Source organism: Flavihumibacter solisilvae (genome assembly GCF_000814475.1).
Classification (GTDB): Bacteria; Bacteroidota; Bacteroidia; order Chitinophagales; family Chitinophagaceae; genus Flavihumibacter; species Flavihumibacter solisilvae.
Map to the genome: position 1 here is coordinate 229,625 of NZ_JSVC01000019.1, position 57,671 is coordinate 287,295.

Consider the following 57,671-nt stretch of genomic DNA (forward strand, 5'->3'; position numbering starts at 1 on the left):
AATATTGACAATCAGTCCGGCCTCAGGCCATTCCTGGAAGACCTGTTTTAGCCAGTCGAACCTATAGTACCCGGAAAAATCATACACATAGGCAGAAACAAACAAAGGTATTAGCAGTCCATATATGAATGCCGAAGCGATTATCCATAAAACATCAGCAGGCCACTCTATAAACAACCGACTGATAAACAATGATAGCAGTACTGCAAACCCAAAGACATAATAATGCCTGTTAAAGCTCAGGATATTCAGGACACCCTGGAATTGTCGTCTATTTTGCTCCATTGTTCAATTTTGCCTTTTTTCCAGTAATAGGGAATGTTTCGGATAATAAAAGCGTTGGCCAGCTGAATGTTATCTATCCCGAGTTGTTTGATAAAAGAAAACTGATGATCTACCACCTGAACAGGCATGGGCTTCCAGTCTTTGCGGACGCCTTCGATCACCAGCACTTTTCCGGAAGAAGAATCATAAGTGAATGTAAATGGCAACGGGCCTGCAAACCTCCTTGTTTCTTTCCAGTCGGAAAAGGGCGAGCCAACAGGCAATGGCACATGGTCTCCTCCAGGGATCCGAACTTTCAGGTCAAATCCGGATTTAAGGGAACTAATTTGAAGCAGGTCATCATGCCAGCTCTGAGATATGTCAGTGGTTGAGTAATCATAGTGCGTGAAGATATTCCCGAGAACTTCCATTTTCTTTTTGTTGGTTTCGGATTTCAGGATGTACAATCCCCGCAGGTTTCTGCCCTCCTCGTTCCTGAAACGGACAAACACCCTGTAACCGATAAGAAAAAAATCATTACCCATGAATGCCGGGAATCCTTTGGGTCGCAGGCCTTTCGTTTGCACCATGGCAATGGCAATGAAGGCCCATTTGTCATTGAAAGTATCAAGCTCAAGGCATCCAGGAATCATGTATTGCAATTGCTCCTTAGGAACAGCAAAGGTGAGAACAAGGGAGCTTTCAAAAAATGCTTCAACAGCGAAGGGATGGTTCTTTAAGAATGACAACATATCAGGACTGGTAGGCTAATTTCTTTCCAAGGCAAAACCCATTATAACAGATTAAAAGAACAAAAAGGAAAGCAAAGACTGAATTGATTCGCCCCCAAAGCAGGAGGTCCGGCACAAGTATAAATTCCAGTATGTTCATCGCTGCAATGACAATGACCTGCAATACCGTGTTTAGCCGAGGCCAGATTCCGCTTATGATCCAGCCGGCCATCAGGATTTCTGCAATGCCTATCAGTACAGTCCAAAATCTTGAATTGTTGTCGCCCAGTATGCTTGCAACAATTTCCTCGTGTCTTGGCACGAGGTTCAGAGCTTTGCAAAATAATCCGTTAACCAGCCAGACCGTCGCGATCAAAAAGGTTATCAGCTGGTATTTCTTATTTCCCTTCATTCATATCATCACCGGTTCTTCCTGGCAGCCTCGACCTGACCGTAAGTGGGGATCTGCTGCATAATGGAAGCCCGAATCTGGGTCAGTAAGTACACTTCTGCCTGGTAGAATTCAAAAGCAACCACAGCGTTGGTTGCCGCTTTGATCTTTTTATAATATTCTTCCAGGCTTTTTTCCTGTCCAACCCTGTTTTCAAAATATTTATTTGCAAGAGAATCGGCAGTTGCCGGTGTCATGTTGCCATAAGCATGCGCCGTTTGTTCGTATAACTTGATTCTTGACTTGGCAGTTGCAAGGTTCTTTTGTTGATACTCATCATAAATTTTCCAGAACGCAACAGAGTCTTTTCCAGATACCTGAACCAGTTTGGCTATCGCCTCTTTCTTCTGCACTCCCAGCAAGTTCACAATTGCTTCAGTTTCAGCATCAGAGGTCTGGGCAAAAGAGCTTAGCGTAAAACCCATAAAAAGAACGGCTATCGGGATAATTCTAGTATTCATACCAGTATTTTTTAGGTGATAGCCAAAGTTCAAGGAATTAAGGTAAAATCGACAGATTTAACGGTTACATGGGCTCAGGTTGACTTCTTCTCAAGCACCAGGATGATTTTGTTGAAATCAGCGGCAGCATTGATGATCTTCTTGAATGCATCGTACTGTGTTAAAGGATAAGTCGTCTTCTTGTATTCTTCCATCACTTCAATCATTATCCTGTTTCCCTCCTGCTTATAATTCGAAACGAAACCCATGGTGGTTTGACCGTTCTCCTGGTAGGTATCATTGATAATAAGCTCCTTAAGGTTCTTAACAACATAACCTTCAGGAATAACAAATTCAATCTTCCGACCAAGGGTATGGGGATATGCAACATCCATGGAAAACTGTCTCGGCTTTTCCTGGTACATCTCTACCTGGGGTCCAATTAGGTCACCAATCTTTACCAGCAGTTTACTGCCAGCCTTTTCAATTAACTCGCTGGCTTTTACAGTCGCATTGAGCACAAATGGTTTGTTGTCGGAATAACTTTCAAAATCCTGGTTCTGCAGGCCCGTCGAAACTATATGCTCTGAATTGGTCCCAAACTTCACAAAATCCTTCATGTAAAGTTTTTGTTGTTCAGCAGAAGTGAAGTTAAATACTGCGCGGTAAACACTTGCGGAATAGCCCCGGTAAGAATGACTTGTATTAATAATAAGTGTATCTGTTGTTGCATTCAACTCGGCCTTCGCAATAATATCGCTGGAATTGTGCATATAATCTTCCAATGGCACAGGCTTGATTTCTGCAACCGCAGTGGTAAAACTTCCGATGGTTGTACCCTTGCAAAACAGCGCATAGGTATTTCCCCAATATGGATCGATCCATGGGTAGCGTAGTTCTATCCTGGTAGGTGCGAGAAACTTTTTCTGTCCTACGAAATAAATGAGGTAATTATCGCAGTTGTTCCAGTTTTCAAAACCTTTATCGATAGTAAACTCCGAACGGTTCCCCGCCAGTACAAACTGCATGTCAATGCCCAGTTTGTTATAGACGGCACCGTACAGCCGCATGACACCGACAAAGCCAGCGATCTTATTCTTAAGTATCAATTCAATATTGCGCGCGTCTTCCCCGGTAAAGTCCTCGCGTGTACCAATATTTTTCTTGATATAATTCTCTACAGCGATGATCTTTTCCCTTTCGCCGGCCAGTGTATTCCATTTGTTTTCCGCAATCAGCTTCTCAGTCTTTTTAAGCTCCTTCTCTGTGAATGTGGTATAATTCTCATATACTCTCTTAGCAAATTCATTCCAGGTAAAAAGGCGTTCCGTAGCACTTCTCGCTGCATTATAGGACAGCTTGAATTCCACCCGCGCCAGGTTGGCTGTATAGGTGGAATATTTTTCATTTTCCACACCGGCCAGATCCTTCATTTCAACATTCGAATATCTCTTGGCATTTAAAACAGTGTCGGAGGATTTTACATCACTGTTGTAGGTCTTCATATCAAATGTCAATCTTTCCGGTGACACAACACTTAACTGTGCCTGCAATACCGGGATCCCCATCTGCATCACCTCCCGACCAAAAAAGCTACCACCCATCTGAAAAGTATAGTAGTACTCAATTTCGCAGCCTTTTACCAGGCCATCCATTGCGAAGATCTTATAGAGAGTATTGTCTTCCTGCAGATCCTTGATGTTCTTTTTATCAAGCTCAATTATCTTTCCGCCTGGCAAAATGGCTCTTGCCTTGATGTCCACCAGGTCTGAATTGTCTGAAACCGGCAGGTATATTTTATTAAAGCTTTCAATCCCCTTGTCATCGTTTATATGAACAATTTTATGCAGCGTTTTGTATGCCTGCACACTGCCTTTGGCATCATCGATAAATTCGATTCTCCGGATATCAGACAGGATCACTGCAGATTCATCACTGAACCGGCTGTCAATTTTGTGAAGGGTTGGTTTTTCCTTCCAGGTTTCCCTGTCAATTGCAGGAATAGCCTGGCTATAAGCCGTAGCAAGCATGAACAGCGAAAGGGCACTGAGCGTAAGTTTCTTCATATATAAGGCAGGTTACTTTTTTGAAAGGGAAATGGTTTCTTTATAGGCTGGGAAAAGATTCTCAAGCACTCTGTTCCACTGCTGGAATTTGTCCGGTGTTATCAGGAGGTGGTTGTTATCAAACTCCTGCGTGAGTATAATCTGGTTATTCTTTTGTTCGTACCTGATCTCAAATCCCCACATATCATTCCTGAAAGATTTCCCGCCAGGCATGGCACTCACTTTATAGCCCTCAGGAATTCTCAATACAGTTATATACTTTCTCTTATTCAGAAATGTATATGCAACAGGCATTTGCCGCTTAGGAAAGTCGATCTCCTCGTGCTCATAATGCTTGAACAGGTTCAGGTTCAGAAACCATTCGTCGTCAATCTTCCTGGCATAACCCTGCAGATCAAACTGTGCTGTAAGCGTAATATTATTAAAATCCGACCGATCGCCGATCTCAAAATTCGTCAGGTTGAACCTGTTGGAACCCCGATAGAACCGGCTTTTAAAATATTTCTCCAGGTCTTTTCCGCTATATGAAACGAGCTGCCTGTGCATGTCCATGGAGTAGTAACCGCTCAGCTTCAGTTTAATATTTCCTTTGATCCCTGTTTCAGTAAGTTCCACAAAAGTAGAATCTTCAATAAGGTTTTTCTCTTTTTCGATAACCGGAACTGCAAGGATCTTGTATTCATTCTCATTTATCGCCACCATTGCTTCCTTTCCCTGGGTAAAGGCGGAAGGCACGCCAAAAGCACAGTGGGAATCTGTACCATCCAGGAAAAGGAACCGGTCGTTCAGCCTGACAGTACAGATCATATGATTGTCTACTATCGGCAGCGGCGTTTCGGTATAATGATATGGCAGGTCTCGGGTTCCGATCCACGTGAAGTAGGCGGGGACTTTCGCGGCGTTAAGCATAACCGTCAGAATGCTGCTCATATCCTTACAGTCGCCAAACCGCCTGGCACATACCAAGTTAGCATCTCTCGGCACAAACCCTTCCATCCCGTCTTCGAAAGCAACATATTTGATATTGTCCTGGACCCACTTATAGATCCGCTTTGCGCGCTCTTCAAGAGATACTACATTTTTTGTCAGGGAATCAACTATGGATCGTAACTCCGGGCTGACCTCCTTATTGATGCCTTTTATAAAGCCCTGGTTAAGCTTGTACAGGTCGTCCGTGTTGGCAAGGTAGCTAATGGTTTGACCTTTTTCATCCTGATACTTTTCAATATAAAACACCACATGGAGGGCGTAGTAGGAATTGTCCGGCGCATCCGCGTAAGGTCGTTCACCTTTTAAATCATTAACCCGGAAAGTGTACACGGTTTCATTACGCCGGCTATCGTGCTGAAACTTAACCTTGTCACGGTCGTTGCCCTTAATAATATACTTTACAGACATCCCCTTAGGAAAGCTGATCGTCAACTCACCGCTAACCAGGGGTATAAACCGTGTAAAGTAATGAGGTGACAACAAGTGCGGATCCTTATGGATCCTGCTCAGGTTCAGATTGCCCACAGATCCGTAAGCAATTCCGGGAAAATCAAAACTTGTTTCCTTCACATCGTCATAAAAAACACCAGAGGAAAGACTGTTGGCAGTTTTGAAATCTGTCACTTTAAACTTTTTACCATCTGCAGTTTTGGTGAATGCTTCATATCCTTTCAACTCATGAAATCCACTCTGGTAAAAACTGTACTTGCTCATGTATGCACCGGCATTTGCAGAAAGGTAAAGGATCTTTTGTGACTCAGTGCTTTCAACATATGGCTGCCCGTCCTTAACTGATAGTTGGTAAGCAATAGAATGATCCAATACTACAGCTTCTTCGCCGGGAAATTTTAACGCTAATTCCTGAACAGATTGAGCCTGTAGGAAATTCGGCATGAAGCATGCCACAATAACAAGAAAATGCCTGTAAGTTGTTAACTGACTCATTTTTTAACTGACAATAGTTTCCCGTGATAGTAATTGTGTGTTTCTTTCAGTTTCCCATTCAGGTCATAGATCTTTACCTGTCCATGATAGTTGCCATTATAGAATGTACCCTCCTCCCTCAATAATCCTTTTTCGGTGTATTCCTTATATGGCCCGTGGCGAACGTCATTTACAAATGAATGATCCGATTTCAACTGGCCATTTTCGTAGTATTCCCTGATCGGACCATCAGTAATCCCATAAGCATCCACTCTTTCGTACCAGGTCTTTCCGTTCGCGAACAGGATCTTATTGAGGCCATGAATTTTTCCGTCCCTGAATTCATTTTCAACCGCCTGGCTACCATTCTGGTAAAAGCTCTTAAGTTTCCCATTACCGGCAAGAATGGGAACTTCAGGCACAAGGTTGCCGGTTTTATCCAGGTAAGAATAACCAACCTGCAGGTCATCTTTATAGCGGAGCTGATAAGCAAGATTGCCTGAAGGATCAAATTTCCTGGCAAATCCATGACGCAGACCTTTTTCGTAAGGGACTTCCAGGTCGGTCTTTCCATTATCAAAATAATACGTTGCGAAACCATGAAGCTGACCGTCGATGTACTCTTCGGAATAAGTCAGTTTTCCCTGGCGGTTATAATATTTCCATAGCCCAGACTTTTTGCCCATCTGGTATTGCCCTTCAACACCAGGCTGGCCACCATAGTAGTAATTTTTGTAGGTGCTGTCAAGTTCACCCTTTTTATAATATTGTATTACATAGGGTGACCCGTCAAAAAAGTAGAAGCGGTAAAGACCTTCAAACTGTCCCTGCACATAATTTCCTTCAAAAGCGGTCTTTCCGTTCAGGTGCACACCACTGAATTTGCCACTACCCTTTTTCATTTCAACCCGATGGATCACCTTACCGGTCGTATCATACTGCGTCATTTCTTCCATCACGCCAGACGTGTATTTTGTATCATACTCCATTTGCCCATTAACATAAAATTCATCTTTATGCCCGTCCAGTTCATCATTAAAGAAATAGCTGACTGCACTAATATTTCCTAACTCATCATAGTACAGCCATGGACCTTCCGCGACATTGTCCTGGTACCAGCCTTCGCTCTGGATTCCTCCGTGCTCAAAATAGTTCTTACAGTAGCCATGTTTTTTGTCATCCTTGTAATTCACAATGGAGCTGACTTTCCCGTTAGCATAATAGCCGGTACTGGTGCCATTGAGTGATCCTTCGTGGTATTCGCTGGTCTGGCTCACTTTACCTGAATGGAAATAATCCGTTTGGATGCCTTCGGCGTTGCCCATACCGTTATATTCAACCTGAGTACGTTGCATACCCTGCGGATAAAATTTTGTAAGACTGAGCTTGTTACCTTTAGCTTCTGAGGTGCTGATAAGTTTCCCGGATTTATCATAATACCTGGCAGTCTTGAGTTTGCCATTTTCAAAAAAGAAAACAGAGAACATCTTTCCGTCTTCATCAAAATATTTCACTTCACCATCCGGACTTCCTTTTTTATAGCTGTACTTCGAAAAGAGCTGGCCGTTGTCATAATATTCCTCATACAGACCTTCCGCTGTTCCGTCTACATAAGACTGGGATGTATTGAGTTTGCCATTGTCATGAAACCTTTTCCAGGTGCCTGTAGGCTTATCCTTGGTATACTGACCATCTGTTGCAAGTGTTCCGTTCTCATGCCATGCTTTGTAGAAACCGCTCAACTCGCCATCAACGTATGTACCTTCCGATTCCTTTCTGCCGCTTTTATAATAAGTTTTGAAGTTGCCGTTTGACCGGTCGTTTGCATAACTCTCAACTGACATAAGGCCGCCGTTACTGAAAAACCGCTTCCGTTCACCCTGTAATTTGCCGTCGCCATAGTTGGCAATAACGTGTGTCCTGCCAGAATAGAAATAACGGGTGCCTTCTGCTTCCAGGTTATCATTCTGATAGCCAGCTCTTGAAGACACCTGCCCGTTTTGATAATAGTATACTTCGTTACCATTCTGCTTTCCATTTGTATACGAAACCTGAACTTTGAGGTCACCATTGGCGAAATAATATTCCCAGGGACCATCCAGCTCCCCCTTTGAATCGAAGCGACCTTTGGATTTTATGTTGCCGCCCGGGTAGTAGAAGATCCAGTCACCGACAAACGTTTCGTTGTTATTGGTAGTTTTTCCCTTTCCAGTGAACTTCCCTCCTGAATAATGATAATAGATCTCGCTGGCATCACGCTTCGCAAAGATGAGCTCACGAGTGCTGCGGATTTTGTTTAAGTACGCTACAATTTCTTCTATAAGGGCATCAATTTCTTTTTTGTTCTTCTTATTGTAGCTTTTGATTTCCGGCAGGTTAACGCCGGAAAACATATAGTTAACGAGGTGTTCAAATTTACCCGACCTGAATAACTTACTATAAAGAGGCATGTAGAATTGCATCCAGAAATCACTGCTTCCTTCCGCAAAATCCAATTTTTCAAGCACTACCTGGATCTGGCGGGAAATAGCATCATCCAGTTTAATGATCGGCTTGTATTTTTTATCAAGTGCAATCTTTGATTGTAAGATCTGCTCCGGTAAGCTGTACTCTTCAGCCTGTTCTACAGTTCGGTTGCTAACGTAACCATTTATTTCGTCCGTGTTTTTGGCAATGGAGTTCAGGATAGTAATAGAGGTATTGCTGTATTGTCCTTCTGGCGAAATAATAAGATAGCTCATAAAAGAAAGCATGGAAGGCACCAGCAGACCCTGCTGTATAGAAACAATACCAAGCTTATAATGTGCACTGGCTGTATACGGATCAATCAACAGGCATTGCTGGAATGCTGTTTCCGCCTCCTTAAACTTCTCCAATCGCATAAGCGTGGTGCCCTTGTTCAGGTACAACATGTTATAGGCGGGATAGATCCGCAGGGCTGAATCATAAATATGCAGGGCCCGTTGCGGGTCACCGAGATTATCCACCAGGTTTCCGTACTGTGTCAGCAGTTCAGGCAGTCTTTCCCGGTCAGTTTTTTCAGCCATGGCCCGTTCAACAACCTGCAAACCTTTCTGGTACTGGCTGTCTGCCGAATAACTCAGCGCAAGCTCATACAGCGCGTAAACGTAGTTTGTATCGCTGCGGTTTACTTTGCTATACAGGTCAATGGCTTCCTTGTATTTGCCTTCATCGTGCAGTTTAATGCCGTCTTCTATGATTTTGCCTGAGTTGATGAGGGGATTTTTTTCCTGGGCGGACAAATTCGACAGGCAGACGAGGGCTACGGAAAGCGCCAGAAGCAACTTCTTCATAGGGAGAGCAGAGGTTTAGTTTAGGTTCAGGTTTTGGTGAATTTGAAAAATCGCGTAAAAAGACATAATAATTTTGAAAATAACAAGCAAGACAGATTAAGAATTCGAAGTTTATGCAAATCCAGGCTGTGATACCGCCAATATATAACAGTGTTATTTTATATGATTATTATCCCCTGTAGTTGGGAGGTTTTTCACACCCCGAATTGCAACAAATGATGGTTCAGGTGTTTGTAGAACATGGTATTCCATTCGCTTGCTGACATCCTGCCAAAAGAAATGTTTTCCAGTCCTTCAAAATGTTGTTCACCCAGCTGCCGGGTTTTCTGAATATTGCGGATCAACCTTTCCTTTTCCGCCTCGAAATTCCTTTCGTCGGTTATGATAAACTCAGGGGCAGTTCTGCTGTTCCTTTTGTAAGGTTCAGGACGCAGCACATACTTCTTAACTATTTTCTGCAGCAGGAATTTCTTGAGGAAATTCGGCTTGCTGAATTTTTCCGGTTCGAAAGTGTAGGCATAAGGAACATTGCAGTGCGCAATCATCTGCCCGACATTCATCTTACCCCACTGTGCTTTGCTTGCAGGACTGAGACTATTGATCCTGCTGATCAATTCGTCAGTGTCCTGTTGGTTAAAAATGCTTTTCATCATTATTATTATTCAGAGTTGTTTCTTGAGCAATATATCGCTCAAAGGTCAAAACCGTTATTATGCCGAGCGTATAAGCTAATAGATCCCACCATTCAAAGCCGTGACCAATGACTGTCCTGGCTAACTCGTTACCAGACAGGCCAAGTCGATCCAGGATCCGAAAGTATTGCAACAGCTCAACTGTATATGCAAAAAGCAATACGCCTATTGCCAGTTTTATCGGATTGGCTTTAATGATTGCCCTTAGAGAACAATAAATAAGAATAACAACAAGGTAATCCCCAAAATAAGGTCTGAAGAACCTATCGCGAACGAACAGTGCAATGAGTACTTCAATAATAAAGAGAATAAAGGCTAATAGAAAATATCTACGGCTGAAGCTTAACATGAACGAAAAAATAAAACAAAGCATTCATTCATGCAATATTGCGGTTATGCGCGGTTCAATATTTTTTATTGAAATATGTCGCCCCGTAGAAACCCTGCATGTATATTTGCCCTGTCGTTCTTTACTTTTTTGATCGTTAGCAGGTGCACCATCACTGATGGTGTTTAAAAAGGAACCGTGTGCAAATCACGGACTGTTGCGCAACTGTAATTTCTGACCGGCCATGGCCCGGAAGGAAGAAGTCAGATACTTGCCTGTCTAACGGACGAATGCTTTCGCAGTTTAAAGCAGCAGTCAGGAGCACCACCAGCCTTGGTGTGCCCTCTCTTAACTTAAATTCCGGAAGCATACTCATCAACGTAAAGGCATTATTCATTTAATGTTTAACCTAAAAGTTTTTGCGTATGCTTACACACAACCTCGGCTACCCGCGCATGGGTAACCACCGTGAGCTGAAAAAAGCCTGTGAAGGCTACTGGGCAGGAAAGATCGCTGCCCACCAACTGGAACAAACCGCACAGTCCATCCGCCTGCAGAACTGGCAATTGCAGCAGGACGCCGGCATCGACTGGATCCCCTGCAACGACTTCTCTTACTACGACCAGGTGCTCGACACCTGCCTCATGACAGGTGCTATTCCTGAACGTTTCCATCCTTTGGTTGAATCGAATGTGGCGAAACTCGACCTTCTTTTCGCCATGGCGCGCGGTTACCAGCAAAACGGTCACGACATCACGGCAATGGAAATGACCAAATGGTTTGACACCAATTATCATTACCTCGTACCCGAGTTCAGGAAGAACCAGCAGTTCACCTGCTTCCACAACAAGGTGGTCAGGGAATTCCTGGAAGCAAAGCAGCACAAGTTCCAGGTTAAACCAGTACTGCTTGGACCTGTTTCCTTTCTGTTGCTCGGCAAGGAAAAAGAACAGGGGTTCAACCGGCTTTCGCTCCTCGACAACCTGCTGCCCGTTTACTTCGAAGTTCTGAAGCAACTGGATGATCATAAAGCATATTACATCCAGTTCGATGAACCCTGCTTGTCACTGGACCTGTCACCCCAAGAACAAAAGGCTTTCACCTCAACCTACCAGGCGATCAAATCGAAGTTTCCGCAATTGCAGATCATCCTCGCAAACTATTTCGAGTGTTACGGTGGCAACCTGCAGATGGTGCTGCAATTGCCTGTTCACACCATCCACCTCGATCTTGTTCGTTGTCCATCGCAGCTGGGTGACATCCTGGAATCGGAACTGGTTCGCTCCAAAACCCATTTATCACTTGGCGTGGTGGACGGAAGGAATATCTGGAAGAACGACTACCAGCAATCGCTCCAGTTGATCAACACTGCAATGGAAAAGCTGGGGACAGACAGGATCTGGATTGCGCCTTCCTGTTCACTGTTGCATTGTCCATGTGACCTTGACAATGAAACGTCAATGAACCCGGAAATCAAACAATGGCTGGCATTTGCCAGGCAGAAGCTCGATGAAGTTGTTACATTGAAACAGCTGGCAGGAGTTGAATCTTTCGCGGTCGCGGAAGAAAAGCTTCTGGAGAACACACAATGCATAGAGAAAAGAAAGACTTCCACACTGATACATAACGCAGATGTACAGACGCGGGTAAACGCACTAACAGAAAAGGATACCCAACGAAATAGTTCATTTAAAATCCGGAAAGGACTTCAGCAGGCAAACCTGCAATTGCCCGCCTACCCTACCACAACGATCGGTTCTTTCCCGCAAACTACCGAAATCCGCAGCTGGCGGGCAAAGTGGAAAAAGAAAGAATTAAGCGATGAGCAATACAATGAATTACTGAAGGAAGTAACTAAAAAAGCGGTGTCGTGGCAGGAAGACATTGGACTCGATGTCCTGGTGCACGGCGAATTTGAAAGAAACGACATGGTAGAATACTTCGGTGAACAGCTCGCTGGTTTCGTGTTCACGGAAAACGGTTGGGTGCAGAGTTATGGCAGTCGCTGCGTAAAGCCGCCGATCATTTATGGAGATGTATTCCGGCCCGAGCCCATGACGGTAGGCTGGAGCAGCTATGCGCAAAGCCTTACCAGCAAATGGATGAAGGGAATGCTGACCGGGCCTGTTACCATCCTTCAATGGAGTTTTGTCCGCAACGACCAGCCGAGAAGCCAGACCTGCGCACAGATCGCCCTTGCGATCCGCGATGAGGTTCTCGACCTGGAAAAGGCAGGTATCAGGATCATCCAGATTGATGAACCCGCGATCCGTGAAGGCTTACCATTACGAAAGGAAAACTGGCCGCAATACCTCGAATGGGCGGTGAGCGCTTTCCGGGTAGCCGCCAGCGGCGTTCAGGACGATACACAGATCCATACACATATGTGCTATTCGGAATTCAATGATATTATTGAAAGCATCGCGGCGATGGATGCAGATGTGATTACGATTGAAACCTCCCGATCGCAGATGGAACTGTTGCAGGCGTTTGCAGATTTCAACTACCCGAATGATATTGGTCCGGGCGTGTACGATATCCATTCGCCACGGATCCCTTCACGCACTGAAATGATCGAACTGATTGAAAAGGCGAGGGCTGTGATCCCGGCCGAACAGCTATGGATCAATCCAGACTGTGGTCTCAAGACCAGGGGGTGGAAAGAAACAGAATTTGCGTTGAAGGAAATGGTACAGGCGGCAAGGGAGCTTAGGGAGTTGATACCAGTTTAATATCACTGCAGGCCAGGAATTCCCTGGCCTGCTTTAATTTTATGCAATGACCAAACACGAACAGAAATGCTGCTCACGTTGTGAAGGAGCATTCGAATGCCGGGCTGGTGACATAGCACATTGCCAGTGCAACCAAGTCTCCATCACCCGACAGACAACGGAGTTTCTGCAGCGTACGAGTCATGGTTGCCTGTGCAGCCGATGCCTGTCGGAGATCAACCAGTTGGTCGAATACAGCCGCCTGCATCCATTCGTTGACCAGGCAGAATTACTGATTCCCGGCCTGCATTTCTATGTCGAAAACGGTGGACGTGTATATACTGAACTTTATCATATTCAACGCGGTAGCTGTTGCGGGAAGAACTGCCGACATTGTGCGTATGGCAATACGCATCTATTATAAAAATCAAGGGGTTTCGTTTTGCGAAAGTTCAGCGGTGTCATAAGAACCGTTAAATGAGGCCATTTCCCTGATCAACTTCTCTTCCTTTACTTGCTTCATAAGCCTGTCTATCCATTTAATCAAAGCAAAAGCTATCAAATTAAGGTTGAGGAACAACCGGCCATCGCTTTCACTCAGGAAAAATTCAAACTGTGATGTACCTGCACTAAAGCTTAGTTTAACCGAATTAGTCAAGTCAAGGCCCACATTCAGACTTGCACCTGAAACATACTGAAATGAAAAACCAAATATGGCAAAATTAAATAGCTGGAATATCTGATTCCATAGTGATCGTTCCAAAGCTTTGCTGTCAGCCTTTAGACAAAGCGATCCGCAATAAATAGAATATCCGTAAAAAAGAAAAACCAATAAATATGCTAATCCAGACAATCCAAATATCAAATCAACTTTCAGGTTCCAAAACATAATAAGGATCCCTACCAGGCCACCAACTACCTGGTACAGTCCTAACTTAACCAGATCGGATATCGTTTCTTTTGAAATATGATTTTCCATAAGCTAAATGACAAATCTATAGCGTTTCCAGTTTTTCTAAAACAAAATAATCTGCATTGGCCTGCTAATTCGAGGGACGTTTAATAATGCAGATTGTGTTGATTCGGCCATGGCCGGCCTTTACCAGTTTCGCAGAATAATTTCAGGCTTCTCAGGAACTGGGCCCAGGTATAATTGCATTCAGCAAACATTGGTGTATACTCTTTCCAGCCTTCGTGCTGTAACGAAAGCAGCGTCACGTTTCCAGTTTCAATTGCCTGCTGAATCTGGTCTTGTGCTTCCGGATTGGAGTTCAACAAAGATTCTCTACTGCCGGCTTGAAGTTTGAAGGAAATAGTAGTGCCAATCCATTCGCTGGCACCCGCCACGCATAGCCACTTTACCAGCTCCCCAGATTTCAGCTCAATGACTTCCATTTCCTTGAAATACCCGGATCCGAAAGTAAACCGTGATACACTGCCAGGTTCCGGTTTTGCTATTGTATGGGGCGTCCACCAAGCCGCCAGGCCCTCCTGCCTTGCAATTGCATCAAAAACCGATTCGGCAGTAGCCGCAATCAAGACTTCATGACGTATGTCGGGCATCGTATTAACATTCATTTTGACTGTCCCATGTTTTTCACACAACGGACTGCAAACGCATCTCCCTTTTCACCATCCTTTTGAACGTACAGGGCCTGCGAACCTTTAGCGAAATTGGCGAACCAGGCATTGCTGTCGTCAGTCGATGTTGAAGACCAATAAAACCCATGGGCTTCGAGGCGTGCGTATTTCCCCTCAAGATCACGACCACCACCCAACACGGCATTGAAATGAGCACTACCATTTTCCTTCAAAGATTGAAATGCCATTTTGCGAACGGCAACCGTGTCAATAGCCTCGCCTGCATAAGCCCAGGTAAGTTTCTGCCAGTCAACATTTGCAGGCAAGCGCCACCCTTCCCCTAACCTGCTGCATACATTCTGTGCTGCTTCAAAGGTGTATAAACGACCATACTTCTTGCAATTTTCAACTGAGTCGCCAAAGCAATAGGAACCCGCGGTATTCAATTTCAGGTTGTCTGTCATCCACAAGTTACCATCTTTCATCACCTTCACTGCATACCTATTCTTATCACTATCTGCCAAAACTGTGTCCTTCAACCTGTCAGCATTTTTTGTCTGGGACATAGCCAGGTTATTCAGGCTGCAGGAGATCGTTAGTACGAAGGAAAAGATGATTCTTGTCAACATAAAATAAGTATTACTCAAACACCTTCCATTTAATGTTTACTTATGAATGAAAGTACAGCGTTATTGAACTCAGCGGGACTTTCATATTCCAGTCCATGGGTGGTGTTTGCAAGTGTGGCCACTTCCCTATTGCTCAGGCAACGCTTCATCCCTTCAATCATAATGGCAAAAATCGCAGGTGATTTTTCGCCTCTTACCAACAATACCGGTGCCTTGATCTTTTTAAGATCCTCGCAGACGACCGATGGAAAATTATCTTTACCACTCAGAATGCCCTTTGCTTCAGGATAATTGGCCAACATGATCTCACGATCTTTTTGCGGCATCCTGTCGAAATAGGTACTGTCTCCCATCACGCCATTTATAAGCGCTTCCACTCCCCCTTCATTGTCGTTGTTCTTAAACGCCTCCATAACCGGCCCGAAAGCCGTTGTAAAAAAGTTATTGAGTATGGTATCACCGCCGGGAACCTGCTGCATCATGGATGGCACAAACGGCTCGCCCAGTACCAGGCGCCTCACAAGTTCCGGATGCCCGATAGTGGTTACCAGTGCGATATCAGCACCATAAGAGTGTCCATACAGGGTTACCGGCTTAAGTTTCAAAGCCTTAATAAATTCAGTAAGATCCGATGCATTTGAAACAACGGATAACCTGGTTGAATCAGTAATTGTTTGTTGATTAGGAAACGCGAAGCGGCGGCTATACGCTATTACCCGGTGGCGTTTTGCAAACGCATCCATTTGTGCCCCGAAAGTCCGGTAATCCCCAACCGCTCCATGTACAAAAACCACCGGCTCACCTTTACCAATATCAACATAGTGGAGACTGTCGCCATTAATAAAAATGCTCTTAACCTCCGGCTCTTTCCTGGCTAGGTTTTGCGATTGCGCAGTTTCGCTGTTACTGCAGGAGCACAAATAAACAATTACCACAAAACCGATAGCGAAAAAGTTCTTTTTCATTGTAAACAGTTTTATTAAACTGCTTTCAAAGTGAGGGACTAATTGGGGCGGCCAAAATACAACACATAGCCATCGATATCCTGGACTTCAAAGCCACGCAGGTTATCATCATTGTCCATAAGGGGTTTAAAAAATTCTACATTGCGCGATGAAAATTCCGCCGCCAGTGCATCGGGATCCGGAACATAAAGGTAGGCATCCCAGGGGGCAAAACCCTTTTTGATATCGCGGGTGTAATTTGGGATAGGGTCAACACCTATATCCTTCATCATGATCATAGCTGCGCCACGCTGGACAATCCCAAAGAAAATATCATCTTCTTCAGGACCCTGGAATGTAATTTCAAAACCGAGCCTATCGCGGTAAAATGCCAGAGCTTTCGGAACATCCCTTACTATGAAGAATGGTGCAATACCGCCAATTTCAGGTTGAGTCATTTACCTAAATTAACAAAACCTGAACGATCCGGGTATTATTTTAACGGCCTATGACCGTTAGTCGTAACACATTTTTCCTGGGAATCTTACTCATTACAACTATGCCATTTCTTTTGCAAAAACTGGCCTGGCTGGCCAATGCAAAAAGAACTAAGGGAGTAATGCACTATGTCGGCAAATCGCAGTCGGGGCAGATCGTGAGCATCTATCCCGTTATCCGGTTTTATGATGGGAAAGATTCGGTCTGGTTCAATGGCGCGAGTGATATTTTACTCAATCGTGGTGACATTGTGCCGGTACTTTACCAGCGGGATAATCATACGGAAGCGAAAATCGACAATTTCATCAGCGTGTGGGGAGACACGGTAGGTTATGCAGCAGTTCCCGCAATCATTATCCTGATCGTTTTTCTTCAACCAGAAATTGTTCCCCGGCGGTCAAGGGTAAGGTTGGCGCCCAGGTCGCCATTTATTTTCGTAGAAGCATGAAGCCCTCTCATGAAGACTTTTCGGACCAGAGAAAGAGGGTCATGGTGCTGTAATCAATGATTGCCTTTCCCGGTTTCAGGATATCCACCCCTATAACGCCGCAGATCACCTCATTCGCACCGGCCTGCGATAATGCATCGTTTACATGTTCGAAAGACATAACAGTAAGGGTAAAATCCGTGAGAAGGTGATTCCCTATTTCGACCGTATTTCCAGTGGAAGGTATAACCTGCAGGCCCCCACCACCTGCTCCTGCGCCGCTGAATTCGGCATTGTCATGTTGAAGTACCAGGCTGAGGCGTTCAACGTGATTTTGCTCAATCACTGTAGTGCCTGCTCCCGTGTCTAGAATAAACAATCCATGGTTGCCGTTCACTTTTACATCAACCAGCAGGAGGCCTGCAGCATTCACGATAAAAGGAATGACATCATACCCTTTATTGGATAAGAACATTGCCAGGTCAGAATTTTCGTTCGCCATTGTTCAAAGGTAGAAATTCATTGGACTTCGGGGCGTTTATAACGGAAGATAAACAGTAAACACAGCACCCTTTCCAACCTCGCCGGAAGCGAGGATAAAACCTTTATGGTTTTCCACGACCTTTTCTGCAATGCTCAGGCCGATGCCGGTACCGGGATAACTGGCCTGCGAATGCAACCGCTGGAATACCTGAAAGATCTTTTCGCTGTACTGGCTTTCGAACCCGATGCCGTTATCAGAAAATGAAATTTCGGAATAATGTTTATCCGCCTCGGCACCTGCAATTTTTTCCAGGTCACTGCCAGTTACAGTTTTGCAGGTTATTTTAATTTCAGGCTTGCCGTTGGCAAACTTCAGGGAGTTACTCAGCAGGTTGGAAAACAGCTGGTTCATCTGGAAAGGAATTGCATTCAGCACCGGCAGCGTATCATGTTCAACAACCGCATTCTTTTCGTTGATCGCCAGTTCAAAATCAGCCTTTACGTTTTCAAGGATCCTGTTCATGTCGGTTTGCTCGAAGGCTTCCGTTGAGATGTTGTTCAGGCGCGAGTATGCGAGTAAATCATCAATGAGCTGGTTCATACGGGCTGAAGCGTCCTGGATCCGGCCAAGATACTTTGTCAGCGTAGCATCTTTTAACTGGTGCTGGTCGAGCATGCTGGCAAATGTCCGGATCTTCCTGAGCGGTTCCTTCAGGTCGTGACTGGCGATATAATTGAAAGATTCGAGCTGGTCGATGGTAAGTTTTAAGTGGCGGTTACTCATTTCCAGTTCATGCTGGCTCAACTGCAACTCCACGGTGCGTTCGTTCACCTTCTTCTCCAGTAAAAGATTGAACTGCCTCAACTCTTCCCTGCTGGCGCGTAAAGCGTCGGAAGTCTGTTTCAACTCATGGATATCACTCACCACAGATGTCGCACCGATGATTTTGCCACTGTTATCCCGGAACGGCGCCGATGCCACCCAGGTCCACCGTTTATTACCATCATTACCTGTGAAAAGTACTTCCATCCCAGGCAGCACGGTTTCACCCCGTAATGCCCGGACCGTCGGATAGTTTCTCCTTTCAACGCGCGCACCATTGGCGTCATATACTTCCCAACGACTGGAATTTGCATCATCCATTGAAGGCAATATTCCGGAAGGAAGGTAGTGCTTCATTTCCTCGTTTGAAAGCAGTAACAAGCCATTGATATCGAAGAATCCCACTGCCACCGGCATCACGGCAAATGCCGCAGCCAGCTGTGCCTCACTTTTACGCAGGTCTTCCTCCGCCTGCCGCTGCTGGATAAGGTCAGCGACCTGCCTGGCCACCACATCAAACAATTTCAACTCGTGTTCTGAAGGCTCATGTACACGCTTCCAGTGAGTTGAGATCATTCCGACATTCTTTCCCGACCGGCTGATAAGCGGGGTGGATTGCATGGAAACGATACCCGACAAACGGTAATGATCATAGTCGTCTTTATTGATCTTGAACGGGCAGTTGTCAATATCACTGAAGATTATCCTGGTTCCTGTGGCAAAGGCGATCCCGCAGCTTGAAGACACGTCTTTCACGATCTCCCAGTGCCGGGCAGATTCAGGATGAAATCCTTTATAGGCAAGCAGCCGCAATTCATCCCGGTCCTTTACCACGGTCTGGATACTGGCAAAATCAGCATTCATCAGTTCCATGGCAGAACTAAGAATGGCATTGTACAGTGCCTGGATATCGTCTTCTTCAATAAGCCGGTTGCTGATCTGCTGCAGTTTTGTGGCGTCCTTCAACTCCTGCGCGAGACGCTGTTCGCTTTTACGCGATTCCAGCTCCGATTTTTTGCGGCTGGTGATATTGTTGAAAAGCACCGCAATCCTGGGCTGGTCAGCAGCACCAAAGGGAAATGCAAATACGTCGTACCATACCCCGGTTTCGAGTCCGGCCGGGGTAAGATGGGTCGCAACGTTTTCAAAATGCACCGGTTTGCGGGTCGTTGCCACTTCACCATAGATGTCGAACCAGTGCTGGTCATGCGCAGGTTGGAGCTGCCGCATGGTTTTGCCCAGCGCATCCTTAAGGCCGGTCTGCTGCTCGAATACAGGGTTTGTTTCAAGGAATCGATAGTCAGCAGCCTTTCCCGTTTCATCAAAAATCATTTCGATGATGCAGAAGCCCTGCGGAACGTTGTTGAACAGGGTAAGATATTTGTCCGTGGCGTTTTGGGCCACTTCGTCCTTGAGGCGAAGGACTTCCTGCTCGGCGTTCTTTCGTTTGTCGATATCACGGAAGATGACGATACAACCCGTTTCGGTAGGTGTTACACTTAAGGCGATCCACTTATCGATCACCGGTGACATATATTCCGACTGGGAGAATTTCTTATTTTCCAGCGCATCAACCTGCACCGCTTTATAACAATGAGTGCTTTTTGCCTCGGGGAAGATCTCCCAGAGATTATGGCCAAGAACCTGTTCCTCTTTCAGCTCCCACCATTCCAGTGCCTGCCGGTTTACAAAGACAACGGTGCCACTGTTATCCAGTTCATAGCAGGCCTCATGAATGGTATTCAGAATGGCATACGACCTTTCGAGGGCCTCTGTGCTTTCCTTCACTTCCTGTAAAGCTACCTGGTCACGTTCGCTCTTTGGCTCCGGCATTCCGTTATTGATACGGCTCATAAATTATGTTTCGTGTGGACTTGACCTTAACCGCGATTGTTTTCTGAAGAAATCAGCCAAGATATCAAAAGATAGCTGATTTGTGCAATTATGCCCAATTTTATTCGTGCACGTAATCATACGCTTCCCCCTATCTTTGCCCGCACATTAGGGGTGCCCAAGGAGGCTGAGAATATACCCAATGAAGAAAGCGATCCCAACAAGCTTAATTCATGCACCTGATCCGGGTAATGCCGGCGGAGGGAAAAAAATAATAATGGAGATACAACAGTGGGCTGTTTTACTATGGCAGCAAATTAAGGAAACCGATATTTTGCAATGGCTCGCGGTATCGTTTGGCGTTGCTGAAGTGCTTTTCGCAAAAGCGAACAAAATATGGCTGTATCCCACGGGCCTGGTAGCCACAATTTTGTCTGTGATTATTCTTTTCGAAGCAGGACTGTATGCTGAATGCCTGCTCAATGGGTATTATATCATCATGAGTATCTATGGCTGGTGGTATTGGATAACAAAGAAAAATAAACCATTTGTTGCCGTTACCCGGTGCAGCAAAAGAGATTGGATTGTTGTTTCTGCAATAACATTCGGTGGAATTATCTTCTTAGTCTACCTGCTTAAACAGTACACCAACTCGACCGTTCCGTACATGGATGCCTGGATCAGTGCAACGGCATGGGCCGGAATGTGGCTGCTCGCTAAACGCAAGATCGAAAACTGGATCCTGCTCAACATTTCCAATGCATTTGCCATACCGCTGTTATTCCACAAAGGACTTCCGTTATATGCGTTGCTTACTATCTTTCTATTTGTAGTGGCGATTACAGGATATATCAAATGGAATAAGATCATTAAGTCTGATCTTTCTCCCGGGATCAGTTATTCGGATGGCGGCACTGTTGCCAGTAATCGTAAATTGATTTGATAAGAGATTCAAATTCCTTGAAACTCGAAGGCTTTTGAAAAAAGCCCTGCACACTCATCTCGTAAGCTTCTTTTACAATTTTTCCAGAAGCGGCAGTCGTAAGAAACACAAAAGGAATGCTCTTCAACTTAAGCTCCCTGTTCTTATCAACCTGCCTCCTGAGTTCAAGTCCGTTCATTCCCGGCATATTAACATCACATAAGATCAAAAACATCTGTTCGGAAGTTGCAATTAAATATTCAAGGGCCGGCACCCCGTTCTCAAAAAGCAAAACCTGGTTTTTTATTTGAAGGTTCTGAAAGATTTCTTTGATTATTTCCTGGTCATCCGGATCATCTTCAACAATGATGATTGGTCCTAATTTTGACATTAGCTTATTGCTTTAAAAGTTATCGATGCGCAGAAGAGCTGAGATTGGCCTGTAAAATTTACTTCATTTATTGTATCCTTCAAAGACGTAACTTATTGCTGAATGAAGAGGGTATTACAATACAATACCGAGCAGCTGTTATCGGTAGCTATAGAAGAAGCCTGGAACTTTTTCTCCACACCTAAAAACCTCGCATTGATAACACCTCCGGACCTCGATTTCCGTATTCTGACTAAACTCGATGATGGAGAAATTTATACGGGAATGATCATCAATTACATGGTAAGGCCATTGTTTGGAATACCTGTGCGCTGGAAGACTGAAATCTGTGAAGTGAACAAACCATTTTCGTTTACCGACAGGCAGGTGAGCGGGCCATATAAAACCTGGATCCACCGGCACGAGTTCATTAAAAAAGATAATGGTGTATTGGTGAAAGATGAGGTTAGATATGAATTGCCTTTTGGCGTGCTTGGTAATATTGGTAAATGGCTGGTGCAAAATAGGGTTGAGAAAATATTTGAGTATCGCAGGCAAATATTGCAGCGCATATTCAACCCTGATCCAGGCTCTCAACATTCGCATACAGCCTAAGTCGCTTGCGGCCAAACACTTACCTATTGGCGATTGTGATAATTATGGCAACTTTTCATCTTTACCTGCTCATAGGCAGGCGTGAAAACAAAGATCCAGACATATGTAATCAATAAGGTGCGCGAAAGACGCACAGAACTGAACCTGTCGCAGGCAGATCTTGCGTTTGAACTCGGTGTATCCGTCGGATTCATCGGAAAGGCCGAAAGCATCAAGTACTCCACACATTATAACCTGAATCGGATAAACCAGTTGGCGTCGATTCTTAAATGCAGCCCTCAGGATTTCATTCCTTCGAAGCCGTTATAAACGTTGTGAGGTACGTGAAAAACACCCTATCTAAGTTTGCCATTAGTATGGCTGCTGCCGGCATATTAACTTTTACCACAAATTTTAAATTATGCCGGAAATAACTAAAAGTCTGAGGATAACTCCCCTCCAGGTACCGACAAAGAGCATTGCTGAACTCATGGCAGATTATGTAGGCTTTGAGCAGTACAATAAAATTGAGGAATTACTGGCATCGGCATAGAAACAATGCTGGTGTCAATATTCAATGTTCACTATCGGAAATCATGTATAAATGCACCTGCCGTTCCTGGTTCCAATATTCATTGACCTGCCTGAAACCTGCGTAACCAACTTTTGAATGAAGGATGCGCTGGTCGACCGGTATTTCCAGGTATAAGGATGTTACCGGATAAAATTTGAGTGCCAGCTTGCAGAAATATGCCATCGTCTGGAGCCAGTATTCAACAGATAGGTGCTCACCTGGAAAGACATAGTACAACGCCAATTCATCTTCAGCGACAGGATGCATCATTGCCAGGGAACTGACTGCAGCCGGGATAATATCCAGCTGACCCACCAACTGTTCCTTTCGCTGGACAATAAATGATTGCTCCTCTGTCGCCCATAACCTGTTCCTGTAATGCGATATCAACGATGCCTCATTTCGGTTGAAGGCCTGGTTGGTGAGACAATTGACATTGTTCAGCCACTTGTGCATACACATAAGATCCTTTATGATCCATAAGGGCCGGACCTGCCAGGCCACATCTCCTTCCCCATCCGTCCAGGTCAATACCGGCGGATGTTTAGCAAAAGGATTCACTGACTGCACTAATGTAACTTCGTTTGCCATAAATTCTACTGGTGCCTGTCAGGGTACCGACTCTTAAAGACCAATTTCCTTCATATTACAGGTTATTATTATTAAATTAAATAGCATAAACTTTGATTATTTGAAATCTGGCCACGTTTTTTCACGGGAAATCTTTCCAGTCAGGGAATGGACCATACCAATAGCTGACCAACAGCTCAAATGCTATTGGTCGATTCGCAGTACGAAGCCCCTTGAACATTTTTATAGCGACCTCCGGCATTATATCCTGATCGTGGCCCTGAATGGTGACGTATTTGTTGATGGTAAAGAAGTAAGCGAGGGGGGTTGCCTCTTTTTACAGCCGGAGAAAGAGAGCACAGTTCACCTAATGACCTGCTCCCGGGGCGTCGAATTCCTGCGGCTGGAAGTACCCGATATACCGGCATTCCGTTCTGACTTTCATGCAAATTGGCAATTAACAGCCCTATCACCCACTGCCTATTTTCATATTGCAAGGCATTTGATCTATTCTGCTCAGAACCGGCAAATGGACTTAAACGCCCAGGCCGATAGTATTTTCCTGGTGCAAAACTGCCTGAACCCTTCTCCCGCCGGCAATCCGTACAACATCCATTTCAGTGAGGTTTTCCGGCTTACCGAATGCCTGCAAAAACTCCAGTTCACTGCAAAAGCAAAATTTACTGTTGCACAAATGGCATCTCTCTCCAACTTAAAGACCTACCGTCTTCAACTCATCTGCCAGGTGCTTTTCGGGCAGACAGCCCACCAGGTATTGCGTTTCCTGAAAATGCACACTGCACTTAAAGTCATAGCCAACCAGACACAAACTCTTGCAGCAATAGGAAAAGATCTGGAATATAGCAGTGATGAAAATTTCATCACTGCATTTCGTGTATACTATGGAATCACTCCCCACGCCTTCAGGAAAATGTTTTCAACTTTTCCTTATATTCCTTCCGGTAAGCTTTAGGTGTAAGCCCAAATTTCTGTTTGAATACCTGGGAAAAATAATTTGCGTTGGAAAAGCCCAGGGTGTGAGCGATAATGTTCAACGGCCGGCTGGTTTCACCAACCAGGTCACGCGCTTTTTCCAAACGGGCGTTCCGGTAAAACTGCATGACTGTCTGACCAAACAGCACTTTAAACAAGGTCTGCAACCTCGTGGTATTCAGTCCGGCCATTTTAGCTAAGGTTTCCAGCTCAAATAGCTGATCGAGGTCATCTAATGTACATTCGACAGCCCGTAAGACCCTATCTTCATCATTTGAGTGTTGCGGAGAAGGATGGCGACTCCTGTGATAGACCATATTGAGAAGCGAATCCGCAAGCAACCAGTCCAGTTTATGGATCAAATTTTCCATAGTTCCCTCCTGTTCACCCGGATGGGAAAACACTTGCAGCAAGGAAGTGAAATGAGTCAGCCCCATTGGTAAAACCCGTCCGATAAAACTGGCCATGTTTTCATTCCTTAATAGCGGATCAAGTCGCTGGAGTGACAACCGGGCAAGCCAGTTACCCATAAATTCATTCGAAGCATGAACGAAGCATACGTGTGTAGTCCTTGGACCCTGGACCTGGTAATACCTGGTTGAAGTATAGTTACGGTCAATATGCATCATCCTGGCAGGAATGACCAGGCTGACCTTCCCTTCGACTTTTTCAAACAGAACTCCTTCGCGTACGAAGACCCATTCAAAGTCACCAATATCGTTATTACAATTAAATTCAACCGATAACCCACGTCTCACAATTAGCTCAGAAAGTACTACCCCATTACATTTTTTCTGAACCAATGAAACAATTCCCGGGCTCTCCCGGGGTACCATATGAAATTCTGCTTTACACATAGCAAAGCAAAAAATACATAATCAACCTGATGTTGTCAATGCCACAAACAGGTAAACTGGCCAAATTCAAAGTTTTTGCTGTGTTTTCCTTCATTTATCGCCAACCAGTCCTCCTACCTTTCCAAAATTAAAAAGAGCCGGTTATGTCCCTCATCAATAGACAATTCTTACTGCAACTGATCTATGGGTTATATATATTTCTGTGGATTTACGCAGCAACGACCAAATTGATGGAGCCAGATAAATTCCTGGGAGAATTAAACCAGTCGCCACTACTCATGCCCTTTGCATCATTTGCACAAATCCTTATACCCTCACTGGAATACCTATTGGTTATCGGCCTCCTTATATCCCGTTTCCAGTATTACGCCCTTTATTTCTCATTTACCCTGATGACCTGTTTCACTTTTTACATCGCTGCCATTATGCATTTCAGCCCTTACGTGCCCTGTTCCTGCGGAGGAATCCTGGAAAAGATGACCTGGGGTCAGCACCTGCTGTTCAATGTCCTGTTTGTGTTACTCGCAGCGCTCGGCTTTCTGCAGCATGGAAATACCAGGTCTGTTTCAAACCACACCACCCGACCTAACGCTTTATTGCAATAACCAGGGAAAGCTGAAAACCTGTAGAAGAGAGTAAGCAAATTCTTGAACAATAAATCTTGAGTATGAAAAGGTTTTTCCTGCCAGCATGCCTGGCACTGTCAGTGGTGGCTGCTTTCGCGTTCAAGCCCACTACGTACGCCCTTTATAAGGCCAACTCGTCTCCACTGTGTATTCCGGAAACCCAATGCACAGTATTTCAGGGGGATGATTGCGGACATACAGTTTATTCCAGTGACCAGGGAACCAATGGCGCTTGTATGACTCCTGTAGATTATGGCAGACCTTAAACTGCCTTAAAAACGAAAGCTGTCTCCAATTGAGACAGCTTTCTACCTGCTAAACCATAAACTTAACCTGACACGAGAAAAACACAAACATGAGAAAAAGATGGCTATTACTAGGACTATCCTGCTTGTTCTCGTTAGGCATTATTGCATTACTGCAAGCGAATTACCTGGTTCAATCCAGGGAGAAACGGAAATTCCTGAGGATATTCCCTCCCCATATCCTGGGCACTAAAAAGGAACTTCCACTCGCATATAATTCATTCTATTTTGCAGGCCAGTCTTCAAAGGCCATATACCTGGCTAACCATACTGCACCTAGCTACATACTGAATGTCAATAAGACCCTCCGGGATACACAGGTCATTAAGTTGTTTCCGCCGGCATTGACAAAAACACTTCCATTTCCGAACCAGGTGATCTTTCAGGATAGCCGCTTTATGTTGACCAGTACACTGACAAACATAATCTACGTTATACAGCCAGGCAATCCTATTGATTCAATCACAATGGATTTGCCGGCAGGCATCGCCGATTTCCAGATTGTTCACGGCAATATTGCTTTAACCAAAACATATGATACGACGCTGAAACAGCGTATACTCGTCATGTTGGACCTCCGCTCCGGCAAACCATTGTACCGTTACTTTCCCCAGGCACTGGGAGAAGGATTGTTCAGCACCAATGGCACATTCAGCTTTAGTAAAGAAAAAAAGATTACCTGGTATGTACATGCTTATTGGAATAAGGTAGTTGCACTGGATTCACTACTACGCCCATTTCGCACATTTACCACCATTGACGGAACTGGTTCCATACCGCGGCCCGTCATGTCTACCAACCAGGAAGGGCAACTTACTGTAAGCGGGCCTGCCTCGGCAATCAACCAGCATGTATGCCTGGCTGAAAACTACCTGCTGGTTCACTCCACCCTGCCGGCACAAAACGAACCATTCAATAGCGTGCGGACATTTTGGGCTGTGGATGCGTACCATTCTACCCGGGGTAGTTATCAGTTTAGTTTTTACCTGCCTTTTGAAGAAGGGAACAAACCCATAGATTTCCTGTACGCAGATAGTCACCTGTATGTTTTATATGGACACAAGCTTATCAGTTACTCCCTTTCATTACCCATTCTGTCTGATTAATACCGCTTCTTCGAAGGGCGTACTACAACTACCTTCATGAAACAAGTGCCCTGCTCCAATTCCAGCCCCTGCTTATGAAGTGCTTTGCGGGCGAAATCCAGAGGCTCTGTAAATAGTACATCCATATCGAGATCAATATTAAAGTCAATTCCAGTTGCATCTACTATAGGGTCATCTGTTCGATAACGATCCCATAAATGCTTGATCAATTTACTGACAGGAACATTTCTCAGGTGTATCGCGGCCATATCATATTCGCCATCCTTTGGTAAACCACCTTTTGAGCGGAGATCAGCATGCTTTCCTTTACGAACAGTAAGCTTCCAACACGGCATACGCCTGGTTTCGACAATAGCAACAGCATTAAAGCCTGCACGCAGATCGTCTTGCATAATACCCTGAAGTTCAAATGGATGCGCACGATCAGGAGGGACTACCAGACTGTAGCAATACTTTTTTGTAACATCCGGCAACTGCTTAAATCCCTCCCAGATCGGTATCGGATAATATTTTCCGTAGATATTCTGCCAGTAGTTGGGCAATAATGACATTGTATCGGCATACGCATACATCAGCAATTGGTCCAGGGACTTATTGATAAATTGAACCTGGTTCCCATAACCGCTGTTGATGCACAAAGGATTGGGTGCGTTAAACGGCTGTTCGGGAGTCAGCAATGACCGATAAAGGTAAGTGGTTTGGGGACCACCATTGCCTTTCTCAAACAATGGCCGACCAAATGTGAATGGATGTGTTACCTTTTTCTGCTGGATGTCTGCATACGACCCTGGCAGATTGACAATTTGTCCCCTGATTAACGCCAGTACCTGCTCCAAAGAAGGTATACCGATGTGAAAAATAGCCCGCACTATTCCGGCCTGATCGACCAGTACCGTGTAGGGCATAGTCCAAACGCCTAATTTTTTCAGTGCACTGTCAGGCATATACGCAAAGGGCATCGCCAGGCTATACCGTTCCTGGTATTCGGCATATTGGTCCCTGAGTTCCCGGTCTCTCCCCGTTGCTTCCTTATCCCATTTACCCACCATGAATGTCTGGACTTCTGCAACATAGTAACGTTGCAGGGAGTCAATTTTTGCCAGCGACGTAAAACTCGAAGCGCATCCGATAGCGAAAAAATTCAGGAGCAGCCATTTTCCTTTTGCATCTGCTGGGGAAAAACTTGTCGATGAAAAGTTCTGGACATCCTGTAAGCTAAATTGCGGAGATGGCTGTCCTTCTACGAATGTGCCGGGCTGGTTTGCCTGCACAATCTGGGTAATGCATAATAGAATTGCTACCAGTGACCGTTTCACTGGTCGATATAAAAATTGCATAAAGGAGATTTTTAAATCAGTATCCTTCGTTCTGGTACAACTTAGGATTGTTGTTGATTTCTGTTATGGGAATAGGAAGCAATACTGCAGTAGTCTTCCACGCTCCTGGCTTTAACCCCTGGAGAACAGTATTCGCCTGGCCGGTACGTTTGAGGTCCATCCACCGGTATCCATTTTCGGTGAATAGTTCCAATTGACGCTCACGGGCAATCGCAGCCAGCATGGCATCAATGTCGGTGATTTCCGGAGTGGAAAGTCCAGCTCGGGTGCGTATATGCGATAAATCACCATGACTTCCTTCCAGGTCACCCAGGTGGGCAAGTGCCTCAGCGCGAATCAGGAATATTTCTGCGAGCCTGAACAGGGATAAATACTCGATCCCGGCAGACTGAAGTCGAAACTTATACTTATAGGGGATGTGGTACGTATTGCCGTTGAAACTGTAGGTATATGTCCAGTTCACCCTGCGAAGGTCGTCCTCCTCAAAAAGATTCCATAAACCGGGCTGCAAAGATCCATACACCGGAACATTGGCAGACTGCACAAAGGCGAGCGCAACACCCGTGTTATTTCCCGTAAGTACGGGTTGTAGCTGCCAGATGGCCTCGGGACCATTGAGAGCAAAAGCATTCGCCGGATTAGCGGCAAGATTGAACAGCGAAGAAGCATCAATAACCTCAGACGCCGCAGCAAAAGCACCCGACCAATCTTTTCCGTAGAGATACAACTGCGCCAGTAAGGCTTTAGCAGCATATTTGTTGGGGCGAGTCCTTTGTCCCTGATAGACAGCAAAATTATCCGGCAGGTATGTTGCAGCCCTGGTGGCATCTTCAACCATCTGATCATAGATTCGTACTGTATCTGCACGTTCAGCCAAACGGTTGAGTCGGTAATCGGTTACCCTAACCAAGGGCACCGGCCCAAAGAGTTGAACCAACTGGAAGTAGCACAATGATCGCATGAGGCAGGCCTCCCCTTTCAAGCGCTGTTGCAGTGCGGGTGAAAGCGTTACAGCATTTTCCAATCCCTCCAGGATAGCATTTGCCTGGTAAATCTGCTGGTAAAGTTCCAGCCACATATTGCGGACCTGCGTATTGGCAGGCAATACGGCATGATTATAAAACTCCCTGGTATTGGTCTGGTTGCCGGTTGCTTTGATTTCGTCAGACAACAGGCTGCCATAAAGTGCCAATCCACCATTGAATACACTGAAGTTACTTTGCATCATGCGGGTATACATGCCCAATACAGCAGCATTCGCAGAACTGCTATCTAGAAATACCGTTTCGTTAACCAAAGCCGTAGGCGGTGGATCCAGCTCAATAAACTTTGTACAGCCGGTAAACATCAACAGTAAACCAGGAATATAAAAAACCGGTGATAATATATTTCGTAGGCTCATAACATACAATTAAAGGGTGATTTTGCAGCCAACGGTGAAAACTTTCAGTGGCGGAATATTGCGAAAGCTTAATGACTCAGGATCCACGCCAGTATAGTTGGTCCAGGTCAGCAGGTTTTGTCCGAGGCAATACAACCGCAATTGCTGCAGGTGCATTTTCTTTATCCAGCTTGCGGAAAAGTCATATGCAAAAGACAGGTTCTTCAGGCGCAGGTAAGAAGCATCGCCAATCGCATCGGCCCCATAAGCCTGTTTGTTACTGAAACTCTCATATCCGGCACCACTCCAATCCTGGGAGAAGCGTTGCACATCTCCCTGGCGGTCGGGACCACGCCAACGGTTCATAACGGATACCGGTTGATTAGATGCAGAGCCAGGCATGCCGAAATATAACATGTACGTATAAGCGTCCTGTTGTGCACCCTGGAACAAAAAGTCCAACTCAAAACCTTTCCAACTTATGGTATTGCTTAAGCCTGCAAGCGTCCGAACACCCATGGGCCTGGACACAAGTAAATCAGCAGGGTAAGAAATTACCCCGTCTTTATTTGCATCCTTAAACTGGTAGATACCGGTAACCGGGTCTATTCCCGCATCCAGTAATGTTCGTCTGACCTGCATGGACCGGCCGACTTCATAATCCCTTGCGTAGGACGTACCGGCAAGATTGGGAAACTCCAAAAGCTTTGTCCGGGGAAAAGAAAGATTCCAGCTGGTTGTCCAGCTGAATTTCTGCCTTTTAATGTTGATACTGGTCCATTCAAATTCCCAGCCGCTGTTTTGAACCGTTGCAGCGAGGTTGTATTGAACAGAAGTGAATCCTGTAATTACAGGAAGCGGATAGCCAACCAACTGATTGCCCGATCTGTTGCGATAATAACTAGCGGTCATGTACAACCGATCCCGAAAAAAACCAAGTTCCATACCCAACTCCAACTTCCTGTTGGTTTCCCAATGGTAATCAGGATTCTCGAGGTTGGACGGTTGCAGATTAGGTGTGCTCATATATTGATATGCAGCAAAATTCCATAACCCCAGGTATCCGTATTCCCCGATCTGGTCGCTGCCCGTGATTCCATAACTGGCCCTGATCTTGCCAAAGCTCAGCCGTCTGTTGTTTCCGGAGATCCAGGGTTCCTGGCTAAAGATCCAACCTGCACCAATTGCCCCGAAGTTGCCAAATTGATTTCCCCCACCGAACCGACTCGAACCATCACGTCTGCCAGTCAGGTTCAAAAGGTATTTTTTAGCCCAATGCAATTGCAGCCTGCTGAAAACAGCCTGGTACCGGTAACGACTATTCAGAACTTCCCTGATGGCCAGACTGGAAGCCGCTGCCGGATTGACCATTACTGCATCGTTCGTATAACCACTGCCTTCCATGTAGAGACGTTCACGCCGGGTTTCCTGGAAAGTCAGCCCAACTAACCACTCCAGGTCCAGCAGATTGAAACTTCGACGGAAATTAGCCTGTGGCTCCACGATCCAGGTTTTGAGTTCACTAGTTGAGTAAGCAGCATACCCTGCATAAGGATACGCCGGATCAACAGATTTAGACGGTTGCAGGTTGGTCTCTTTCAGACGGAGTTCTGAATAACCCAGGTTCGCTTTAACCTGCAACCCGGGAATGAGGCGATAACCTAAAGTGGCATTACCCAACAAGTTGCCTGTTCTTCCGAGGTAGGTCTTATTGGTTTCACTAAGCGGATTGATCCAGGTAGAACCCTCCCAATTCAATTTTCCGTCAACAGAATATAAAGATGGTGCGACCGGAGCCAGGTTCAGACTCTTATTCATCAGGTCTGTATAGATCAGGTTATTGTTATCCGAAACATAACTACCGGTAATGGCTGCCTGAAAACGTTTATTTGTTGACTGATGGTTGACACTGAGGTGAACCGCTCCTTTGTTGTCCCGAAAGTCGCCGGGGAAAACGGTTGTTTCGTGCCGGTAGGTACCGTTGAGCAGGAATTGCGTTTGCTGGTTTCCACCCGACAGCCCCAGTTCGAGATTGGTTATGTTAGCAGTACCACCTACCAGTTCTTTTTGCCAATCCGTATACCTGGTCGTATCCCAATTCAATAAATCGTAGTCGTAGAACTGCGGATTTGCGCCGTCGTTACTGAAAGCCTCCCTCCGCATGGCGAGATAATCTTTGGTACCTAAGAGATCCATCTTACCGGCTACTTTACCCCAGCCGGTATAGCCATTGAAATCAACTCTCGTTTTCCCTGCCATACCCTTTTTGGTGGTGATCAGCACAACCCCATTTGATCCCCTGGAACCATAGATTGCTGTCGCATCAGCGTCCTTGAGCACTTCAATGCTTTCAATGTCGGCAGGATTCAAGGCACTTAGGGGATTGCCTCCGGCAACTACCAGGCTGGTAAAAGAACTGGCTATGGTAGAGCCAGGGTAAGGTACCCCATCGACAATGTATAACAATTCATTACCGGCACGCCGAAGACTGTTTTGCCCGCGTAACTGGATATTAAAGCCTCCACCGGGTACGCCTGTAACCTGTTGAATCGACACACCCGCTACCCTGCCCTGCATGGCAGCAAGGGGGTTAGCGACCGGTTGGTTGCTGATCTCCTCGCTTTTGACCCGGCCGACATTGCCGGTATTGTAACGACGGGTACCGGTGCCATAAGCGATGACATGCACTTCATCCAGCTTGTTGTCTACTTTTCGCAGGGTGATAAGGATCGGCTTATCATCGGTGACGCCTAAATGCTGACTGGCATAACCCACACAACTTATTTCCAGGAAGATTTGCCTGCCGACGCGAGGCAAAAGGAACAGTCCGCGTTCATCAGTCATCACCATCATTCCACCAGGGTGAGCTTTTACAGTAACATTGCTCAACGGATCTTCCATTTCATTCTGAATTTTCCCCTGTACCCGGTAAGTTGTATCTGTCGGTAATTTAAAAGATCGTTTGTCCGTAACGATGATCACTTCCTTGTCAATTTCATATTGGAGAGGTTGGTTTCGGAAACAATGATCCAGGACAGCAACCAGGGTTGCCTGGCGGACATCGATATCGACTCGTTTCGCCTTTTGCAGGATGGCATCGTTGTAGTAGAAGTAGTATCCTGTTTGTTTGTGGATGTCCATAAACAGTTCCGCCAGGCTGGCCTGTTTCTTTGATAAGGTGATCTGCTGGCCAAAGGAGTTGGCAGACAATTGCAGACAGCCTGCAAGCAGAAGAAAGACCGTACACTTGAACATAAGCAGAATTTTTCGAGGTACGGGTGCCCGGAGGCGACCGGGCACAGATTTCCCAATAGCAGTTAATTGCATACATTTGATTGAGGGTTAACAATAGCTTTGTTGATAGAGTTGGATGTTAATCCGTTAACCGGTTCCTGGTGCAAACAGGAGTCGGTTCTTTTTTCCAGGAGTACGCTGTTGCCACACCTGGATCTTTACAAATGTTTTTTTAGTAGTTAGTAATTGGTTATATGGTTAGGGAGAAACGATGAGTTTTCGCCCGATAAGTTCAAAATGAGTTTGTCCTCCCCTTTCCAAAATGCCCAGCAACTGCGACAGTGGCCGGTTTCGTGGCAGGATACCCGTGAAACGTTCACTGACATTCCCTTTAAATTCAACTTCCAGCTGGTACCAGCGTGCAACCTGCCGGAAGATCTCTTCATAATCCGCCTGCTTGAACCAGAAGACATTGTTTTTCCAGCCCAGGGCTACTTCGGAATCTGAGGGAACAATGGCAATCGCGCGGGAAGTATTGATTTTCGCAGCCTGGCCCGGTTTCAATTGCTTTGTTTCCTCACTGTTGCTGACACGAACACTGCCTTCGAGTAAAGTGGTTTGCATCTGCGGCTCATTCGCATAGTCATTGATATTGAAATGCGTTCCCAACACCTCGATCTTTCCTCTTTTTGTTTCGACTATAAAAGGCCTTGCATCTTTGGATACTTCAAAGTAGCCCTCCCCATTCAATCGAACCGTCCTCTCCTTTTCATTGAATTGCACAGGGTATTCAAGATTAGTCAGTGCATTAAGCCATACTTTGCTGCCATCAGACAGCACAACCGAAATCATCCTGCCTATCGGGGTCGTAAGCCGATTGATCTGTGAAATTTTTTTTGCGGGTACTTCCATATACTTCAGTGTTCCATTTTCCTGTTCGGCTATCAATTGCCCGGATTGCCGGATCTGCTGCAGCTGGCTGTCAAGAGATACTATTTTACCATTACCTAAGGTTAGTTGTATGACATCGTTGCCAGGCATCAGGTCTAGTGGTTTTGGTAATGAATCCACAGCAACTATATTCTTGCCGGATGGTTGCGTTGATTTCCAGAAATACCAGCCTGTTCCAAGTACAACAAGAATACCTCCTACGGCGGCCGCCATCCGCCACCACGAAATCTTTGCAGCCACCGGTTCTTCTTCAGCTTTAATCCTTTGGCGAATGATTTCCCAGGTCGGATCCGGGTTCCGCTTCCTCAACTCTGCGATACTTGCTTCCCATGCTTCCGTATTACTCAGATCGTCAAACAACAACTGGTTCGCTTCCGAAGCCTCCAGCCACTCTTGTAAAATTTCAATCTCTCTGTCGGACAGTATCTCCTGCCGGTAATACCGGTATAGTATAGATAGGATGGGTATTGTTGCAGACATAATAAGGTTTGTGTTTCCGGACAGTTATATGGTAAGTATTGGAAAAACTGCCTGGTTGGGTAATGCTGGACAAAAAAATATTTTATGTCCGGACCGGCTAATGAAATATACGCAAGAAAAACAGTTAATGCAAGCGGAAGGAGAACAGCACGACACAGAAGGAAATTAAATAAGACCATTTGGTGAAGCCTTTTTTGGCGAGGGCCTGGCGCAGGCGTTTCATGGCGAGTTTCTTGTGCGTTTGCACGGTGTGCACGGAAAGAGACAGTTTTTCGGCTATTGCTGGCGCAAGACTGCCCTCGATATAGGCCAGCCGAAACACCTGCTGCATCTGGCCAGGCATTTGTTTCACTTCCAGGTCAATCAGTTGCAGGAGGTAAGCCCGCAATTCTTCGGAATCTTCTTTATTGCCTGATTGATCCAGGTATTGCAGTTCCGAATAAACACTGTCCCGTTTTGCGATCTGACGCAGATGAACCAGGCATTGATTCCTGATGATGGCATACAGGTAAGCGATCATGCCTTTGATGCTTTCCATATTCTGGCGCTTTTGCCAGAGTTTAAAAAAGGATTCTGCAAGGATATCTTCTGTAACGTTTTCCTCCCTGGTTATGCGAAATGCATAAGAAAATAAAGAATGGTAGTGGAGATCGTAAATAGTCTTCAGTGCCGCTTCATCACCGGAACGGAAGTCATGCAGGAGTGCTTCGGGGGAATTATATTTAATATTCGCAGGCATCCTCAACAGCAAAAGCAATTCAAAAGCAAGATAACAAATACTGACGAATATGTCATTTTCAAAATAAGTAGTTGTTATCAAATTGGGCCACCAATGGCCCAACTTAAAGACACTAAACTGCTGAAGAAAATTGCCTTGATGCTAAAACAGATCAGGCAGGAGAAAGGCCTTACGCAGGATGAAGTATTTGTTGACACGAATATTCACATTGCCCGGATTGAAACAGGCAGAGCCAATCCCTCCATTAGCACCCTTTCCGAATTATGTAAATACTTTAACCTTAAGCTTTCTGACTTTTTCAAGAGAGTGGAGGAATTAAAGTAGTTGAAACCTTTGGCGGATATATTCTTCCGCTTTGTCTGCATTCGCCGTCTTAAAGTCAGCTAAAGTTGCTTCTAAGGCTTTCGTATTACTCAGATCATCAAACAAGAGTTGATTTTGCGTCGATTCCCATATCCAATCCTCCAATAGTTGCTGCTCAGCATCCGACAGTTCTTCCTGCTGGTAATAGCGAAACAAAAGGGAGAGGATGGTTTCGTTTTGACTCATGGTAAAATTCGACTTCTGATTGCTTTTTGTAATAAATCGCAAATTGTTCGAAAATGGGTACAGGTTGAGATAATATTTTTTTTCACATCACTCTGAGCGGGTTATAAAAATATACGCCAGAGATGTAGAATCTGCAAGGGGATTAATCCTTTCTACGTTCCTAACTCTTTTCCACTGTTTAGCAACTTGCCGCTTCCAGTAACGATCTTGAACCGTTCGAATCGACTACCGTTGCAAGGACCTACCACCGAAATTGTCTCCCGGGAAAATATTGGTCCTTTTCTATATGGCTTGGGAAACTCAATTAAAAATGGGTGACTATCTGTTGTAGCCGAAAAACATTAACTATTATTTCCACCAGCCTTACATTTTAAATTTCTTATAAACAATCTTTAAACTGCAAGTGCAGACCTGTAATTCGGAAAGTCCGTATAGCCGACCAGGCCATTCCTGGTGTAATAAGCCGAGCGGTCCGCTACTACCAGGGGCCAGTCGTTTTGAAAGCGGGCTACGAGGTCGGGATTGCCAATAAAGGGCCGGCCGAACGCAATGAGATCAACATTTCCGTTAGCCAATGCTGATTGTGCGGACTCTTTGGTAAAGCCACCACACCAGATAATAGCACCTTTAAAAATTTCGCGCACTGTCGCAACAAATTCATCCGGAAGATGCATCTCCTCGAATTTAGTAACCTCCTGCATATTTCCCTTAGGTAATAGTTGATACAGCAAATGAATGTAGGCGATACCCCGGCGATTCAATTCATTACACAAATGGAAAAAGGTTTCTTCAAACAGTACATCATCGGGCATGCTGTTGTAATGACCAAACGGAGACAACCTGATGCCAACTTTTCCGGCACCCAGTTCTTCTATAGCTGCATCCACTACTTCAAGTAGGAAACGGGTCCTGTTTTCCAGGCTCTGGCCACCGTACTGGTCGGTGCGGGAGTTCAAAGCCGCGTTCATAAACTGCTCGAAGAGGTAACCATTGGCAGCATGCAGCTCGATGCCATCAAACCCTGCTTTTGCAGCTTTGCGAAATGCCTGCCGGAAATCATTAATTAATCCATTGATTTCATTCGTTCTTATCTGCCTGGGTTTACTGGCACGCACAAACGTTAACTTACCACTGGCATCATGCGCGAATACGTCAGATCCAATCGCCTGTTCGACGGTAACACCCCATGGTGCCTGCCCACCAGGCATCAGGGAAACATGGGACATGCGCCCGACATGCCAGAGTTGTAAAAAGATCTTACCGCCATTGCGGTGAACTTCGTTGGTTACCAGTTTCCATCCATCAACCTGTGCATCAGTATAAATGCCGGGCGTCCACAGGTAACCTTTACTGTGGGGAGCAACATCAGTAGCTTCCGCAATAATCAACCCGGCACCAGCACGTTGGCCGTAATATTCAGCCATCATGGTATTCGGCACATCACCAGGAGATGTGCGGGTCCTCGTCATCGGGGCCATTACCACGCGATTTGCCAGTTGTATTGCTCCCAGGTAAAAGGAATCGAATAAAGAAATGTTGTTCATTTTGTTTCTGATTTGAGAGCAAAGTACCAGTGCATTTTACTCACAAACAATAACTTACGCGGAGGTTAGTGACTGAAGTGAAGGTTCGTATTGTTGATTTGAAAGGGTTTAGTGAACCAGAAATTTTTGCCTGGTGCTGAATTATGGCAAAGTGTTAACATGGGATAGGAATGTGAACAGCGGGTTCTTAATTTTACATTTGCAGTAAATGATCAGCAGTGGCATATAACAAAACTCAGCGGTCTGATTGGGTATCGAATCCAGACGCATGCGCGGTGGAACTGGCGTTGGCTACGATCAGCGGAAAGTGGAAACTCAGGATCTACGAGATACTGCGGACAGGTGACGCGGTAAGGTATTGCCTCATCAATAATTCACTGGAAGATATATCCGAAAAAACACTTACTGCCCAGTTGCGCGAAATGGAAGAGGATGGAATTGTTACAAGGATCGTTTACCCGGAAGTTCCGCCACGGGTTGAATATCAGTTAACAGCTTTAGGCCAGTCGCTTCAAACAGTTTTTGATTCACTAAGCAATTGGGGTAAGGCTTATATAGAAACTAACAGATCATTAAAGCATTAAGTCCCCGACTTGACAAAAACACTTTAATCTAACATCAACCGTCTTTGGCGGTCATCAACGATTGCAATATATTTTTCCTTCGCCCCTTCACTTAAAAAGCTTCTCCCGATCATCTCCTTTGCCGGGTGAACCGCATTCATAAAGCTGTCCAGGATCTTTGCCGCCAACGAAGTACGTATCCCTATTTTCTCCGCAAACAATATAAAAGATTGCCTGGTGTAGGTACCAAATTTCAGGTAAGGCTGTTCTTCCGTATCTCCTTCATACAATCCGCCAGATAAAGCGAGTTGCGAATCATCAATATGGAGTGCCGTGCAAAGCAAATCATAGGCATGGGCCAACAGGTAGTCTCCCTGCTCACTTTCCATCAAGGAAAAGTTTTTCAGGTGGGCATCACCGTTTGCAAACAGGTAATTAAAAACCACCAGCTGGAAAAAACGAATCATTTCCACTATGGCAGCGGGCACATACCTATTGATCAGCAATGCAATTTCGAGGTAGGAAGCATTGTACTTGAAGTCATCGCCTTCCCGTTCAGGGCTTTTTCCCATCAGCGTAGCAAAATCCTCGACCTGGTATTTGCTGCCGTCCTGCTTATAGTCAAATCTCCGGGTGATGTATGCAGGAGAGCCGTCATCAAAAAAGATCATCGCACATGCCGCAGTTTTTATTCCAAAAACCTGCTGTGCTATTTGCATGGTAACATGCTCATTGGCGGGCATATCCCCTATTCTTTCCAGGCGCTCATTTGGAATTGGTTTCAGGATATGCGTGCCGTTTGCTGCAGTCAACTCAAGATTATTTTTCACCTGCAGCAGGCTGTACTTTTCCTGTACGCCACTGATGCTGATGGTCTTTCTTTTTTCATTGTAGGTGCGTGTGAGGCCTGGATCTTTACCTGGCGGGCCAAAAGGCAGGATATGGCTGATGTTTTTTGTACGACTGCCAAACAAAGCCTGTCGCGCTAGAGGGCTGTATGTGGCAAACCCGGGCTTGAGGGTTGACGGGCAATATTGGATCTCAGGCTGGTTCATTGATTTCTTCTACGGTGATAGGGCCAATTATATCTGTTTGGGCTGTGGCCAGCAGCAGGCCAAAGTAATCGTTCTCGTCAATTTTCAGCATCCGGCTTTGCATTCGCTTGTTGGCACCTTCACTAAGCATATTTACAAAGACAGGGAAAAGTATATCACTCTCATAAGGCTCATGCCGGAAGGGGAGTGTAATGCTAACGGGTCGGTTGCCGGTACCTGTTAGATAGGTAGAATCATATGCGAACCGGTAACGCCCTTCTTCTTTAGATAAAATGCCGGCAGGCTTTCCATTATAGCGCACCAGGGCTGATCTTTTCTTTTTAGTCTGCATGCCTTATGGTGTGTTTGAATTATGGAGCACCGGCTCTTTCAGGACCAATTGCAAAGTGAGTCCCAGGGGATCTGCAAGTTTTGCCAGCACTTCGATAGTTGGATTAGCCTTTCCCATTTCCACCAGCTGAATAGTTCTCCTGCTGACGCCTGAGATATCCGCGAGCTGGGGTTGCAATAAACCCAACAACTCTCGCCGCTGCCGGATCACCTCCCCTATTTGGACCATTTCATTGCGCATTATACTTCGCTTTTCGTTGTAAATTACAACAATTGATCTGTTTTTCAGCAAATTGCGCAGTATAGTACGCTTTTTTATTAATTCGTACCTAAGGCTATAGACTGAACACTAAATTGCGTAGGATACTGCGCAATGAAAAGAAAATTATATACGATAGGGTATAATTAACCATGCGGTAAGGCGAAGTTCGGTTTCCCCAATTACTGCAATTGGAATGCTTCAACATTCAACGTACAACCTATTTTGTCAAATGGAATATCCTGGAATCCTTTTATGCGTTTGAACACCGGAGCGTCTTCTCGGAAACCTTTTAATGGATCTTCTGGATCTACAAACCCCAGGTCGTATTTGGCAACCCAGTTATTTGTAAATATTCCCCATTTGGTTTCACCGTTCACCACCTTTTTGATCCTGTAAAACAGGTTGCCATGGATCCGGTTTCGCTTTGGTAACGCAGGATTATCATTGAAATAATTTACCAGTTTCGGGTAGGCTTTACTGTAAGGAGACTGCTGGTAATTCACACTTTTCAACCTTTTTTCAAATATGCCATCTGGCGCGCACATCTGAGCGGCCCAGTTTTGCAGGCGATTGTCGAGGTGGATCGCTACAGGAGATTCAATAAAAATATTGTTGTAGTAGTGATGATCACTGCCGCCGCCGATCAGGACGGGCAAAGAGCCCGCGCGGTAATAGATGTTGCCATACACTTCACTGCCGCAGGCACCATCATCGTGGTAGGTCGCGGTTACCCGGTGCCGTGGACTTAAATCCTTGAAATAGTTATAACGGATGATATGGCCCTGTTCCGAAGGATCGCGACCATAATAGATCGCTCCCTGGTCGTCTACCTCGGAACAGACGTTCGTGATCCTGCAATACTCAATGATATGGTTGTTGCCATGGAAAAGAACGGCCATGCTTGGCGCATCGCTGATATCGCAGCGGGTGATCCTGCATCCGACACCATCCATCCACACTGCCGGCCGGTACGATTTTTCGATCCGGTTGTAGCGCCGGATGATACAGTTTTCTACAAAATTATTGGCAGGCTTCAGGGTGAGGCGGTTGCCACCACCCAGGCTTACGCCGCCGGCCCCGGTATTATAAATGTAGCTGTTTTTAATCCCATTGTTTTTTCCTGCGTGGCGGTATATGGTAACGTCTTCATACAACCGATTAGCGAAGTCACCGACCAAGCCGGGGATACTATCGACACCCCGCCCGATGCACAGGGCAACGTTCCCGATATTTCGCAATGTGCAACTGTCCACCACCACATTTTCAGTTCGTTCCATATATACGCCAATACCTCTTGTATTTTCAATCGTGAGATTTTTCAGTGTTACGTTGGCGCATCCCATTACAGAAAATACAGGTTGTGACAATACCGAAAGCCGCACTTCCGAAAAGTTGTCAACCGGCGGATAGAAATAGATCTTCTCCTCTTCCGCATCGATGGCATATTCGCCTGGACGATCTATCTCTTCGACCAGGTTAACGGCATACCACCTGCGAAAATCTGTGCCGGTCATAAACTCGTAGGCGGAATAAGTGGCTGCCTGTATGGTTTTATTTGCCACATCAAGCGCTTTTACGGGGATGAGGTCATCGGCATAACCCCAGCCGAAATAACCACCAATCCAAAGATTGCGGGCGGCAGTCCACTTATCCGGCCTGGAACCGGAGTAGTGGAATATAGGCAAGCGACCGGCAGCTTTATCCTCCTTATTTCCTGCCACTGCTATTTTCCCGATCAGCGCCATGGAGTCGTTGGGCCAGCGCGATAACTGCAAGGGCATACCATCTATAAACAGCTCGTTCCAGGCAGGAAGGCTGGGTCTGGCAAAACCTGATACATGTAGGTTGTCGATATCAATTCCCAATTGCCTGAAATCGATTAAACGAACGGAATCGCGCATCCAGGGAAGCAACCTGTTAAGAAGATTGGCATCGCCTACCTTTTTAACCGCATCGACAGGAATGGCCACATCACCGGAGACCGAAACTTTTTGCCCTGTTTGTGAAGTGATACTCAACGAAGACCATTTGCCTTGCGCAATTTCAATTGTTCTGTCCACATGATAATTCCCCTCACCTACTTCTATTTCAACGGCACCAGGTTGATCCGCAGCTACCTTTACCGCCTGTTGAATTGTCCGCAGGGGATCTGAAGCCGTGCCTCTGTTGCTGTTGTTACCATTGATTGACACATATACTTTGGTTTGCGACCAACAGGTTGTAACTGTCAGCAGCAACGACATGATCACGGGAACGGTTAGGTGCGGTTGAATTTTCACTCCTGAATTTTAAAAGTTGAAACGGGAATTTAATCGGAGTGAATTTAACACATTTAGCCAGCAGTGCTACTGCCAATCAGCTGGTCTTTGTGAAGGGCATGAATGCTTTTGGGGAACTTGTGAATCAGCTGTACCAGGAACTCCGTGCAATTCATTTGTCCGTGCACCATCTGCAAACTTTTAGCCCGGTAATTCTCCTTGAGGCCTGGCTCTTCGACAAGCTTGCGGATCACAGGGAGAGCAGTTGCTGAATTTTCAAATTGGTGGACAAGTCCCAATTGCTCCTGTTCGCGGATATAACTTGCCCTGATGGTATTGATCAGCACTGCAGGTGTACCAAGGTGCGCACACTCAGAAGCAGTGGTAATTCCCTCACCGATATACATCGAGGAATAATAAAGCGCACTGTGAAAATCCTTTGGTGATATGGAGAACTTCAGGTGGCTCAATTTTGCGGGCAGATCTTTTTCTGCAGAAATAAACACCTTCCCTTTTGTTTGCAGGTACTCAATGATGGCAGTTTTTGAATCATCGTCCATACCGTGCTCACCACGATCATGGCCGGCATTAAAAGCAACAAATCGTACGATGAAGAAAGGATCACCTTCCTTTACTCCCAACCTGGCCAGGATAGCCGGATCGGGCTTAAAATAAGCTGGATGCAGGTAAAAAGTTTCCATATATCCATTGAAGCGGAAATGATTCTTCCCAAAATCGTCCTGGTAACAGTTTGGTGTAAACGTATAGTCTGTAAACGGTTTTGTCAGTTTGATCCGCATGTGATCAAACTCACTGTCCATAAACCCGATCACAGGCTTGTTCATGAACCTCCCAACCTGTGCGGCAAATGGCGTATAAAAGCTGAGAAAAAGGTCCGGCCGGAATTTCCGCGCTGCTCTATAAATGGCCAGGTCATTGCGGACCATGGAATAGAGCTTGTTCAATCTGCCCGAAAGATTCTTGCCGGTGCACACGTAGTTGAATCCATAGTTTTCCAGTAACTCCAGCGTTACTTCCTTGTCACGGGTAGTGATCAGGAACTGGTGTCCTTCCTTATGCAATTGCCGGATTGCATTCCTGAAATAATGTACATGCGCAGGGTGGCCGATATCAACCAGGATTCTCATAGTAAAAATGATTATTGACCTAAAATACAGTGGCTTTATAACAGTAACCAACAAATGTTATTTATTCATAATTCCATAATGTAATGTTAATACAGCTGGTTCATAAACTGCTCTACATTGCATTCTCTAAAACTATCCGCCATGTTTCAATTCCGCGGGTCAGTTCATTGGTTACTGCTCATATTAGTGATAGTGTTGGCGGGAGGTTGCAGTAAAGAAGATGTACAAGACCCATCCTTTCCAAAACCTGCTGATTCGCTCCAGGCGATTAACAGGTGGATATTGGACTCGATGTATCATTATTACTATTGGAACGCGGATCTGAAAAGTGTAACCTCACTGGAAGGCAAACCCGAAGACTTTTTTCATTCACTGCTGTACGGCCAGGATAAATACTCATGGATCACAAATCATTCCGATGTATCGATTCCCGGTTCGAGCCAGCAATCCTTTGGATTTGAATATGCGATTGTCAGCGACCCTACTTTTTCCTCATCAGCGATGCTGGGCGTAATACTGGTAGCAGGCAAAGGGAGCAGTGCAGAGCGTGCCGGGCTTCAACGGGGAATGTACTTTGACAAGGTTAATGGCTATGCCATCAACGCGGGATCCCTTGGCGCCATTACAGACCGGCTCAGTGGCAATGAAACGGTAGAGTTGTCAATGGTGGAAATGACCGGTTCACAGCAATGGGTAACGGCAGGTAAAAAATCTGTTCCCCGGGCATATTTTGAAGACCGCCCGGTGTACAGGTCGCTGGTATTTGAACACAATGGGATAAAAGCCGGCTACCTCTTTTATAACAATTTCACGGAAGCTTTTGATAACGACTTGCTTCAGGCCTTCCGGCAATTCCAGGAAAAAGGTGTAACGGAACTGATCATTGATATCCGTTACAATACGGGCGGAAGTGTTTCGACTGCTACAAAGTTTGCAGCGCTGGTTGCACCGGTAAAAGCGAATGATGTGTTCGGGTTGTATAAGGGCAATGCCAATTACGCCAATGTTACCCAATCGTTTGAGAAATCAATTGCCATTTCAAGTTCGCAGGCTGGCAGGGATTTCAGCAGCCTGGTAAATAACCGGCTTGGAATCAGGCGGGTATTTTTCCTGACCTCAGGCTATACTATATCGGCGGCAGAAATGCTGATCAATAACTTACGACCGTACATCGATGTGATCCATATCGGTCAGCCTACTGCAGGCAAGGATATGGCTGCCACATATATCCGCGACAAACGCAATCCAAAGAAGATCAACTGGAGTATGCAACCACTGGTTTTTAAATTGTTCAATGCAGCGGGAAAAGGTGACTATGCGCAGGGACTGAAACCGGATATAGAAGCTGATGAATTATCACTGCAACCCCTGGCAGACCTGGGGAGTAAGCATGATCCGCTGGTTGCAGCTGCAAACAAAATAATCTTTGGAACGGCGGAGATAGATGTGACAGAAATGCAAAGAAGTATCAGACCGGGTAATGAAAGCGGGACAGGAATGTTTAAGCGTGCCGGGAAGCTGATGTATAATTCACTGGATGAAAGAAAACGCCTGGCAGTACCGCCTGTTGTGACAGGATTTTAGAATCGCTGATCCTTTGAAAATGTTGGAGGCGCTAAGAATAGCGCCCCCATTGAATAAAAATATTCAAATATTAACTAATCGTGAAATTATGAATTTTTTTCACAAGGCTTGTCGTGTACCCGGGGTTTTCGTTTTTTTTATGCTTTCCCTGGCGACCTTTTCAACAGCTTTTGGCCAGGCGCTCATTTCAAAAGGCAGGCTCATCGGTGTCGTGCGCAATGAGAGAAACGACCAGCTTGTAGGCGCAACTGTTCTGCTCAAAGAAAAAAACCTTTCTACAACAACGGATGTAAACGGCAGCTTCGACATTGATATTGCACCAGGCACCTATACACTGGTTGTTTCATATGTAGGCCATGAATCAAAGGAAGTAAGTGCTGTTGTTATTACTAAAGGAGAAGTAACCAAAAAGGAAATATTCTTAGCGGCTGCAGGTCGCAGTGATGCAGAAGTTGTTGTAACTGCAGCTGTTGGAAAAAGAGAAACAGTAGCCAGCGTTTACAGGATCCAGAAGAACAGTATCTCAGTAGCCGATGTAATCAGTGCAGAGCAGATCAAAAGAACCCCGGACAATAATGTGGCCCAATCGCTGAGCCGGATGAACGGGGTGACCATCATCGACAACAAATTTGTTATCGTGAGGGGGATGGCGGAAAGATACAATACTGTACTGGTGAACGGATCACAGCTTCCCAGCACTGAACCAAACAAAAAGAATTTCGCGTTTGATCTTTTACCTGCAGGGATCATCGATAATATCATCGTATCCAAAACTGCTTCTCCAGACCTGCCGGCAGATTTTGCCGGTGGCATTGTGCAGGTTAATACCAAACAGATCCCGGACCGGAACGAAATCTTTTTCCAGGCCGGACTCGGTTATAACACGAACAGTACCGGTCAACCATTCTATACGACCAAACTTAAAAAGGCAGAATACTTCAGTTTTCTCAACAGGGAAAAAAGCTGGTATACACGCGAATGGGATCCGATCAGTTATTTCAGGTTGCGTACTTCCGCAAACCCCGAAGATCTGCGCCAGTCTTACCGCATGAATTCGAAGATCCCCAATTACTGGGGGTATTACCTGCTGGGGGATGCAATGCCCACACAGGATTACCAGGGTGGTTTTTCTCTCCGGAAAAAGTTCAAAAACAATTCATCCTTCGGCGTACTGGGAACTGCTTCGTACAGGAACGAACAATTGATCGAAGACTACATGCGCCAGACATATTTCCTTGACTCGGCGCAAGGTAAAAAGTACACATTCAATACGAGTGTTTCGGGCCTGTTATCGCTTGCCTATACGCATAAGAACAATAAGATTGGATTCAAAACCATCTATGCCCGGAAGCTGAATTATGACACCTATATATTTTCCGGAAGGAATGTTGACCTTGATCCCATTCAGAACTACGGTATCTATTCCAACCTCGTAAAAGTCTGGCAGAACCGGATCGATGGCGAACATGCGATACGCGCAAGGGAACTCAAACTGAAATGGTACCTCGACATGGCCAGGGTTCACCGCGACCAGCCGGAAGCAAGGACCATGAGCTACAAACCATTGATCCAGGGTTCAGACATGTATAATATCGAACTGACAGATAAAGTACGTCCGTCGCTGGGTGGCATCTTTGCTTCGAAGCTGACCGAAGAAAGATGGGGTGGCGGGGTTGACCTGCAAATTCCCTTTACTTTATTCAACAGTAAACAACAACTCCGGGCCGGGGCCAGTACGAGTACACGCAATACCGATTACATTTTCAGTTTTCTTCGCCCGTTGCTGGGTGACCATGACAAATCTGACATAATGTATGGACTTCCGGATTACGCGATCATTACCGAGCGCTACCTGAAAGAAGGTTATATTCAATACCTGCCGCTGGGAACCCGTGGAAAAAAGGATGATGATTCCTACGAAGGTGAACAAACCATCCATTCAGCCTACCTGATGTCCGATTTTAAATTCCAGCGCTGGCGCATTACCGGTGGATTGAGGCTGGAAGATTTCTCCATGACAGTAAATACAGGTTTGGAAAGGGATACACTTTCCGGCAAGATCACAAAGGATACAATTTCAGCAATAAAACACACCGGGCTGTTCCCTTCAGCAAATATCATTTACAGCCTGAACGACCGTTCCAATTTCAGGCTGGCGGTTTCCATGACGACTGCAAGGCCCGACTTCAGGGAATTGTCACCAGTTACCTATTATGATTTTGCCCTGCCAGGATCGGTGATGGGGAACCCTTTTCTTACTTACACCAGTTTATATAACGCCGACCTGAGGTATGAATTCTATCCCAGCGCGAGCGAGATCGCTACACTCACGTTGTTCTACAAACGCTTCAACAACCCGATTGAAACCCTGGTGCAGCCAACAGCAAGTTCACAGTTTGCATATGTGAACCTGAACCAGGCTTCGAGCACCAATATCGGGGCGGAGCTTGACCTGCGGAAATCACTTGCATTTATTTACCCCGCTTCGAAGTTCCTGAAGAATTTGTTTATCAGCTGCAACGCTTCCTTCATGGAAAGCGAAGTAACTGTTGACAGTAAGGCGCTGGGAGAAGTGTTGTCGCGGATCAATCCGACCTATACTATCGATACGGCAAATGAAGATGTGCGGAAGCGGCCATTGCAGGGACTATCCCCCTACTCCATTAATGCCGGGCTATTGTACCAGGGAGAGAAATTCGGCTTCAATATCGTATATAACCGAATAGGGAAAAGATTGGTATTCCTCGGCCCGGAAGCACATACCGATTTTTATGAAAACCCGCGTGACCAGATCGATATGCAGGTCTACGGAAAGTTGCTGAAGAAAAAAATGGAGATCAAGCTGAACGTGTCCGACCTGCTGGGACAGGCATTTATCCATTACAATAACAGTACCGCAGCTTCGGGTACCACGAAGCCTAACGTGGATCCCAAAAAAGGCAATTATAACCCGGATTACGATTACGTTATCTATTCCGCAAAAAGGGGAACCGGTATAAGTTTTTCTGTAAGTATTAAGCTTTAAAAGATTCATTCACTTTCATCAATATTCAATTATTAACTACACAATTTTTTTCAATGAAAAAGGCAATTGTTTTTTCTTCTGTGGTTGCGTTAGCATTCGCCGCCTGTAAGAAAGATATCCAACAGGCAAATCCTGGAACAGATCTTTCGCTGAATGCAGCCACAAGTTTTGTTGACACTATCGTTCTTCCACAGATCATTAATGCTAACATGACACTTACCCCTCAGCACCTGTATGTGCTGGATGGTAAAGTGTATGTTACCGGTGGTACACTGAGCATCCAGGCTGGTACACAGCTCGAAGGCGTGTATAAATCAGTACCTGCTGAAGCATCAGCGCTTATCATCACGAAAACCGGAAAGATCAGTGCAAAGGGTAAAGAAAATAACCCGGTTATTTTCACTTCTCACCTGGCTGGTCTTCCAGGAGGTCGTACTAACCGTCAGCCGGGCGATTGGGGTGGTGTGGTTCTGCTGGGTGACGCTCCTACCAATAAGCCTGCCAGCAAAACAGTTGAAGGTATTGAAACAGCTATCGTTCCTGCCGGTGTTGACGTGACATATGGCGGTTCTAACCCTGACCACTCTGCAGGTGTACTGGCTTATGCCCGTATCGAATTTGCAGGTGCAGTGGTGCTGCCAAACAACGAGCTGAACAGCCTTACCTGCGCTGGTGTTGGCAAGAAAACTGGTCTTAAGTACATTATGGCATCTTATGGCGCTGATGATGCATTTGAATTCTTTGGCGGTAACTCAGAGCCAAGGTATCTGATTGCCAACTCACAGAACGATGACGCGTTTGACTTTGATTTCGGTTTTGTTGGCAACCTCCAGTTTGCGGTTTCTGTACGTAATTCGGCTTATGCTTTTGCTGATGCAAACGGTATCGAGTGCGATAACGAAAACCCTTCAGCTGGTGCAACGCCAACAACCCGTCCGCAGCTTTCTAACCTTACCATTGTAGGTAATTCAGTTGCTCCGATAACAGGATCACTTAACGCTGCCCGTTTCAGGAGAGGTACAGACCTGCGTGTGCGTAACTCGATCTTTATTGGTTACAACACTGGTATCGCGTTCGAAAATACGCTGGTTGCTACTACCCCACTGTTCTTCAGGAACAACGCGGTGCATGCTTTCGTTGATTCTGCAAAATTCGTTGCTTCGCCGACCGTTGGTCCATGGGGAATTTCGAACCTGGCTGTAGTAGGTGCATATCCTACCAGCTGGTTGAACAATGCAAACCCTGCAACACATGCAACGTACAAATCAAGCGCGCTGGTGTACAAAGTGGGCGGACCTTTCGATCCTGCTAATGCAAGCGGTCTGAAGCCTAACTACTCTGGCCTGGCTACCAACTTCCTGAGCGGTGTACCTTATATCGGTGCACTCGGACCCGGTGCTCCTATCAGGGATTCAAATGGCCTGTGGACAATCCCGAACAACTGGATTGCAGGTTCTACCGGTGCATGGGTAAATTTCGATCCCCAATAATGTTAAGAACCCGAGAGTGAATGGATACCAGGGGTAGGAATATTTCCTACCCCTTTAATCAATTTTTATGAGCAGAAAATTTTCAATAGTTGCTATAGGTTGTGCTATTATACTGGTTGGTCTTTCCTGCCGCAGGGGCGAGATCGTTCCGGTAGACCGGTCCATGCTTTTTTCACTGGATCTCTTTATAACCGACACCTCCGTTTACCAGGCAGTGGAACTGAACGGCACATCATTGCTTGCAAAAGCCAACCAGATTAACGGCAGTTATGCCAACATCCTGTATGAGGCAGGAGGTATTCCACGTCCTGAGGGGAAACTGGCATTCCTGCAGGCACACATCATCAAGAAGAACCAACCTAATATTGAATATTCCGACAGTATTCCGCTTACTAACGTAAATGACTACCTGTTACTGCAACTGGATCCGAAGAAGCCCCCTGTACTGGTAAACAAAAAAACCGAAAGCCAGGACTATCCTTCCATTCCGGGCGATTCGGTGGGCGTGCGTTTCTTCTTTAACGACGCAGACAGGATGGTGAACCCGCACAATGACAATAGTAAAGTGGGCGCGGTCGACCTCCAGTTATATACCCTTGGTGAAGACCAGTCAGGTATGCCGGTACCCAAAAAATGGACACTGATCAAAGGAATCAAGGCTAACCAGCTCAGCAGGTTCTTCCTATTTAAAAAAGGTGAGATTGCCGGTTTTGATCTTCTCGATGCTAACCCGGACCTGGAAGACGATCAGCGCCTGTTGCAGCGTGCCAGCTTTGATGAGTACGATTACTTCATCGACGGTCGGATTGAAGTTGCCGATCCGAGGGTTTCCGGTCGCTACCAGACCCTGCGCATCCAGCGAACCGACGGGTGGGGCGCATACTATGGAAAGTTCCTTTTTGGTTTCCAGTAATCCAGTTACCAGAAAACTCCGCTTTATGACACTAAGAAAGGATTACCTCTGCAGGTTTTCCGAAGGAAAGAAGATCATTCACGTAAGCTCAGTCGATCATATCCCGTTAGAAGCCAGGAGCATGTTCAGTTATTTCCGGATGCACCAGCAACTGGCTGATTGCAGTAGTGTGTACCTTGAAATTGACCTGGGAACAAAAGGAGTGCTGGCGCAGATCGATGGGCAAATGCAGAGACGAATTGAAACTGACTATCTTTTCACGGATGAAAACAGGAAGCACATTTCAAAACACAAATGGGATGCCATGTTCCTTAATGGGGTCCTGGAATATATGGAAGATCCACTACCCTTCCTGCGCGCCATCCGTAAGCAATATAAAGACAGTCTGCAACAATTGCTGGTGATCGTTCCAAATGCCATGGCCGCCAAACAATTGCCTATCAGCAGTCACTATTACTGGTTCAGCCAGGATACGCTTTACAATATGCTGCACCGGTCCGGATTTACCCCGACCGGATGTGATTTCACATTGGATGAAACCATTACCTTAAACCCGGCGATGAAGATTTACTTTACCATTAATCCAATGCTGCAACCCTACCTGGTGGTAGCAGCGCAGTGCAGTCAGTAGATATTCACCCCGGCTGCTACCGACTCAAGCAAAGACATACTTGTCTTATCATTTCCCATAATATTCACAACAAACCTGTTTGCGATGATCCGGCGAACAGTTCTGTAGCCTGTTTCCGTCACTTCCTCAGTGTATTGTATTGTGTTCTTTTCCGGGAAAGCAGTCCGTTTGATCCTTAGTTCCGGCTTTACCGACTGGCTGTTGCGTTCATACATCTGCATAAGTCCCTGCAGTGCAGGCTGACAAAGTTCATAATCCGCAAAGTCAACAATTATTTTCCCCGCCCTGCCATCATATTCCTGGCGGGCATAGGACATCCGGCCTTCACTGGTTGCGGTGCTCAGTGTCTCTCCTCCTGCCAGTCCTTTCGTGTATCCCCTGATCTCAGGCAGTTTGCTGATCATTACTTCCCAGGTCAGTACCCTGGCAGAGTCTTCTGCGGACAGGACTGTGGGTTTCCTGTTATCACCGGAAAGGGGAAGCTCTTTTTTACCTTGTGCAGCTGACCGAAGTTCAGGTTGATTGTCGCAGCCAGCCATAAAGCTGATGGACATAATAACTGCGGGGAGAAGGAGATACTTATTCATATTTTTTCTTTATAGTCTTCCGCTTAGTTTGATATAATTCCACCCGGTGATCACCAGGAAGATAAAAAACAGGTAAAGGCTGAAATATTTACGGAGATGCGTAGTGCTATGGGTAATGCCAATGGCAGCAAGTATCAGCAAGCCGGGAACTGCAGGCAGGTGAAACCGCTCAGAAATGGCAAACGGCGAGCTTGCCAATACAAGTAAATACCCAATGGCATAAAACAGCAGGATGGATGCGTTGCGGAAATTGTGGCGGATGCTGTACACTATTCCCACGATCAGGAAAAACGCATAAATATTCCGGATGAAATTTCCTCCCACTAATAGCCAGATAAATTCCTGGAAGGGTACATAAACGAATGAAGGAAATGGCGCCATAAGGATGATGGAAATAAAAAGCGGGATACCGGCCATCAGCGCATATTTATTGCCGAAATCACGTTCAGCGCGGAAGCGCATATTGTCGGACTGGCTGGTGCCCGCTTTACTGAGGAATTCAGCGATTTCAACACCTATCTGGCTGTGAAGGATAATATAGCCAAACCCTGCCAGCAACAATACAGTAACAGCCATGTTAATGATCCTTCTTTTGGACGGATGGCTCACCGCGCCATACCCTGCAAGTGTGAATACTGCAATGGAAGCCAGCACGGTCCTGATCATAAAGAGGCTAAAGAGAACAGACAACAACAGTGCGATGTTCATGGCGGACCGCTTCTGGTTTCGGATAATGGTAATAGTCAGGTAAACGAAAGCAGTGATCAGGAAGACCATCAGGGTCTCTTTCAATTGCGAGCCAAGGTAGACCAGGAAATTGGGAAGCAGCATCGCAGAAATCCCAGCAGTTCGGGTGACCAGGGGTGTGGCATCGATATTTTTTGCAATGCGGTATACCAGTACTACCGTTAAACTACTCAGACCAGCAGCAATCAGTCGCGTGATAATCAGGGAAGGCCCGAATAAGGCATATAGCGCACCGAGGTAAATATTGAATCCAAGGTCGGAAAAAGTAATGCCTGCAGTGTAGCTCATGACCTGGAAGTCGCCCTGCTGGAAATGATCTGCGATCTTTTGTGCTGTTCGGTGATAGAACAGGGAATCGACGGGATTGTATTCAAAGGCAATACCAGTAGCTGCGATGAAAAAAAAGTAGAAAAAGACAACCGCAAGAACGCGGATCACCAGTGCGGACAGGAAAAGCCTTTTGATAAAATCTTTTTCAGGAAGCTGGAGCCATTTGTGCAGCAACTTGTTCAACATCATAAAGTAGCCAGCTGCAACCAGGAATCCGCAAACGATAAAAGGCCATGGGATAAAGTTTTCGTGGAACAGGTACCAGTTCACAAAAATGGTAACGATTAAAAATGCAATGATGTACAGGACGATCTTCCTGCTCCAGAAACCGTATGGCTTTTCCATTTCATTCATACGCAGGCCTGTTTTTCTTGCGGAGACGCGATAGGATGGGGAATAGTTTACTGTAACCCAGCAACAAGGTCGAGCGGTTGATCAACCAGGAAAAGAGCCCATACATAACCATACAGGCAACAAAGTCCAGCATTACCGATGCAACAGGATGAATGCCTTTGTACACGGATTGGTGTACCAGGCATGCGTTTCCTCCCGCCAAAGCTGCAGCAATAAAAGACCCGCCGATATTGCGGAACATTTCCCATACTTTGATATCAATGATCCGGAATGCGATCATCCAGCCTGGAATCCAAAGGAAAACGAGGAAGCTGATCGAATAAGCCCAGGCAACACCAGCGATACCCCAGTTCATGCCCACCAGGATGGCGGTTATGATAACAATAGTGTTGTAGATCATCCACCGGAAAAGTTTGCTCGTCTGGCCGGTTGATTTATAGATCCAGACAGTAGTCAGGCCGATCGTGTCAATTACGCCGTAGATGCAGAAGATCCGCAGGAGGTAGGCTACTTCCATCCATTTGCTGCCGAGCAGGATATAGATCAGTTCGTCAGCAGCGATGATCACATAAACAAAAAAGGGAAGAATAATAAAGGCGAATAACCTGGTGGTCAGGAGAAATACTCTTTTCATGTTCGGAAGATCATCCTGATAGGTAGAAAGCACCGGGAACATGACCCTTGCCAACACCTGGTGGGTGAGGTTAAGGGGTTGAAGCATGAGGAAGTAAGCCCTGGAATAAATACCGAGAGCGGTTGCGCCAAGCGCTTTTCCAACAAGGAGATTATCGATATTCCGCGCCGTAAAGTTCAGGAGGTCGTTGCCCAGCAGGTTCATACTGTAACGTCGCAGCGAATGGAATGCTTGCAGGCTGAAGCGGAAAGAAGGTTTCCAACTCGATGTATTCCAGAGAATAATACTACTGATCGTGTTAATGATCAGGTATTGATAAACGAGAGTATAAACACCCGTTCCCTTCAGCGCAAAGTAAAGCGCGGCAATTCCACCTGCGGTCACTGCAATACTATCCTGAATAAACAAGCGCTTGAATTCAAGGTTTTTTTGCAGCAACGCTTCCTGCACGCTATTCATCGATCCAATGATGAATACGAGTGAATACAGGCGGAGAGCATCTGTAACAGGCGGCATCTTGAATACCGTCGCTATGAAAGGTGAAGCCAGGTAGAATACCAGGTAAATGATCAGTGCCGTACCCACGTTGATCCAGAAAACCGTGCTCAGGAACTCATCGTTGATATCCTTCTTCTGGATCAGTGCAGCACCTAATCCCAGGCTGCGGACAACATCAGCAAGGTTGATGAACACCAGCAGGATACTGAAAACGCCGAATTCGGCCGGGCTGAGGATCCGGGCAATCGCCAGCTGGAAGAAGAACTGGATGAACTGCCTGAAGAATTTTGCAGCCAGGCTCCAGCGCACACCACTCAGGGTGCGTTTTTCCATTGATGATGCCGGCTTTGCTGTCATGGTACCTGTTAGTTGAAATATTCGCCCTTGAAAATTTCGCCACCATACAACTCATCAATAAGAACATCGTTCACCACCACCTGTAGGTTGCGGAACTCTTTCTTTTTAAGGGATGCATTGAGCAGTTCCAGGTAACGCACTTCTGTATAATTCTGCCTGACAACAAACAGTGTCGCATCCGAAAACCTTTCCAACTGCAGCGCATCAGAGATGATCACAAACGGAGGAGTATTGATAATGATGTAATCGAAATGGTCGTCGCAATACCGGAAAATCTCTTCCAGCTTAGCCATAGGCAGCTCGGGAATCATCTCGAGGGGTTTTGTACCGGGAAGTATATAGAGGTCTTCCCAGGTTTTATGTTGTACGATAATATCCTGCAGATTGGTAATTTCTCCTTTCAGATAACTGTTCAGGAAGTTGCTGTGTTGTACATCGAGGTGTCTGGCGATATCAGGGTTTCGCAGGTCGAGATCAATGAGCAGGGTCTTTCTTTTATTTGCGGCAAAGCTTGTAGCCAGGTTTGTGCTGACAAAAGACTTCCCCTCTCCTGTTGTGCTGGAAGTAACCAGGATCTTTTTCGCACGGGATTGTCCGGGCATTATTCTTTCGACCCTTGTCCGCAACAGGCGGAACTGTTCAATGGTTATCCGGGACCGCGAAAGGAAAGCCGAAAAGTGAAATTTCTTCATGCGCGTGATCTCCCCGATAATGGGGCTGCTGATGCGTGATGCTATCGCTGCCTTGGAATTGACCTTATCGTCGACTGTTGATTTAAGGTTGATGAAGATTGTCGGGATAAGTAATGCCAGGAAACAGGTTGATGCCAGTACAATGATCTTGTTGGGTTGCACCGGTTCTACAGAACTATATGCCTGGTCAATTACCCGCAACCGGTATATAGCGTCCACATTACTCAGGGAAGCTTCTTCCATTTTTTGCAACAGGAAGATGTAAATATTCTCCCGGACTGATTTCTCCCGGAAGATGGTCAGCAGCCGGCGTTCGAGGATCGGGATGGAACCGATCTTTTCATCAACCGTTTTTTTAATGACTTGCAGAGAAGCAATATTAGCCTGTACGGACCGCAGTTGGATCGCCAGGTTCTTCATGATGCCGTCTTTCTCCACCTGGATCTTTTCATCCAGGCTTTTCAGGGTGACATTCTTCTGGCCGGTTAGAGTGACCATTTCAGCTTTCTTCAGTTGCAGCTCATTGAAGCGGGCAACCATTTCAATCAGGACGGGGTCATTAGTACCGAGGTTTGGCGGTGAAACCGTATTTTCCGCAACCGCAATATGATGCTCCAGTTTTTTCAGGATCTCCAATTGGAGGTTTGCGGTGTAAATATTCTGTTCAACATCTTTAGATCTTTCGAGCAGGATCTTGGCATCTTCGCCCAGGTTCGTGATCTGCCGCCGGATCTTGAAGTCCTGCTCCTGGTCTTCGAAATCGTTCAGCTGGGAAGAAAGCAGCTGTAGCCTTGCCCGGATGATGTCCTGGAGCGTATCGGTCTCGATTCTCTTGGTGAGGATATTGGTCTTGTTATATTCATTAACGATTGTCTGGAGCAGCAAGGAACCTTTCTCTTTCGACGGATGAAGGAGCGTCAGGTAAAGCAGGCTGGCATTTTTTGACGGCGCGGAGATGTTGAGCGATTTATTGATCTGCTCTGCCGTAACCGCAGGATGCTGTACGTTGATCTTCAGGTCGCGTATGCAAATTGTATCCATACATGGACTCCTGGAAATAGAAAACCTGGCGCCCTGGTACCGGATCATTTCATTGAAGGAATGCCGGCTGTTGTCATTGAGGAGGGTAAAGTCACCCTGCTGTTCCAGCCGGATCTCCAGGGGAGTTGCTTCAAGCTCTTCAGAGCTTTCGACGAGGAGAAGTTTTACCGGTGGGTCGTTGTGAATGGCGGAATAAAAGAAATCGTTTTCCCCTTTCTGGTAATACGAAATATTCAGTTTGAGTACATCAATCACATTCCTTAACACCGTATTGGACCTGATGATCTGGATTTCATTTTCTATGCTTTGCATATCGGTAAGCATATCCAGCTCCGAAATATTCAGGCTGAGTGTTGATCCCGCTTCTTCGCCTTTTACCAGGATGGATGACTGGATCCTGTATAAAGGCTGCGCGACACGGATATACAAATAAGCCAGGACAAGGCAGGCAATGAAAGACAATAAATAACTGCGCTTATGCCTGAGATATTTACGGATAAGGCTCTTGGTGTAATTCTGATCCTCATCAAAGTTGAAGGAGCTACTGTTCATGAAGACTAAAAATTTATCTGGCGCCGGGTTAGCGATGCAAATAACATGCATAATGAAGTGGATGATCCTTTATACCTATTAAGTATTTGTTATGAATAACCCTGGTATATATGCGTAACAGCAAATACGGTAACTATGCGGATTATTAAAAACCCATGAGCTGGTTACACCTCCTGCTGGTACTCTGTTGGTTTCGCGCTTCCAATGAGATCACACTCGAGTCATTCGGGGTGAAGGGGAATGGAACGGATGAAACCGCCATGATCCTGAAAGCACTGGCTGCTGCAAGAGAAAAGAAACTTCCGCTGCGGTTGCTGGGAAAAACATATGTTTTTTCCCCAACGCAAACCATTGACATCACAGGAATTCCTGCATTTACAGGAAAAGGTCGTTTTGATTTATCGCGAACCGGTACTGCTATAGGGAACAAAGCCATGAAAGCCGTGTTCCAGGTAAGCGGGAAGATCCAAATGGTTCAGTCCGGGATCCGCGAAATAAAAGCAGGTGATACACAACTGAGGCTTACCTCCGGACTTTCATTGAAGCCCGGAGATGTAATGTTCCTTACCAGCGCAGAACCATTGGCCAATACAAGGCGTGCCTACTATAACAAGGGCCAGCGGCTCATAGTAAAGTCATACGAAAAGCAAACAGGATTACTAAGCGTTGCAGAACCTGTCAACTATTCCTTCAATTCGGCGTGCCTTTGGATAAATAACCTGATCCCGGAATTTAGCGTAGACAAGGACATTGAATTCGTAACGGCACCAATGAACTTCATCACCTGTCTCAGGATCTATTATGCAAAAGCAAGGATAAGCGGTCGCTATACCAATTTTGCTTTGACCGCCGTAATGTTCAAATCATCTTCAGGCACTGTACAGGAAATGCAGGCCGAACTTCCCGTTTCATCAAACAATGGCTACAGTCATTGCATCCAGGTGGCTGACATGAGTGATGTCGCTATTTCGAATTGCAGGTTATCCGGCGGCAGGCATGTGATCAGTGGAACTGCCGGCGGGTTATGGGAACAAAATTCATGTGGTGGCAATGGGCATGCGGGCTATCCATCCCGGTTAACGATTGACGGGGGTGAATATAAGGGCACTTTCGGGGTTGCCGATATTACTGCCGACATTGGAACACTCGATGCCCACGGAGTTGTGCAGGAAATGGTGATCCGGAACTGCACAGTTTATGGTGGCATCAATCTAGGGGCAAACAGGATGATTGTTGAGAATGTAACAATTTACCCGAACGGAAAGTATGCATTTAATGTAGGCAGTGATGTGGAACCCGGGTCAGAATGGGGACAATACAGCCTTCAAAATATAACCGTTCGCCTGAAGGACACAGACC

General features: G+C 45.8%; 53 protein-coding genes, 1 pseudogene and 1 riboswitch (2 of these 55 running past the window's edge). Of the genes and pseudogenes, 19 read left to right on the forward strand and 35 right to left on the reverse strand.

Annotated features, from left to right (window positions below):
- The 9 genes from OI18_RS17430 to OI18_RS17470 all read right to left on the reverse strand — a co-directional run.
- On the reverse strand, positions 1-285 hold the start of the coding sequence (locus tag OI18_RS17430) for a class I SAM-dependent methyltransferase (protein WP_039142106.1). The gene continues 468 nt to the left of window position 1, outside the view; the window shows 285 of its 753 coding nt (coding positions 1-285); it begins with the start codon at positions 283-285; its stop codon lies beyond the left edge, outside the window.
- Positions 249-1,016: a DUF2071 domain-containing protein gene (locus OI18_RS17435; RefSeq protein ID WP_205410068.1), complete on the reverse strand. Its 768-nt coding sequence runs from the start codon at positions 1,014-1,016 to the stop codon at positions 249-251. The genes OI18_RS17430 and OI18_RS17435 overlap by 37 nt, the downstream gene beginning before the upstream one ends.
- Before the next feature lies 1 nt (position 1,017).
- Positions 1,018-1,407: a DoxX-like family protein gene (locus tag OI18_RS17440; protein ID WP_039142109.1), complete on the reverse strand. Its 390-nt coding sequence runs from the start codon at positions 1,405-1,407 to the stop codon at positions 1,018-1,020.
- A gap of 8 nt (positions 1,408-1,415) precedes the next feature.
- Complete coding sequence (locus OI18_RS25270) at positions 1,416-1,907, reverse strand: hypothetical protein (RefSeq protein WP_152616866.1); 492 nt, start codon at positions 1,905-1,907, stop codon at positions 1,416-1,418.
- 74 nt (positions 1,908-1,981) lie between these two features.
- A complete protein-coding gene (locus OI18_RS17450; RefSeq protein WP_039142113.1) occupies positions 1,982-3,952 on the reverse strand; it encodes a DUF3857 domain-containing protein in 1,971 nt (656 codons plus the stop codon).
- A 12-nt stretch (positions 3,953-3,964) separates the two neighbouring features.
- Complete coding sequence (locus tag OI18_RS17455) at positions 3,965-5,887, reverse strand: DUF3857 domain-containing protein (protein ID WP_039142116.1); 1,923 nt, start codon at positions 5,885-5,887, stop codon at positions 3,965-3,967.
- A complete protein-coding gene (locus tag OI18_RS17460) occupies positions 5,884-9,180 on the reverse strand; it encodes a tetratricopeptide repeat protein (RefSeq protein ID WP_039142118.1) in 3,297 nt (1,098 codons plus the stop codon). Before OI18_RS17460 ends, OI18_RS17455 begins: the two co-directional genes overlap by 4 nt.
- A gap of 194 nt (positions 9,181-9,374) precedes the next feature.
- Positions 9,375-9,830 carry a DUF1569 domain-containing protein gene (locus OI18_RS17465; protein WP_039142282.1) on the reverse strand — a complete coding sequence of 152 codons (456 nt, stop codon included), beginning with the start codon at positions 9,828-9,830 and terminating at the stop codon, positions 9,375-9,377.
- Positions 9,814-10,221 carry a ribosomal maturation YjgA family protein gene (locus OI18_RS17470; RefSeq protein WP_052273335.1) on the reverse strand — a complete coding sequence of 136 codons (408 nt, stop codon included), beginning with the start codon at positions 10,219-10,221 and terminating at the stop codon, positions 9,814-9,816. The genes OI18_RS17465 and OI18_RS17470 overlap by 17 nt, the downstream gene beginning before the upstream one ends.
- Positions 10,222-10,346: 125 nt before the next feature.
- Positions 10,347-10,493, forward strand: a riboswitch (cobalamin riboswitch).
- Between the two features lie 132 nt (positions 10,494-10,625).
- Between OI18_RS17470 and metE the strand changes: the two genes are divergently transcribed.
- Together metE and OI18_RS24305 are read left to right on the forward strand one after the other, a co-directional pair.
- A complete protein-coding gene (gene metE, locus OI18_RS17480; RefSeq protein ID WP_039142121.1) occupies positions 10,626-12,932 on the forward strand; it encodes a 5-methyltetrahydropteroyltriglutamate--homocysteine S-methyltransferase in 2,307 nt (768 codons plus the stop codon).
- A 46-nt stretch (positions 12,933-12,978) separates the two neighbouring features.
- On the forward strand, positions 12,979-13,335 hold the full coding sequence (locus OI18_RS24305) for a cysteine-rich CWC family protein (RefSeq protein ID WP_072039037.1): 357 nt from the start codon (positions 12,979-12,981) through the stop codon (positions 13,333-13,335).
- Between the two features lie 3 nt (positions 13,336-13,338).
- Here the strand turns inward: OI18_RS24305 and OI18_RS17485 are convergent, their stop codons facing one another.
- The 5 genes from OI18_RS17485 to OI18_RS23915 form a co-directional block, all read right to left on the reverse strand.
- Positions 13,339-13,890: a hypothetical protein gene (locus OI18_RS17485; protein WP_039142122.1), complete on the reverse strand. Its 552-nt coding sequence runs from the start codon at positions 13,888-13,890 to the stop codon at positions 13,339-13,341.
- Between the two features lie 80 nt (positions 13,891-13,970).
- Positions 13,971-14,474, reverse strand: coding sequence for an SRPBCC family protein (locus OI18_RS17490; protein WP_039142285.1), 504 nt, complete (start codon positions 14,472-14,474; stop codon positions 13,971-13,973).
- An 11-nt stretch (positions 14,475-14,485) separates the two neighbouring features.
- The gene (locus OI18_RS23910; RefSeq protein WP_052273337.1) at positions 14,486-15,121 is read right to left on the reverse strand and encodes an FISUMP domain-containing protein; all 636 of its coding nucleotides are present in this window, start codon (positions 15,119-15,121) and stop codon (positions 14,486-14,488) included.
- A 29-nt stretch (positions 15,122-15,150) separates the two neighbouring features.
- Positions 15,151-16,086 (reverse strand): alpha/beta fold hydrolase, encoded by a 936-nt coding sequence (locus OI18_RS17500; RefSeq protein WP_039142124.1) that lies wholly within the window; start codon positions 16,084-16,086, stop codon positions 15,151-15,153.
- Positions 16,087-16,124: 38 nt separating this feature from the next.
- Positions 16,125-16,523: a VOC family protein gene (locus OI18_RS23915; protein ID WP_052273338.1), complete on the reverse strand. Its 399-nt coding sequence runs from the start codon at positions 16,521-16,523 to the stop codon at positions 16,125-16,127.
- Positions 16,524-16,573: 50 nt separating this feature from the next.
- Between OI18_RS23915 and OI18_RS17510 the strand changes: the two genes are divergently transcribed.
- Positions 16,574-17,011 (forward strand): hypothetical protein, encoded by a 438-nt coding sequence (locus OI18_RS17510; RefSeq protein ID WP_152616867.1) that lies wholly within the window; start codon positions 16,574-16,576, stop codon positions 17,009-17,011.
- A gap of 7 nt (positions 17,012-17,018) precedes the next feature.
- Here the strand turns inward: OI18_RS17510 and OI18_RS17515 are convergent, their stop codons facing one another.
- Together OI18_RS17515 and OI18_RS23920 are read right to left on the reverse strand one after the other, a co-directional pair.
- On the reverse strand, positions 17,019-17,492 hold the full coding sequence (locus OI18_RS17515; protein WP_052273339.1) for a retropepsin-like aspartic protease: 474 nt from the start codon (positions 17,490-17,492) through the stop codon (positions 17,019-17,021).
- A gap of 36 nt (positions 17,493-17,528) precedes the next feature.
- Complete coding sequence (locus tag OI18_RS23920) at positions 17,529-20,150, reverse strand: PAS domain-containing sensor histidine kinase (protein ID WP_052273340.1); 2,622 nt, start codon at positions 20,148-20,150, stop codon at positions 17,529-17,531.
- A gap of 181 nt (positions 20,151-20,331) precedes the next feature.
- Between OI18_RS23920 and pnuC the strand changes: the two genes are divergently transcribed.
- Positions 20,332-21,072 (forward strand): nicotinamide riboside transporter PnuC, encoded by a 741-nt coding sequence (pnuC, locus tag OI18_RS17525; protein WP_240312791.1) that lies wholly within the window; start codon positions 20,332-20,334, stop codon positions 21,070-21,072.
- Here the strand turns inward: pnuC and OI18_RS17530 are convergent.
- Positions 21,023-21,442 carry a response regulator gene (locus tag OI18_RS17530; protein WP_039142128.1) on the reverse strand — a complete coding sequence of 140 codons (420 nt, stop codon included), beginning with the start codon at positions 21,440-21,442 and terminating at the stop codon, positions 21,023-21,025. The genes pnuC and OI18_RS17530 overlap by 50 nt on opposite strands.
- 102 nt (positions 21,443-21,544) lie before the next feature.
- Here OI18_RS17530 and OI18_RS17535 point away from each other — a divergent pair, with 102 nt between their 5' ends.
- The 3 genes from OI18_RS17535 to OI18_RS25110 all read left to right on the forward strand — a co-directional run bounded on the left by OI18_RS17535 (position 21,545) and on the right by OI18_RS25110 (position 22,568).
- Complete coding sequence (locus OI18_RS17535) at positions 21,545-22,036, forward strand: SRPBCC family protein (RefSeq protein ID WP_039142130.1); 492 nt, start codon at positions 21,545-21,547, stop codon at positions 22,034-22,036.
- A gap of 81 nt (positions 22,037-22,117) precedes the next feature.
- A complete protein-coding gene (locus tag OI18_RS17540; protein ID WP_039142132.1) occupies positions 22,118-22,345 on the forward strand; it encodes a helix-turn-helix domain-containing protein in 228 nt (75 codons plus the stop codon).
- Positions 22,346-22,436: 91 nt separating this feature from the next.
- Positions 22,437-22,568: a hypothetical protein gene (locus OI18_RS25110; RefSeq protein WP_262494020.1), complete on the forward strand. Its 132-nt coding sequence runs from the start codon at positions 22,437-22,439 to the stop codon at positions 22,566-22,568.
- A gap of 21 nt (positions 22,569-22,589) precedes the next feature.
- On the opposite strand, the gene OI18_RS17545 is transcribed toward OI18_RS25110, so the two are convergent.
- Positions 22,590-23,180 carry a hypothetical protein gene (locus tag OI18_RS17545; RefSeq protein WP_039142134.1) on the reverse strand — a complete coding sequence of 197 codons (591 nt, stop codon included), beginning with the start codon at positions 23,178-23,180 and terminating at the stop codon, positions 22,590-22,592.
- Positions 23,181-23,280: 100 nt separating this feature from the next.
- On the opposite strand from OI18_RS17545, the gene OI18_RS17550 reads away from it, so the two are divergent.
- Positions 23,281-24,132 (forward strand): helix-turn-helix transcriptional regulator, encoded by an 852-nt coding sequence (locus OI18_RS17550; RefSeq protein ID WP_039142135.1) that lies wholly within the window; start codon positions 23,281-23,283, stop codon positions 24,130-24,132.
- Here the strand turns inward: OI18_RS17550 and OI18_RS23925 are convergent.
- Positions 24,083-24,910 carry an AraC family transcriptional regulator gene (locus OI18_RS23925; RefSeq protein WP_160290254.1) on the reverse strand — a complete coding sequence of 276 codons (828 nt, stop codon included), beginning with the start codon at positions 24,908-24,910 and terminating at the stop codon, positions 24,083-24,085. The genes OI18_RS17550 and OI18_RS23925 overlap by 50 nt on opposite strands.
- A gap of 242 nt (positions 24,911-25,152) precedes the next feature.
- Here OI18_RS23925 and OI18_RS17560 point away from each other — a divergent pair, with 242 nt between their 5' ends.
- From OI18_RS17560 to OI18_RS17565, 3 genes are all read left to right on the forward strand, one after another.
- Complete coding sequence (locus OI18_RS17560; protein ID WP_052273342.1) at positions 25,153-25,614, forward strand: MauE/DoxX family redox-associated membrane protein; 462 nt, start codon at positions 25,153-25,155, stop codon at positions 25,612-25,614.
- Positions 25,615-25,676: 62 nt separating this feature from the next.
- On the forward strand, positions 25,677-25,901 hold the full coding sequence (locus OI18_RS24560) for a hypothetical protein (protein WP_152616868.1): 225 nt from the start codon (positions 25,677-25,679) through the stop codon (positions 25,899-25,901).
- Positions 25,902-25,990: 89 nt separating this feature from the next.
- Positions 25,991-27,046 carry a hypothetical protein gene (locus tag OI18_RS17565; RefSeq protein ID WP_152616869.1) on the forward strand — a complete coding sequence of 352 codons (1,056 nt, stop codon included), beginning with the start codon at positions 25,991-25,993 and terminating at the stop codon, positions 27,044-27,046.
- Here the strand turns inward: OI18_RS17565 and OI18_RS17570 are convergent.
- The 5 genes from OI18_RS17570 to OI18_RS17590 all read right to left on the reverse strand — a co-directional run bounded on the left by OI18_RS17570 (position 27,043) and on the right by OI18_RS17590 (position 35,168).
- Positions 27,043-28,383 carry a DUF3738 domain-containing protein gene (locus OI18_RS17570; RefSeq protein ID WP_152616870.1) on the reverse strand — a complete coding sequence of 447 codons (1,341 nt, stop codon included), beginning with the start codon at positions 28,381-28,383 and terminating at the stop codon, positions 27,043-27,045. The genes OI18_RS17565 and OI18_RS17570 overlap by 4 nt on opposite strands.
- A 16-nt stretch (positions 28,384-28,399) precedes the next feature.
- Complete coding sequence (locus OI18_RS17575; protein WP_082038024.1) at positions 28,400-29,785, reverse strand: RagB/SusD family nutrient uptake outer membrane protein; 1,386 nt, start codon at positions 29,783-29,785, stop codon at positions 28,400-28,402.
- A 9-nt stretch (positions 29,786-29,794) separates the two neighbouring features.
- Complete coding sequence (locus tag OI18_RS17580) at positions 29,795-33,019, reverse strand: SusC/RagA family TonB-linked outer membrane protein (RefSeq protein ID WP_052273344.1); 3,225 nt, start codon at positions 33,017-33,019, stop codon at positions 29,795-29,797.
- Positions 33,020-33,256: 237 nt separating this feature from the next.
- Positions 33,257-34,429, reverse strand: coding sequence for a FecR family protein (locus tag OI18_RS17585; RefSeq protein WP_052273345.1), 1,173 nt, complete (start codon positions 34,427-34,429; stop codon positions 33,257-33,259).
- Positions 34,430-34,553: 124 nt separating this feature from the next.
- On the reverse strand, positions 34,554-35,168 hold the full coding sequence (locus tag OI18_RS17590; protein WP_082038025.1) for an RNA polymerase sigma factor: 615 nt from the start codon (positions 35,166-35,168) through the stop codon (positions 34,554-34,556).
- Between the two features lie 93 nt (positions 35,169-35,261).
- Between OI18_RS17590 and OI18_RS24715 the strand changes: the two genes are divergently transcribed.
- Positions 35,262-35,492: a helix-turn-helix domain-containing protein gene (locus tag OI18_RS24715; protein WP_039142141.1), complete on the forward strand. Its 231-nt coding sequence runs from the start codon at positions 35,262-35,264 to the stop codon at positions 35,490-35,492.
- Here OI18_RS24715 and OI18_RS17600 read toward each other — a convergent pair.
- Positions 35,484-35,717: a hypothetical protein gene (locus OI18_RS17600; protein WP_039142143.1), complete on the reverse strand. Its 234-nt coding sequence runs from the start codon at positions 35,715-35,717 to the stop codon at positions 35,484-35,486. The genes OI18_RS24715 and OI18_RS17600 overlap by 9 nt on opposite strands.
- A gap of 392 nt (positions 35,718-36,109) precedes the next feature.
- Positions 36,110-37,261, reverse strand: coding sequence for an alkene reductase (locus OI18_RS17605; RefSeq protein ID WP_039142144.1), 1,152 nt, complete (start codon positions 37,259-37,261; stop codon positions 36,110-36,112).
- A gap of 218 nt (positions 37,262-37,479) precedes the next feature.
- Between OI18_RS17605 and OI18_RS17610 the strand changes: the two genes are divergently transcribed.
- Positions 37,480-37,845 (forward strand): winged helix-turn-helix transcriptional regulator, encoded by a 366-nt coding sequence (locus tag OI18_RS17610; RefSeq protein ID WP_039142146.1) that lies wholly within the window; start codon positions 37,480-37,482, stop codon positions 37,843-37,845.
- Between the two features lie 23 nt (positions 37,846-37,868).
- On the opposite strand, the gene OI18_RS17615 is transcribed toward OI18_RS17610, so the two are convergent.
- The 5 genes and pseudogenes from OI18_RS17615 to OI18_RS17635 all read right to left on the reverse strand — a co-directional run bounded on the left by OI18_RS17615 (position 37,869) and on the right by OI18_RS17635 (position 42,877).
- Complete coding sequence (locus OI18_RS17615) at positions 37,869-38,879, reverse strand: HipA domain-containing protein (protein ID WP_039142149.1); 1,011 nt, start codon at positions 38,877-38,879, stop codon at positions 37,869-37,871.
- Positions 38,866-39,123, reverse strand: a pseudogene (locus OI18_RS17620) (HipA N-terminal domain-containing protein); the annotation flags it as partial. The gene OI18_RS17615 and the pseudogene OI18_RS17620, both read right to left, overlap by 14 nt.
- Before the next feature lie 90 nt (positions 39,124-39,213).
- Positions 39,214-39,438, reverse strand: a complete 225-nt coding sequence (locus tag OI18_RS17625; RefSeq protein ID WP_039142306.1) for a helix-turn-helix transcriptional regulator — start codon at positions 39,436-39,438, stop codon at positions 39,214-39,216.
- Positions 39,439-39,650: 212 nt separating this feature from the next.
- A complete protein-coding gene (locus OI18_RS24565) occupies positions 39,651-41,750 on the reverse strand; it encodes a right-handed parallel beta-helix repeat-containing protein (protein WP_205410070.1) in 2,100 nt (699 codons plus the stop codon).
- Positions 41,751-41,803: 53 nt separating this feature from the next.
- Positions 41,804-42,877: a DUF354 domain-containing protein gene (locus OI18_RS17635; RefSeq protein ID WP_052273348.1), complete on the reverse strand. Its 1,074-nt coding sequence runs from the start codon at positions 42,875-42,877 to the stop codon at positions 41,804-41,806.
- 141 nt (positions 42,878-43,018) lie between these two features.
- Between OI18_RS17635 and OI18_RS17640 the strand changes: the two genes are divergently transcribed.
- From OI18_RS17640 to OI18_RS17660, 5 genes are all read left to right on the forward strand, one after another.
- Positions 43,019-44,461, forward strand: coding sequence for a S41 family peptidase (locus OI18_RS17640; protein WP_082038027.1), 1,443 nt, complete (start codon positions 43,019-43,021; stop codon positions 44,459-44,461).
- Positions 44,462-44,549: 88 nt separating this feature from the next.
- Positions 44,550-47,486: a TonB-dependent receptor gene (locus tag OI18_RS17645; RefSeq protein WP_160290255.1), complete on the forward strand. Its 2,937-nt coding sequence runs from the start codon at positions 44,550-44,552 to the stop codon at positions 47,484-47,486.
- A 53-nt stretch (positions 47,487-47,539) separates the two neighbouring features.
- The gene (locus OI18_RS17650; protein WP_052273349.1) at positions 47,540-48,976 is read left to right on the forward strand and encodes a hypothetical protein; all 1,437 of its coding nucleotides are present in this window, start codon (positions 47,540-47,542) and stop codon (positions 48,974-48,976) included.
- 67 nt (positions 48,977-49,043) lie between these two features.
- Positions 49,044-49,889 (forward strand): hypothetical protein, encoded by an 846-nt coding sequence (locus tag OI18_RS17655; RefSeq protein ID WP_039142154.1) that lies wholly within the window; start codon positions 49,044-49,046, stop codon positions 49,887-49,889.
- Positions 49,890-49,914: 25 nt separating this feature from the next.
- Positions 49,915-50,520 (forward strand): class I SAM-dependent methyltransferase, encoded by a 606-nt coding sequence (locus OI18_RS17660; protein ID WP_152616871.1) that lies wholly within the window; start codon positions 49,915-49,917, stop codon positions 50,518-50,520.
- Here OI18_RS17660 and OI18_RS17665 read toward each other — a convergent pair.
- Genes OI18_RS17665 through OI18_RS17680 form a run of 4 tightly spaced genes read right to left on the reverse strand, consistent with a single transcriptional unit; the run spans position 50,514 to position 56,312 of the window.
- Complete coding sequence (locus tag OI18_RS17665) at positions 50,514-51,107, reverse strand: hypothetical protein (protein ID WP_039142158.1); 594 nt, start codon at positions 51,105-51,107, stop codon at positions 50,514-50,516. The two genes, OI18_RS17660 and OI18_RS17665, sit on opposite strands and share 7 nt — an antisense overlap.
- 9 nt (positions 51,108-51,116) lie before the next feature.
- A complete protein-coding gene (locus OI18_RS17670; protein WP_039142161.1) occupies positions 51,117-52,538 on the reverse strand; it encodes a hypothetical protein in 1,422 nt (473 codons plus the stop codon).
- Positions 52,531-54,027 carry a lipopolysaccharide biosynthesis protein gene (locus tag OI18_RS17675; RefSeq protein ID WP_039142162.1) on the reverse strand — a complete coding sequence of 499 codons (1,497 nt, stop codon included), beginning with the start codon at positions 54,025-54,027 and terminating at the stop codon, positions 52,531-52,533. Before OI18_RS17675 ends, OI18_RS17670 begins: the two co-directional genes overlap by 8 nt.
- 8 nt (positions 54,028-54,035) lie before the next feature.
- Positions 54,036-56,312: a GumC family protein gene (locus tag OI18_RS17680; protein ID WP_039142164.1), complete on the reverse strand. Its 2,277-nt coding sequence runs from the start codon at positions 56,310-56,312 to the stop codon at positions 54,036-54,038.
- A 155-nt stretch (positions 56,313-56,467) separates the two neighbouring features.
- Between OI18_RS17680 and OI18_RS17685 the strand changes: the two genes are divergently transcribed.
- Positions 56,468-57,671: the 5' portion of a hypothetical protein gene (locus OI18_RS17685; RefSeq protein ID WP_039142165.1), read on the forward strand. Its footprint extends 239 nt past the window's final position; the window shows 1,204 of its 1,443 coding nt (coding positions 1-1,204); it begins with the start codon at positions 56,468-56,470; the stop codon falls past the right edge of the window.

Bases quoted from the DNA above. Each gene is read 5' to 3' on its own strand.
- OI18_RS17435 (WP_205410068.1), bottom strand. From the start codon at position 1,016: ATGTTGTCATTCTTAAAGAACCATCCCTTCGCTGTTGAAGCATTTTTT.
- OI18_RS17440 (WP_039142109.1), bottom strand. From the start codon at position 1,407: ATGAAGGGAAATAAGAAATACCAGCTGATAACCTTTTTGATCGCGACG.
- OI18_RS25270 (WP_152616866.1), bottom strand. From the start codon at position 1,907: ATGAATACTAGAATTATCCCGATAGCCGTTCTTTTTATGGGTTTTACG.
- OI18_RS17450 (WP_039142113.1), bottom strand. From the start codon at position 3,952: ATGAAGAAACTTACGCTCAGTGCCCTTTCGCTGTTCATGCTTGCTACG.
- OI18_RS17455 (WP_039142116.1), bottom strand. From the start codon at position 5,887: ATGAGTCAGTTAACAACTTACAGGCATTTTCTTGTTATTGTGGCATGC.
- OI18_RS17460 (WP_039142118.1), bottom strand. From the start codon at position 9,180: ATGAAGAAGTTGCTTCTGGCGCTTTCCGTAGCCCTCGTCTGCCTGTCG.
- OI18_RS17465 (WP_039142282.1), bottom strand. From the start codon at position 9,830: ATGAAAAGCATTTTTAACCAACAGGACACTGACGAATTGATCAGCAGG.
- OI18_RS17470 (WP_052273335.1), bottom strand. From the start codon at position 10,221: ATGTTAAGCTTCAGCCGTAGATATTTTCTATTAGCCTTTATTCTCTTT.
- metE (WP_039142121.1), top strand. From the start codon at position 10,626: ATGCTTACACACAACCTCGGCTACCCGCGCATGGGTAACCACCGTGAG.
- OI18_RS24305 (WP_072039037.1), top strand. From the start codon at position 12,979: ATGACCAAACACGAACAGAAATGCTGCTCACGTTGTGAAGGAGCATTC.
- OI18_RS17485 (WP_039142122.1), bottom strand. From the start codon at position 13,890: ATGGAAAATCATATTTCAAAAGAAACGATATCCGATCTGGTTAAGTTA.
- OI18_RS17490 (WP_039142285.1), bottom strand. From the start codon at position 14,474: ATGCCCGACATACGTCATGAAGTCTTGATTGCGGCTACTGCCGAATCG.
- OI18_RS23910 (WP_052273337.1), bottom strand. From the start codon at position 15,121: ATGTTGACAAGAATCATCTTTTCCTTCGTACTAACGATCTCCTGCAGC.
- OI18_RS17500 (WP_039142124.1), bottom strand. From the start codon at position 16,086: ATGAAAAAGAACTTTTTCGCTATCGGTTTTGTGGTAATTGTTTATTTG.
- OI18_RS23915 (WP_052273338.1), bottom strand. From the start codon at position 16,523: ATGACTCAACCTGAAATTGGCGGTATTGCACCATTCTTCATAGTAAGG.
- OI18_RS17510 (WP_152616867.1), top strand. From the start codon at position 16,574: ATGACCGTTAGTCGTAACACATTTTTCCTGGGAATCTTACTCATTACA.
- OI18_RS17515 (WP_052273339.1), bottom strand. From the start codon at position 17,492: ATGGCGAACGAAAATTCTGACCTGGCAATGTTCTTATCCAATAAAGGG.
- OI18_RS23920 (WP_052273340.1), bottom strand. From the start codon at position 20,150: ATGAGCCGTATCAATAACGGAATGCCGGAGCCAAAGAGCGAACGTGAC.
- pnuC (WP_240312791.1), top strand. From the start codon at position 20,332: ATGAAGAAAGCGATCCCAACAAGCTTAATTCATGCACCTGATCCGGGT.
- OI18_RS17530 (WP_039142128.1), bottom strand. From the start codon at position 21,442: ATGTCAAAATTAGGACCAATCATCATTGTTGAAGATGATCCGGATGAC.
- OI18_RS17535 (WP_039142130.1), top strand. From the start codon at position 21,545: ATGAAGAGGGTATTACAATACAATACCGAGCAGCTGTTATCGGTAGCT.
- OI18_RS25110 (WP_262494020.1), top strand. From the start codon at position 22,437: ATGCCGGAAATAACTAAAAGTCTGAGGATAACTCCCCTCCAGGTACCG.
- OI18_RS17545 (WP_039142134.1), bottom strand. From the start codon at position 23,180: ATGGCAAACGAAGTTACATTAGTGCAGTCAGTGAATCCTTTTGCTAAA.
- OI18_RS17560 (WP_052273342.1), top strand. From the start codon at position 25,153: ATGTCCCTCATCAATAGACAATTCTTACTGCAACTGATCTATGGGTTA.
- OI18_RS24560 (WP_152616868.1), top strand. From the start codon at position 25,677: ATGAAAAGGTTTTTCCTGCCAGCATGCCTGGCACTGTCAGTGGTGGCT.
- OI18_RS17565 (WP_152616869.1), top strand. From the start codon at position 25,991: ATGAGAAAAAGATGGCTATTACTAGGACTATCCTGCTTGTTCTCGTTA.
- OI18_RS17570 (WP_152616870.1), bottom strand. From the start codon at position 28,383: ATGCAATTTTTATATCGACCAGTGAAACGGTCACTGGTAGCAATTCTA.
- OI18_RS17575 (WP_082038024.1), bottom strand. From the start codon at position 29,785: ATGAGCCTACGAAATATATTATCACCGGTTTTTTATATTCCTGGTTTA.
- OI18_RS17580 (WP_052273344.1), bottom strand. From the start codon at position 33,019: ATGTTCAAGTGTACGGTCTTTCTTCTGCTTGCAGGCTGTCTGCAATTG.
- OI18_RS17585 (WP_052273345.1), bottom strand. From the start codon at position 34,429: ATGTCTGCAACAATACCCATCCTATCTATACTATACCGGTATTACCGG.
- OI18_RS17590 (WP_082038025.1), bottom strand. From the start codon at position 35,168: ATGCCTGCGAATATTAAATATAATTCCCCCGAAGCACTCCTGCATGAC.
- OI18_RS24715 (WP_039142141.1), top strand. From the start codon at position 35,262: ATGGCCCAACTTAAAGACACTAAACTGCTGAAGAAAATTGCCTTGATG.
- OI18_RS17600 (WP_039142143.1), bottom strand. From the start codon at position 35,717: ATGAGTCAAAACGAAACCATCCTCTCCCTTTTGTTTCGCTATTACCAG.
- OI18_RS17605 (WP_039142144.1), bottom strand. From the start codon at position 37,261: ATGAACAACATTTCTTTATTCGATTCCTTTTACCTGGGAGCAATACAA.
- OI18_RS17615 (WP_039142149.1), bottom strand. From the start codon at position 38,879: ATGAACCAGCCTGAGATCCAATATTGCCCGTCAACCCTCAAGCCCGGG.
- OI18_RS17625 (WP_039142306.1), bottom strand. From the start codon at position 39,438: ATGGTCCAAATAGGGGAGGTGATCCGGCAGCGGCGAGAGTTGTTGGGT.
- OI18_RS17635 (WP_052273348.1), bottom strand. From the start codon at position 42,877: ATGAGAATCCTGGTTGATATCGGCCACCCTGCGCATGTACATTATTTC.
- OI18_RS17640 (WP_082038027.1), top strand. From the start codon at position 43,019: ATGTTTCAATTCCGCGGGTCAGTTCATTGGTTACTGCTCATATTAGTG.
- OI18_RS17645 (WP_160290255.1), top strand. From the start codon at position 44,550: ATGAATTTTTTTCACAAGGCTTGTCGTGTACCCGGGGTTTTCGTTTTT.
- OI18_RS17650 (WP_052273349.1), top strand. From the start codon at position 47,540: ATGAAAAAGGCAATTGTTTTTTCTTCTGTGGTTGCGTTAGCATTCGCC.
- OI18_RS17655 (WP_039142154.1), top strand. From the start codon at position 49,044: ATGAGCAGAAAATTTTCAATAGTTGCTATAGGTTGTGCTATTATACTG.
- OI18_RS17660 (WP_152616871.1), top strand. From the start codon at position 49,915: ATGACACTAAGAAAGGATTACCTCTGCAGGTTTTCCGAAGGAAAGAAG.
- OI18_RS17665 (WP_039142158.1), bottom strand. From the start codon at position 51,107: ATGAATAAGTATCTCCTTCTCCCCGCAGTTATTATGTCCATCAGCTTT.
- OI18_RS17670 (WP_039142161.1), bottom strand. From the start codon at position 52,538: ATGAATGAAATGGAAAAGCCATACGGTTTCTGGAGCAGGAAGATCGTC.
- OI18_RS17675 (WP_039142162.1), bottom strand. From the start codon at position 54,027: ATGACAGCAAAGCCGGCATCATCAATGGAAAAACGCACCCTGAGTGGT.
- OI18_RS17680 (WP_039142164.1), bottom strand. From the start codon at position 56,312: ATGAACAGTAGCTCCTTCAACTTTGATGAGGATCAGAATTACACCAAG.